Annotated in this window: 54 protein-coding genes, 1 other RNA gene and 3 pseudogenes (1 of these 58 only partly in view); 42 read left to right on the forward strand and 16 right to left on the reverse strand. The window is 71.8% G+C overall.

What is annotated here, in order from left to right:
* Positions 1–15 precede the first annotated feature (15 nt).
* Both ACIBTX_RS28740 and ACIBTX_RS28745 read left to right on the forward strand, forming a co-directional pair.
* A complete protein-coding gene (locus tag ACIBTX_RS28740; RefSeq protein WP_396833240.1) occupies positions 16–564 on the forward strand; it encodes a hypothetical protein in 549 nt (182 codons plus the stop codon).
* 44 nt (positions 565–608) lie between these two features.
* Complete coding sequence (locus ACIBTX_RS28745; protein ID WP_396833241.1) at positions 609–1,238, forward strand: HAD-IA family hydrolase; 630 nt, start codon at positions 609–611, stop codon at positions 1,236–1,238.
* A gap of 11 nt (positions 1,239–1,249) precedes the next feature.
* Here ACIBTX_RS28745 and ACIBTX_RS28750 read toward each other — a convergent pair whose 3' ends face one another.
* Positions 1,250–2,185: a phosphotransferase gene (locus ACIBTX_RS28750; RefSeq protein WP_357132590.1), complete on the reverse strand. Its 936-nt coding sequence runs from the start codon at positions 2,183–2,185 to the stop codon at positions 1,250–1,252.
* Positions 2,186–2,305: 120 nt separating this feature from the next.
* Here ACIBTX_RS28750 and ACIBTX_RS28755 point away from each other — a divergent pair, with 120 nt between their 5' ends.
* Both ACIBTX_RS28755 and ACIBTX_RS28760 read left to right on the forward strand, forming a co-directional pair.
* Positions 2,306–2,785: an N-acetyltransferase gene (locus tag ACIBTX_RS28755; protein ID WP_357132593.1), complete on the forward strand. Its 480-nt coding sequence runs from the start codon at positions 2,306–2,308 to the stop codon at positions 2,783–2,785.
* A 63-nt stretch (positions 2,786–2,848) separates the two neighbouring features.
* Positions 2,849–3,991 (forward strand): polysaccharide pyruvyl transferase family protein, encoded by a 1,143-nt coding sequence (locus ACIBTX_RS28760; protein ID WP_357132596.1) that lies wholly within the window; start codon positions 2,849–2,851, stop codon positions 3,989–3,991.
* Positions 3,992–3,998: 7 nt separating this feature from the next.
* Here ACIBTX_RS28760 and ACIBTX_RS28765 read toward each other — a convergent pair whose 3' ends face one another.
* Positions 3,999–4,205, reverse strand: coding sequence for a hypothetical protein (locus tag ACIBTX_RS28765; RefSeq protein ID WP_355051431.1), 207 nt, complete (start codon positions 4,203–4,205; stop codon positions 3,999–4,001).
* Between the two features lie 82 nt (positions 4,206–4,287).
* On the opposite strand from ACIBTX_RS28765, the gene ACIBTX_RS28770 reads away from it, so the two are divergent.
* A complete protein-coding gene (locus tag ACIBTX_RS28770; protein ID WP_357393516.1) occupies positions 4,288–4,809 on the forward strand; it encodes a DinB family protein in 522 nt (173 codons plus the stop codon).
* Positions 4,810–4,819: 10 nt separating this feature from the next.
* On the opposite strand, the gene ACIBTX_RS28775 is transcribed toward ACIBTX_RS28770, so the two are convergent.
* A complete protein-coding gene (locus tag ACIBTX_RS28775; protein WP_357393514.1) occupies positions 4,820–5,695 on the reverse strand; it encodes a PfkB family carbohydrate kinase in 876 nt (291 codons plus the stop codon).
* Between the two features lie 155 nt (positions 5,696–5,850).
* On the opposite strand from ACIBTX_RS28775, the pseudogene ACIBTX_RS28780 reads away from it, so the two are divergent.
* The 3 genes and pseudogenes from ACIBTX_RS28780 to ACIBTX_RS28790 form a co-directional block, all read left to right on the forward strand.
* Positions 5,851–6,838 (forward strand): annotated as a pseudogene (locus ACIBTX_RS28780) (ATP-dependent helicase); the annotation flags it as partial.
* 74 nt (positions 6,839–6,912) lie between these two features.
* A pseudogene (locus ACIBTX_RS28785) lies at positions 6,913–9,051 on the forward strand (DEAD/DEAH box helicase); the annotation flags it as partial.
* Entirely contained in the window at positions 9,048–9,938 is an 891-nt protein-coding gene (locus tag ACIBTX_RS28790; protein WP_357173706.1) for an SWIM zinc finger family protein, read from the forward strand. The pseudogene ACIBTX_RS28785 and the gene ACIBTX_RS28790, both read left to right, overlap by 4 nt.
* 4 nt (positions 9,939–9,942) lie before the next feature.
* Here ACIBTX_RS28790 and ACIBTX_RS28795 read toward each other — a convergent pair whose 3' ends face one another.
* Complete coding sequence (locus ACIBTX_RS28795; RefSeq protein WP_234586377.1) at positions 9,943–10,200, reverse strand: DUF3040 domain-containing protein; 258 nt, start codon at positions 10,198–10,200, stop codon at positions 9,943–9,945.
* Between the two features lie 430 nt (positions 10,201–10,630).
* On the opposite strand from ACIBTX_RS28795, the gene ACIBTX_RS28800 reads away from it, so the two are divergent.
* The 5 genes from ACIBTX_RS28800 to ACIBTX_RS28820 are packed head-to-tail and all read left to right on the forward strand — an operon-like array spanning position 10,631 to position 16,955.
* Complete coding sequence (locus ACIBTX_RS28800) at positions 10,631–12,754, forward strand: DUF1800 domain-containing protein (RefSeq protein ID WP_357393508.1); 2,124 nt, start codon at positions 10,631–10,633, stop codon at positions 12,752–12,754.
* 8 nt (positions 12,755–12,762) lie between these two features.
* The gene (locus ACIBTX_RS28805; RefSeq protein ID WP_357173711.1) at positions 12,763–14,145 is read left to right on the forward strand and encodes a DUF1501 domain-containing protein; all 1,383 of its coding nucleotides are present in this window, start codon (positions 12,763–12,765) and stop codon (positions 14,143–14,145) included.
* Complete coding sequence (locus tag ACIBTX_RS28810) at positions 14,142–15,560, forward strand: ferric reductase-like transmembrane domain-containing protein (protein ID WP_396833242.1); 1,419 nt, start codon at positions 14,142–14,144, stop codon at positions 15,558–15,560. The genes ACIBTX_RS28805 and ACIBTX_RS28810 overlap by 4 nt, the downstream gene beginning before the upstream one ends.
* Positions 15,561–15,571: 11 nt before the next feature.
* Entirely contained in the window at positions 15,572–16,183 is a 612-nt protein-coding gene (locus ACIBTX_RS28815; protein WP_396833243.1) for an FMN-binding protein, read from the forward strand.
* A gap of 49 nt (positions 16,184–16,232) precedes the next feature.
* A complete protein-coding gene (locus ACIBTX_RS28820) occupies positions 16,233–16,955 on the forward strand; it encodes an FAD:protein FMN transferase (RefSeq protein WP_396833264.1) in 723 nt (240 codons plus the stop codon).
* A 430-nt stretch (positions 16,956–17,385) separates the two neighbouring features.
* Here ACIBTX_RS28820 and ACIBTX_RS28825 read toward each other — a convergent pair whose 3' ends face one another.
* Positions 17,386–18,057, reverse strand: coding sequence for a bifunctional DNA primase/polymerase (locus tag ACIBTX_RS28825; protein ID WP_355051440.1), 672 nt, complete (start codon positions 18,055–18,057; stop codon positions 17,386–17,388).
* A gap of 245 nt (positions 18,058–18,302) precedes the next feature.
* On the opposite strand from ACIBTX_RS28825, the gene ACIBTX_RS28830 reads away from it, so the two are divergent.
* From ACIBTX_RS28830 to mctP, 7 genes are all read left to right on the forward strand, one after another.
* Entirely contained in the window at positions 18,303–19,532 is a 1,230-nt protein-coding gene (locus tag ACIBTX_RS28830) for a helix-turn-helix domain-containing protein (RefSeq protein ID WP_355241353.1), read from the forward strand.
* A 13-nt stretch (positions 19,533–19,545) separates the two neighbouring features.
* Entirely contained in the window at positions 19,546–20,121 is a 576-nt protein-coding gene (locus tag ACIBTX_RS28835; protein ID WP_357132629.1) for a flavoprotein, read from the forward strand.
* Between the two features lie 250 nt (positions 20,122–20,371).
* Positions 20,372–21,208 (forward strand): Nif3-like dinuclear metal center hexameric protein, encoded by an 837-nt coding sequence (locus tag ACIBTX_RS28840; RefSeq protein ID WP_357132746.1) that lies wholly within the window; start codon positions 20,372–20,374, stop codon positions 21,206–21,208.
* Positions 21,198–21,935, forward strand: coding sequence for a C4-type zinc ribbon domain-containing protein (locus tag ACIBTX_RS28845; RefSeq protein WP_357132632.1), 738 nt, complete (start codon positions 21,198–21,200; stop codon positions 21,933–21,935). Before ACIBTX_RS28840 ends, ACIBTX_RS28845 begins: the two co-directional genes overlap by 11 nt.
* A gap of 3 nt (positions 21,936–21,938) precedes the next feature.
* A complete protein-coding gene (locus ACIBTX_RS28850; protein ID WP_357132635.1) occupies positions 21,939–23,096 on the forward strand; it encodes a bifunctional RNase H/acid phosphatase in 1,158 nt (385 codons plus the stop codon).
* Positions 23,097–23,235: 139 nt separating this feature from the next.
* Positions 23,236–23,478, forward strand: a complete 243-nt coding sequence (locus ACIBTX_RS28855) for a DUF3311 domain-containing protein (protein ID WP_357132638.1) — start codon at positions 23,236–23,238, stop codon at positions 23,476–23,478.
* 58 nt (positions 23,479–23,536) lie between these two features.
* The gene (gene mctP, locus ACIBTX_RS28860; RefSeq protein WP_357173727.1) at positions 23,537–25,186 is read left to right on the forward strand and encodes a monocarboxylate uptake permease MctP; all 1,650 of its coding nucleotides are present in this window, start codon (positions 23,537–23,539) and stop codon (positions 25,184–25,186) included.
* An 863-nt stretch (positions 25,187–26,049) separates the two neighbouring features.
* Here the strand turns inward: mctP and ACIBTX_RS28865 are convergent.
* Positions 26,050–26,508, reverse strand: coding sequence for a MarR family transcriptional regulator (locus tag ACIBTX_RS28865; RefSeq protein WP_357132644.1), 459 nt, complete (start codon positions 26,506–26,508; stop codon positions 26,050–26,052).
* A 54-nt stretch (positions 26,509–26,562) separates the two neighbouring features.
* On the opposite strand from ACIBTX_RS28865, the gene ACIBTX_RS28870 reads away from it, so the two are divergent.
* Positions 26,563–27,795, forward strand: a complete 1,233-nt coding sequence (locus ACIBTX_RS28870; RefSeq protein WP_396833244.1) for an MFS transporter — start codon at positions 26,563–26,565, stop codon at positions 27,793–27,795.
* A gap of 145 nt (positions 27,796–27,940) precedes the next feature.
* On the opposite strand, the gene ACIBTX_RS28875 is transcribed toward ACIBTX_RS28870, so the two are convergent.
* Positions 27,941–28,702, reverse strand: a complete 762-nt coding sequence (locus ACIBTX_RS28875; protein ID WP_396833245.1) for a sulfite exporter TauE/SafE family protein — start codon at positions 28,700–28,702, stop codon at positions 27,941–27,943.
* A gap of 152 nt (positions 28,703–28,854) precedes the next feature.
* Here ACIBTX_RS28875 and ACIBTX_RS28880 point away from each other — a divergent pair, with 152 nt between their 5' ends.
* Positions 28,855–29,811: a threonine/serine dehydratase gene (locus ACIBTX_RS28880; protein ID WP_396833246.1), complete on the forward strand. Its 957-nt coding sequence runs from the start codon at positions 28,855–28,857 to the stop codon at positions 29,809–29,811.
* A gap of 108 nt (positions 29,812–29,919) precedes the next feature.
* Positions 29,920–30,336: RNase P RNA component class A (gene rnpB / locus ACIBTX_RS28885), an RNA gene on the forward strand.
* Positions 30,337–30,898: 562 nt separating this feature from the next.
* Here rnpB and ACIBTX_RS28890 read toward each other — a convergent pair.
* The gene (locus ACIBTX_RS28890) at positions 30,899–31,090 is read right to left on the reverse strand and encodes a hypothetical protein (protein ID WP_357132656.1); all 192 of its coding nucleotides are present in this window, start codon (positions 31,088–31,090) and stop codon (positions 30,899–30,901) included.
* 426 nt (positions 31,091–31,516) lie between these two features.
* Here ACIBTX_RS28890 and ACIBTX_RS28895 point away from each other — a divergent pair, with 426 nt between their 5' ends.
* From ACIBTX_RS28895 to ACIBTX_RS28905, 3 genes are all read left to right on the forward strand, one after another.
* Positions 31,517–31,918, forward strand: a complete 402-nt coding sequence (locus ACIBTX_RS28895) for a hypothetical protein (protein WP_357393465.1) — start codon at positions 31,517–31,519, stop codon at positions 31,916–31,918.
* 162 nt (positions 31,919–32,080) lie between these two features.
* Positions 32,081–32,638 (forward strand): HNH endonuclease, encoded by a 558-nt coding sequence (locus tag ACIBTX_RS28900; protein ID WP_396833247.1) that lies wholly within the window; start codon positions 32,081–32,083, stop codon positions 32,636–32,638.
* Positions 32,639–32,863: 225 nt separating this feature from the next.
* Positions 32,864–33,538 (forward strand): hypothetical protein, encoded by a 675-nt coding sequence (locus ACIBTX_RS28905; protein ID WP_357132665.1) that lies wholly within the window; start codon positions 32,864–32,866, stop codon positions 33,536–33,538.
* Between the two features lie 700 nt (positions 33,539–34,238).
* Here ACIBTX_RS28905 and ACIBTX_RS28910 read toward each other — a convergent pair.
* Positions 34,239–34,340: pseudogene (locus ACIBTX_RS28910) on the reverse strand (DUF397 domain-containing protein); the annotation flags it as partial.
* Between the two features lie 5 nt (positions 34,341–34,345).
* On the opposite strand from ACIBTX_RS28910, the gene ACIBTX_RS28915 reads away from it, so the two are divergent.
* Both ACIBTX_RS28915 and ACIBTX_RS28920 read left to right on the forward strand, forming a co-directional pair.
* The gene (locus ACIBTX_RS28915; RefSeq protein ID WP_396833248.1) at positions 34,346–34,519 is read left to right on the forward strand and encodes a hypothetical protein; all 174 of its coding nucleotides are present in this window, start codon (positions 34,346–34,348) and stop codon (positions 34,517–34,519) included.
* Positions 34,516–34,791 carry a hypothetical protein gene (locus ACIBTX_RS28920; RefSeq protein ID WP_357173797.1) on the forward strand — a complete coding sequence of 92 codons (276 nt, stop codon included), beginning with the start codon at positions 34,516–34,518 and terminating at the stop codon, positions 34,789–34,791. Before ACIBTX_RS28915 ends, ACIBTX_RS28920 begins: the two co-directional genes overlap by 4 nt.
* A 29-nt stretch (positions 34,792–34,820) precedes the next feature.
* Here ACIBTX_RS28920 and ACIBTX_RS28925 read toward each other — a convergent pair whose 3' ends face one another.
* Positions 34,821–35,615, reverse strand: coding sequence for a helix-turn-helix transcriptional regulator (locus ACIBTX_RS28925; protein WP_357393459.1), 795 nt, complete (start codon positions 35,613–35,615; stop codon positions 34,821–34,823).
* 68 nt (positions 35,616–35,683) lie between these two features.
* On the opposite strand from ACIBTX_RS28925, the gene ACIBTX_RS28930 reads away from it, so the two are divergent.
* Together ACIBTX_RS28930 and ACIBTX_RS28935 are read left to right on the forward strand one after the other, a co-directional pair.
* On the forward strand, positions 35,684–36,736 hold the full coding sequence (locus ACIBTX_RS28930) for a zinc-binding dehydrogenase (RefSeq protein WP_357132680.1): 1,053 nt from the start codon (positions 35,684–35,686) through the stop codon (positions 36,734–36,736).
* Positions 36,737–36,841: 105 nt separating this feature from the next.
* Positions 36,842–37,444: a hypothetical protein gene (locus tag ACIBTX_RS28935; RefSeq protein WP_357393457.1), complete on the forward strand. Its 603-nt coding sequence runs from the start codon at positions 36,842–36,844 to the stop codon at positions 37,442–37,444.
* Between the two features lie 128 nt (positions 37,445–37,572).
* Here the strand turns inward: ACIBTX_RS28935 and ACIBTX_RS28940 are convergent, their stop codons facing one another.
* Entirely contained in the window at positions 37,573–37,929 is a 357-nt protein-coding gene (locus ACIBTX_RS28940; protein WP_357132686.1) for a hypothetical protein, read from the reverse strand.
* Positions 37,930–38,101: 172 nt separating this feature from the next.
* On the opposite strand from ACIBTX_RS28940, the gene ACIBTX_RS28945 reads away from it, so the two are divergent.
* Positions 38,102–38,557 (forward strand): hypothetical protein, encoded by a 456-nt coding sequence (locus ACIBTX_RS28945; RefSeq protein ID WP_357132689.1) that lies wholly within the window; start codon positions 38,102–38,104, stop codon positions 38,555–38,557.
* 104 nt (positions 38,558–38,661) lie between these two features.
* On the opposite strand, the gene ACIBTX_RS28950 is transcribed toward ACIBTX_RS28945, so the two are convergent.
* A complete protein-coding gene (locus ACIBTX_RS28950; RefSeq protein ID WP_396833249.1) occupies positions 38,662–41,457 on the reverse strand; it encodes a TIM-barrel domain-containing protein in 2,796 nt (931 codons plus the stop codon).
* Positions 41,458–41,693: 236 nt separating this feature from the next.
* Here ACIBTX_RS28950 and ACIBTX_RS28955 point away from each other — a divergent pair, with 236 nt between their 5' ends.
* On the forward strand, positions 41,694–41,867 hold the full coding sequence (locus ACIBTX_RS28955) for a hypothetical protein (RefSeq protein ID WP_357132695.1): 174 nt from the start codon (positions 41,694–41,696) through the stop codon (positions 41,865–41,867).
* Between the two features lie 285 nt (positions 41,868–42,152).
* On the opposite strand, the gene ACIBTX_RS28960 is transcribed toward ACIBTX_RS28955, so the two are convergent.
* Positions 42,153–42,992, reverse strand: a complete 840-nt coding sequence (locus ACIBTX_RS28960) for an expansin EXLX1 family cellulose-binding protein (protein ID WP_357393453.1) — start codon at positions 42,990–42,992, stop codon at positions 42,153–42,155.
* Between the two features lie 309 nt (positions 42,993–43,301).
* Between ACIBTX_RS28960 and ACIBTX_RS28965 the strand changes: the two genes are divergently transcribed.
* The 4 genes from ACIBTX_RS28965 to ACIBTX_RS28980 all read left to right on the forward strand — a co-directional run bounded on the left by ACIBTX_RS28965 (position 43,302) and on the right by ACIBTX_RS28980 (position 46,942).
* On the forward strand, positions 43,302–43,703 hold the full coding sequence (locus ACIBTX_RS28965) for a hypothetical protein (RefSeq protein WP_357132702.1): 402 nt from the start codon (positions 43,302–43,304) through the stop codon (positions 43,701–43,703).
* A gap of 1 nt (position 43,704) precedes the next feature.
* Positions 43,705–44,373, forward strand: a complete 669-nt coding sequence (locus tag ACIBTX_RS28970) for a haloacid dehalogenase-like hydrolase (protein ID WP_396833251.1) — start codon at positions 43,705–43,707, stop codon at positions 44,371–44,373.
* A gap of 388 nt (positions 44,374–44,761) precedes the next feature.
* A complete protein-coding gene (locus ACIBTX_RS28975) occupies positions 44,762–45,988 on the forward strand; it encodes an epoxide hydrolase family protein (protein ID WP_396833252.1) in 1,227 nt (408 codons plus the stop codon).
* Positions 45,989–46,942 carry a redoxin family protein gene (locus tag ACIBTX_RS28980; RefSeq protein WP_396833253.1) on the forward strand — a complete coding sequence of 318 codons (954 nt, stop codon included), beginning with the start codon at positions 45,989–45,991 and terminating at the stop codon, positions 46,940–46,942.
* Here the strand turns inward: ACIBTX_RS28980 and ACIBTX_RS28985 are convergent.
* Positions 46,929–47,813 (reverse strand): transglutaminase domain-containing protein, encoded by an 885-nt coding sequence (locus tag ACIBTX_RS28985; RefSeq protein WP_357132711.1) that lies wholly within the window; start codon positions 47,811–47,813, stop codon positions 46,929–46,931. The genes ACIBTX_RS28980 and ACIBTX_RS28985 overlap by 14 nt on opposite strands.
* Positions 47,814–47,879: 66 nt before the next feature.
* Here ACIBTX_RS28985 and ACIBTX_RS28990 point away from each other — a divergent pair, with 66 nt between their 5' ends.
* Both ACIBTX_RS28990 and ACIBTX_RS28995 read left to right on the forward strand, forming a co-directional pair.
* The gene (locus tag ACIBTX_RS28990) at positions 47,880–48,491 is read left to right on the forward strand and encodes a GNAT family N-acetyltransferase (RefSeq protein WP_357173834.1); all 612 of its coding nucleotides are present in this window, start codon (positions 47,880–47,882) and stop codon (positions 48,489–48,491) included.
* Between the two features lie 118 nt (positions 48,492–48,609).
* On the forward strand, positions 48,610–49,476 hold the full coding sequence (locus tag ACIBTX_RS28995; RefSeq protein ID WP_396833254.1) for a helix-turn-helix domain-containing protein: 867 nt from the start codon (positions 48,610–48,612) through the stop codon (positions 49,474–49,476).
* 19 nt (positions 49,477–49,495) lie between these two features.
* On the opposite strand, the gene ACIBTX_RS29000 is transcribed toward ACIBTX_RS28995, so the two are convergent.
* Together ACIBTX_RS29000 and ACIBTX_RS29005 are read right to left on the reverse strand one after the other, a co-directional pair.
* Complete coding sequence (locus ACIBTX_RS29000) at positions 49,496–49,993, reverse strand: NUDIX domain-containing protein (RefSeq protein WP_357132717.1); 498 nt, start codon at positions 49,991–49,993, stop codon at positions 49,496–49,498.
* Positions 49,994–50,052: 59 nt separating this feature from the next.
* A complete protein-coding gene (locus ACIBTX_RS29005; protein WP_396833255.1) occupies positions 50,053–51,282 on the reverse strand; it encodes a M48 family metallopeptidase in 1,230 nt (409 codons plus the stop codon).
* Positions 51,283–51,527: 245 nt separating this feature from the next.
* Between ACIBTX_RS29005 and ACIBTX_RS29010 the strand changes: the two genes are divergently transcribed.
* The 4 genes from ACIBTX_RS29010 to npdG form a co-directional block, all read left to right on the forward strand.
* Positions 51,528–51,731, forward strand: coding sequence for a hypothetical protein (locus ACIBTX_RS29010; RefSeq protein WP_357132722.1), 204 nt, complete (start codon positions 51,528–51,530; stop codon positions 51,729–51,731).
* Between the two features lie 82 nt (positions 51,732–51,813).
* Entirely contained in the window at positions 51,814–52,701 is an 888-nt protein-coding gene (locus ACIBTX_RS29015; protein ID WP_357173843.1) for a histone, read from the forward strand.
* A 147-nt stretch (positions 52,702–52,848) separates the two neighbouring features.
* A complete protein-coding gene (locus ACIBTX_RS29020; RefSeq protein WP_357173846.1) occupies positions 52,849–54,279 on the forward strand; it encodes an RNB domain-containing ribonuclease in 1,431 nt (476 codons plus the stop codon).
* An 89-nt stretch (positions 54,280–54,368) separates the two neighbouring features.
* Positions 54,369–54,918, forward strand: the 5' portion of a protein-coding gene (npdG, locus tag ACIBTX_RS29025; RefSeq protein ID WP_357132728.1) for an NADPH-dependent F420 reductase. It continues 149 nt past the right edge of the window; 550 of the gene's 699 nt are visible here — the first part of the coding sequence; the start codon lies at positions 54,369–54,371; the stop codon falls past the right edge of the window.

Below are 54,918 nucleotides of genomic sequence, written 5' to 3' on the forward strand. Positions count from 1 at the left end.
CGCCAGAATGGGCGCGTGCAGGATACCGTCGCCGTCGCGCTGATCACGTCACTGTCCACGTTGACCGCCGCCGCCCTGACCGGGCTGATCGCCGCCCGCAGCACCCGCCGGCAGCTCGCCCACCAGCTCACCGTCGCCCGCGAGGAGAGCGCCGACCGGGCCGCGCTCCGGCGCGAGGAGCTGCGGCGCGACGCGTACGTCGGGTTCCTCGGCGCCTGCGACGCGGCGTACCGGCGGCTGGACCGGCGGTGGGTCGAGCCGGGCGCGGACGCGGTCACGCCCGGCTACGACGAGACGTACGCGGCGATGCGCGCCGTGGACGAGGCGTACAACCTGGTGTTGCTGCAGGGCCCGGCGGACGTCGCGGCGGCGGGCCGGTCGGTGGTGGCCAGCCTGACGACGGAGTACGCCGAGCAGCGCCGGCTCGCCGACGAGCCGGGCGACGCGGCGGTGTCGCTGCGCGACCGGCACCGGGAGCGGTGGCTCGCGGCCATCGAGGTACGCACGGACCGCCGCGTCGCGTTCGTCGACGTCGCCCGTCCCGCCGTCGACCGCGAGGGGTGACCGCGTGCCCCCTATGCTCGGGCGGGAACAGGGGGGGTGATCAGGTGGATCTGTCCGGCATCGGCGCGGTGCTCTTCGACATGGACGGCACGCTGGTGGACTCCGACGCCGCCGTCGAGCGGGCCTGGGAGCGGTGGGCTTCCGAGTACGCCGTCGAACCGGCGGCGGCCCTCGCGATCGCGCACGGCAGGCCCGCCGACCAGACGATCCGTCGGCTCCTTCCCGCCCTCGACGACACGGCGGTTGCCGTGGCGGCGGCACGGCAGTTGGCGTTGCAGTACGACGACCTGTCCGACGTGACCGCCACCCCGGGCGCCCATGAGCTGCTGTCGACGTTGGCCCGGTCGGGGGTGCCCTGGGCGGTGGTGACCAGCGCCGACGTGCGGCTGGCCGAGGCCCGGCTCGGTGCCGCCGGCATCGCGCCACCGGTGTTGGTGACGGTCCAGGACGTCCGCGAGGGCAAGCCGGCGCCGGAGGGTTACCTCCGCGCCGCCGCGCTGCTCGACGTGCCACCGGCGCGCTGCCTGGTCGTCGAGGACGCCGAGGTCGGGTTGCGGGCCGGGCGCGCGGCCGGCGCGGTGACCGCCGCGCTCAAGGGACTCGACGGCGACGTACGCCTGGACGACCTGGGGCAGTTGGCCCGCCAGATCGAGGCGGCGACCACCGGGAGCTGACCGATCGGGCGTCAGCCGAGGCGCGCTGCCAGCCAGGGCAGCAGGGCGTCGGCCTGGGCCTGCTGGAACGCCCGTAGGGCGGGGATGCCGGGCGGTGGCGGGCGGCGGGCGCGGTCGGCCAGGAAGCCGGCCAGCCCGGCGTACACGCCGGTGATCGCGGCCGGGTCGACGTCGGCGGTGAGCGGCAGCCGGCGCAGCATCGCCTCGGTGTCGTGCCCGCCGTGCAGCCGGACGTTCACCAGCAGCAGCGCCGTGTCCAGCCAGGCGGGCCCCCGGCAGGCCCACGGCCAGTCGACCACGGTCACCGTGCCGGCGGCGTCGAACAGCAGGTTGTCGGCCCGTACGTCGACGTGGCAGAGCGTGTCCCCGGCGAGCGCGGCGACGCCCTCGTCGGCGGCCGCGCGCAGCTCGTCCAGGTGGGCGCGAGCCCACGGATCGAGTCGTGGCGGCGGGTCGGCGGCGATCCGGTGCCAGCCCGCGAAGTCGTCCGCCAGCAGCTCGGCGGCGGTCGGCACGTGCGCGACGGGGCTCGGGGTGAGCGCGACGGCCATCGCCTCCAGGGCGTCCATGACCCGGGTCAGCTCGTCGGCCCGCCACGGGGTGTGCGGGTGGTCTCCGGCCACGTCGGAGAAGACCAACGCCACCCAGTCGCCGTCGTCGTGGCAACCCAGCAGGCGGGGCGTCGGCGCGGTCGCCGGGAGCGCGCCGGCGATGCGGGCTTCGGCGCGGTGCATGACCGGACTGTCCGGGTTCAACGCCGGGTTGACCGCCTTCACGAACGCCCGCCGGCCGGTCGCGGTACGGACCCGGTCGGCGGTGCCCGGCGAGTAACCACCCGACTGGGAGACCGCCTCGACCACCCGATCGCCGATGATCTCCTCGACCGCGGACCGTACCGTTGCCGGCAGATCACCCCAGCCGATCCGCCTCGCCGCCACCTGTGCCATCCCGCCACGGTGCACCCGCCGGTCGCGACGAACAACTCAATTCCGCCGCCGGAACGAGGCGCGGCCGGAGTGGACATGATGGACTTGTCGCCGCGATTGATCGAGAAGAAGGAGGCCGCGGTGGAGTTGACTCTGACGCCGATGACCGAGCAGGAACTGGCCCGGCTGCGGGAACCCCTGGAGGTCGGGTACGCCGAGGATCTCGTCGCGCACCGCGGCCTGACCCCGCAGGCGGCCCGGGAGCGGTCGGACGAGCAGCTCCGGGAGCTGCTGCCGGCGGGCGCGGCCACCGAGCGGGCACTGTTGCGGGTGGGGCGGGTCGACGACACCGAGGTCGGCTGGATCTGGGTCAACCTGCCGGCGAACGCCGACACCCGACAGGCCTGGATCTACAACATCGAGGTACATCCGGCGCACCGGGGACGCGGACACGCACGACGGATGATCCAGCTCATCGAGGTCGAACTGGGCGAACTGGGCGTACCCGAGCTGGGGTTGAACGTCTTCGGCACGAACACCGTGGCGATCGGCCTCTACCGGAGCCTGGGCTTCGAGGTCACCGCGCAGCAGATGGCGAAGCGGATCGACCCACCGAGCTGAACCGGGACTGTTCACCTGCCCAGCGGGAAACCCGCGCGGACCGCACCTGGGGAGGAGCGACGGATGACGCACGGCGCCGGACTGACCATCGGTGTGCTCGGCTCGTACGGTGGCCGGAACCTCGGCGACGAGGCGATCCTCACCGGCCTGCTCACCGATCTGCGCACGCAGGAGCCGAACGCCCGGATCATCGTCTTTTCCCGCCACCCGGAGCACACCCGGGCCGCGCACCCGGACGTCGAGGCGGTGCCGTGGGAGGGCGTCAGCCGTACCGACTCGGCGTTGGTGCTGGCCCAGCTCGACCTGCTGATCCTGGGCGGCGGCGGGATTCTCTACGACCGGGAGGCCCGCCGCTACCTGCGGGTCGTCCGGGTCGCCCAGGAACGCGGCCTACCGCTGATCACGTACGCGGTGGGGGTCGGACCGCTCAGCGACGCGGTCGACACCGGCATGGTCCGCGAGACGTTGGCCGGCGCCACCCAGGTGACCGTCCGGGACCAGGAGTCCCGGATGGTCCTGGAGGAGGCCGGACTGCTCAACCCGATCACGGTCACCGCCGACCCGGCGTTCCTGTTGCAGCCGGCCGACTTCCCCGCGCACCTGCTCAGCGAGGAGGGGGTGCCGGTCGGCAAGAGGCTGGTCGGGATCAGCGTCCGGGAGCCGGGACGGGCCGCCGAACGCCTCGACGTCGACGGCTACCACCGGCTGCTGGCCCAGATCGGTGACTTCCTGGTGCACCGCATCGACGCGTACGTGCTGTTCGTGCCGATGGAACGCGACGACATCCGGCACTCGCACGGGGTGCTGTCGCACATGGTCGCCGCGGATCGGGGGCGGATCCTGCACGGCACCTACTCGCCGGAGCAGGTGCTCGGGCTGATGCGCCACTTCGACCTGGCCGTCGGCATGCGCCTGCACTTCCTGATCTTCGCGGCGATGGTGGGTACGCCGTTCCTGCCGCTGCCGTACGCCGGAAAGGTCTTCGACCTGGCCCAACGGCTCGGTGTGCCGGCGCTGCGGGGGGTGGAACGGGAGGTGGAGGGACCGCTGTTGGCCGAGGTCGACCGTCTGTGGGACGAACGCGAGCAGCGCGCCGAGGCCACCGCCCGCCGGGTCGCCGAGGTCTGCGAGCAGGCCCGGGGCACCTCCGAGGTCACCCGTGGCGTGCTGGACCAGCTGCGCAGCCAGACCCTCACCCGGGCCTGACCGACGCTCACACCGCTGGGCCGGTCCAGCGGTAGCGCCACTCGCGGGCCTCCTCGCGGGCGGATTCCAACTCGTAGATCTGCGCCTCGGCCAGCCCACCGGACCCGAGGTGGTGGTGGGTGAGCGGCGGGCGGCCGTTGGTGTCCAGCTCGACGGTCACGGTCTGCCCGTCCGCCGCGCCGCCGACGAGAAGAATCTGCACGGATGAGGCCATGCGCCCATCCTGCCCGTCGTGCGGCCACCTCGCAGCGGGATGCGGGGCAGCGCGGAGCCGGCCGCGTGGTTAGTGTCGGCGGATGGCAGAGCAGACCATCGATCCGACGCTCGGCCCGGTGCTCGCCCGCGTCGGCGACGAGCGCGCCGTCCTGGAGTCATTCCTCGACTTCCACCGCGCGATCGTGGTGCGCAAGGTGCGCGGTCTGTCCGACGACGAGGCCGCCCGCCGGCTGGTGCCCTCCGCGACCACGCTCGCCGGGCTGGTCAAGCACCTGACCCTGGTCGAGCGGAACTGGTTCCCGGTGCTGCTGGCCCCCGAGCCCGGCGACGTCTACCTCCGCTCGGAGCAGGACGCGGTAGCGAGCTTCACCCTCGACGAGCGGGACACGGTCGACGGGCTCGTCGAGGCGTACGAGCGGGCCTGTGACCGGTCCCGGACGGTCGTCGCGCGTTTCGACCTCGACCACGTGGTGCCGCACCCACAGCTCGGTGAGGTGTCGGTGCGCTGGATCCTGGTCCACCTCATCGAGGAGACCGCCCGGCACGCCGGCCACGCGGACATCCTTCGCGAACTGACCGACGGGTCGACCGGAGCCCTCTGACCCCGGCCGTTCATCGGGGAGGTAGCCGGCCCGACGGGTATTCCATGCCGTCGTGGGTGCAGGCCGCCGCGGCGACCCGTGCCGCGTACCGGGCCGCCTCCGTCAGCGGCTCGCCCCGCAGCCGCCCGGCGATCAGCCCGGCGGCGAAGGCGTCGCCCGCCCCGTTGCTGTCCACCACCGGCGCGGGCGCTGCGGCGGCGGGCACCGGCACCCGCGTGCCGTCGCCGGGGAACAGCTCGGCGCCGTCCGCGCCCCGGGTCACGACCACGGTCCGGGGCGTCAGCGTCTCGGCGAGCGTCCCGGCCCGGTCGGCGAGCCGTACCCCGCTGACCAGGACCAGGTCGGCGATCTCGGCGAACGGCCGGTGGTACGGGTTGACGCCGTCCCAGTCGTGCAGGTCGGTGGAGAGCGACACACCCGGCGCGAGCGCGGCCCGGACTGCGGGCAGCAACGGCACCGGCCAGTCCATGATCGAGAGGTGGACGTGCCGGGCGTCGGCCACCAGCTCGGCCACCTGCGTCAGGGAGAACGGCGGGCCTCCGCCCCGCCACGGGCGCGGGTCGTACAGGGAGGTGCGTGCTCCGCCCGGGTCCACCAGGTTCACCGATCGCCGGGTGCCGCCCCGGTCCTCGGCCAGCGTCGCCGGCACCCCGGCCCGGGTCAGCGCCGCCCGCACCACGTCGCCGGCCGGGTCAGCGCCGAGGGTGTCGACCACCCGCACCCGCAGCCCCAGCGCCCGAGCGGCCAACGCCACCCCGGCTCCGGTGTTGCCGATCCGCAGCTCGATCGGCTCGACGGTGTGCGAGTCGGCGGCCGGCAGCGGAAGCGCGGGCACCCGAACCCGCACGTCCACCCCCAACCCGCCCAGAACCAGGAGATCGACCACGACGCGACGCTAGCCCTCGGCCCCGCGATCTTGCATTTTCTGTCCCGGCACAAGGGGCATTACCACCCACGTCGGCGACAGAAACCGCAAGATCGGCGCGAGCTTTCCGCGCGGGGCCGCCTATCCTGAGCGCGGGCGGCGACAAGGGGGAGTACGTGCTGGTCATCCACGGGCTGTGGCTGCCCGGCTCCGGGCTCGCCGTGTGGGCCGAGGACAGCGCCGCGCCGGTACCCGTCGCGTGCTCCGGCCGCCCTCCCCGGGACCGCCCGCACCCGTTCGCCGCCGGGCACGCCGATCTGGTCGCGGCCCTCACCGACGTCGCCGCGCCGGCCCGCCCGGCCACCGCGCTGCTCACCCTGCCCACCCGGGCGGGCACGCCGACCGACTCGCCCGAGCTGATCCGCACCACCGTCGCACCCCCGGCCCGCGGCCGGCTCGCCCTCGCCGCGTGGCGGGTGCCCACCCTGGTGTACGCCCCGGACGACGCCCTGCCCCTGCTCCGCGCCCTGGACGACCTCCCCGTGGTGTGCGGGGCGCCCCTGCGGCACCTCGGCGAGCTGGCCGACTTCGCCGCCGACCTGGTGGCCCGGGGCCGCGTCCTGCCGACCGTTGACACGCGAATCGACACGACCGCCCTGGCTGATGCCGGCCCGGCTGATGCCGCTGATGCCGGCGCGGCTGATGTCGCCCTGGCTGATGCCGGCGCGGCGGGTGCCGGCGCGGCCCGCTCGACGGCGGACCGGGTGGTCGCCCGGGCGGTGTGGCGTCCGCTGCTGACCGGCACCGACGCCGGCTGGGCCCGCTCGCTGGCGCTGGCCCTACCGCCGGCCGCCCGCGCCGCCGCCGTCGACACCGAGGGCGGCGACGGCGAGCTGACCGCCACCGAGCTGGTGGCGGACGCGCTCGACGGGCTCACCGACGCCGCCGCCCGGGCCGCTCTCGCGAACACCACCCTGGCCCGGGGAGTGCGCCCGGCCGGGCCCGCGCCGGCCTGGCTGGCCGCGCTGGCCGGGCCCCGCCGCGACTTCACCGTCGACGAGGCGGCGCTGGACGTGCTGCGTACCGAGCTGGACGACTGGCAGCGCGACGCCGCCGGCGGGGCCGTGCGGGCCAGCTTCCGACTGGTCGAGCCGGCCCCCGACGAGGTCACCGAACCGATCCTGGCCACCCGCCCGTCCGGCGACAGCACACCCGTCACCTCGACCGACACCGCGCGGTGGCGGTTGGAGTTCGGGTTGCAGGCCGCCGACGAGCCGGGCCTGCACGTCGACGCCGCCGAGGTCTGGCGGGCGCACCCGGCCGGCCGTACGGGCAGCCCGCAGGAGACCCTGCTGGCCGAGTTGGGCCGGGCCAGCCGGCTCTGGCCCGACCTGGACGCCGCGCTGCGCACCGCCGCCCCCGAGGCGATGGAGTTGGACGTCGAGGGCGCGCACCGGTTCCTCAGCGAAGGCGCGCCGGTGCTGCACGCCGCCGGCTTCGGGGTGCTGCTGCCCTCGTGGTGGCAGCGCCGGTCGGCGCGGCTCGGCGCTCGGCTGCGCGCGCGCAGCCGTACCGCGCCCGGCACGGTCGCCAGCACCGAGGCCGTCGTCGGGTTGGACGCGCTCGTCGACTACCGCTGGGAGATCGCGCTGGGCGACCAGCCGCTGTCGGCGGAGGAGCTGGCGGCGCTGACCGAGCTGAAGACCCCGCTGGTACGGCTGCGCGGCCGGTGGGTGGAGCTGGACCCGGGACGGCTCGCCGCCGGTCTGCGGCTGCTCCGCTCGGCCGGCGAGCTGACCGTCGCCGACCTGCTCCGCCTGGGGCTCACCGACGGCGAGGACACCGGCGCGCTGCCGGTGCTGGAGGTGAGCGCCGACGGCGCGCTGGGCGACCTGCTGGCCGGGGCGGTCGAACACCGGCTCACCCCGCTCGACCCGCCGCCGGGATTCGTCGGGACGCTGCGGCCGTACCAGCAGCGGGGGTTGGCCTGGCTGGCCTTCCTGCGGTCGCTGGGGCTCGGCGGGGTGCTGGCCGACGACATGGGGCTGGGCAAGACCGTGCAGTTGCTCGCGCTGCTCGCCGGAGATCCGCCGGACGCCGGGCCGACGCTGCTGGTCTGTCCGATGTCGCTGGTCGGCAACTGGCAGCGGGAGGCGGCGAAGTTCACCCCGGGGCTGCGGGTGCACGTACACCATGGCGCGGAGCGCGCGCGGGGGGCGGAGTTCACGACGGCCGCGCACGGCGCGGACCTGGTCCTCACCACCTACTCGGTGGCCGCCCGCGACGCCGTCGACCTGGCCGGCATCGACTGGCACCGGGTGGTGGTGGACGAGGCGCAGGCGATCAAGAACGCCTCCACCCGGCAGGCCGAGGCGGTCCGCGCGCTGCCCGCCCGACAGCGGGTGGCGGTGACGGGTACGCCGGTGGAGAACCGGCTCGCCGACCTCTGGTCGATCATGCAGTTCGCCAATCCGGGGCTGCTCGGTCCGGCCGCGACGTTCCGGAAGCGGTTCGCCGAGCCGATCGAGCGCAACGGCGACGCCGAGGCCGCCGAGCGGCTGCGCCGGATCACCGGCCCGTTCGTGCTGCGCCGGCTCAAGACCGACTCGTCGATCATCTCGGACCTGCCGGAGAAGCTGGAGATGGAGGTGCTCTGCAACCTCACCGCGGAGCAGGCCGCCCTCTACCAGGTGGTGGTCGACGACATGCTCGCCCGGATCGAGACCAGCGACGGCATCGAGCGACGCGGGTTGGTGCTGGCCACCATGACCCGACTCAAGCAGGTCTGCAACCATCCGGCCCAGTTGCTGCGCGACGGCTCCCCGCTGGACGGGCGCTCGGGCAAGCTGGCCCGGCTCACCGAGATCCTGGAGGAGGTGCTGGCAGCGGGGGAGCGGGCGCTGCTGTTCACCCAGTACGCCGAGTTCGGCGCGATGTTGCGCGGTCACCTGTCGGCGCGGTTCGGCCGGGAGGTGCTGTTCCTGCACGGTGGGCTCGGCAAGGCCGAGCGGGACGCCCTGGTGCAGCGCTTCCAGTCCGCCGACGGTCCACCGCTGTTCGTGCTGTCCCTCAAGGCCGGCGGCACCGGCCTCACCCTGACCGCCGCCAACCACGTGGTGCACGTGGACCGGTGGTGGAACCCGGCCGTGGAGGACCAGGCGACCGACCGGGCGTTCCGGATCGGGCAGCGGCGACGCGTGCAGGTCCGCAAGTTCGTGTGCGCGGGCACCGTCGAGGAGAAGGTGGCCGCGCTGATCGCCGACAAGCGCAGCCTCGCCCAGCGCGTGGTCGGCACCGGCGAGCAGTGGATCACCGAGCTGTCCACGGGTCAGCTCCGGGACCTGTTCGCCCTGGAGGCCGGGGCGGTGGTGGAGTGACCGACCGATTCGCCGACTACGGCCGCCCCCGCAAGGTCGACGGAGGGCTGAAGGCGCGCAGCGCCCGAGGCGCGATCGGACGGTCCTGGTGGTCCCGGCGCTTCCTGGAGGTGCTGGAGTCGTTCGCGCTCGGCACCCGGCTGACCCGGGGCCGGTCGTACGCGCGGGCCGGTCAGGTGCTCCGGCTCGACGTCACGCCCGGCCGGGTCACCGCCCAGGTGCAGGGCTCCCGGCCCCGCCCGTACGAGGTCTCCATCGCGCTGGCGGCGTTCCCGGAGGCGCTCTGGTCCCGGATCGAGGACGAGTTGGCCGGTCAGGCGTTCTTCAGCGCCCGACTGCTCGCCGGGGACCTGCCCGACGAGTTGGAGGAGTTGTTCGCCACGGCGGGCGCCCCACTCTTTCCCGCCGCCGTCGACGAGCTGACGCAGCGCTGCAACTGCCCCGACTTCGCGGTCCCGTGCAAGCACCTGGCGGCCACGTTCTACCTGCTCGCCGAGGCGTTCGACGCGGACCCGTTCGAGCTGCTGCACTGGCGTGGCCGATCCCGGACGGACCTGCTGGACCGGCTGCGCGCCCGCCGCGCCGAGGCGACCGGCACACCGGCGTCGCCCGCGCCGGCCTCCATCGTGGACCCGAGCCCGTCGGCGGTCGACGTGCTGCCACCGGCCGGCGCGTCCCGGGCGCTCGCCGGGTTGGCCGCCACGCCCGTCGCGGACGCGGTGGACCGTTTCTGGACGGCGCCCGTGCCGCTGCCCGACCGGCCACCCCGGCTGGCGACCGGGCCGGACCTCCTGCTGCGCCAGCTCGGTCCGCCGGCACCGGCCATCGGTGGGCCGGGCCTGCTGGAGCGGCTGCGCCGCGCGTACCGGGCCTTCGGCCCGGGGTGAGTCGTCACGTCCAGCGGCGGCGGAACCGCCACATGATCGCCGCGTTGGCGACCAGCACCACCGCGCAGATCGCGCCGGCCAGCCGGCCGGCGAACACGGCCATCGCCGGGAGCGACGCCCACAGCACGATGGTCAACAACATCAGATAACGGCCCCGACGGGCCCGGACCCGATGGTCGAGCCGGGCGAAGAACGCCGGGTCACTCTCCCGGAGCTGACGGGTGATCTGGTCGAACCTGCGCTGATCCTCTTTGCTGAGCATGGCGCTGCCTTCCCCTCACGCGTTCAGCGGTTCGGCGGCATACCCGCTGCGACGGCGGCTCACGCTCCTGCTCTTCCTACTTTTCCCCAGCGTGAGAGCACTTCACGTCCGGCTTATCCGAACCTTAAGTTTGCCTGTGGTGGTGAACAGCGGTGAACGTGGCGCGTACGGCCGCGTGGTCCGATCCGTGCCCGGCTGACGCGCGTCCGCCCTGCTGGGAAGGTTGGAACCCGCCCGCGCCAACCCGTCGGCCTTGAATGCCGTGGTGAGGGCTGTCTTAAGTGCCCTCACGGGCGTGTTCGGCCCACCTTGAAGGCACCTGAGCGCTTGGTTACCTTGCCGTAGCAACCCCCTCAGGCAACAGTCGCCGCACCTGCCGCACCTGCCCGGTCGCAGCTTTCCGGCGCTCATCAGAAATCGGGATTGGTACATGGCCGACCAGAATGTGCCACCACGTCGACCGCGGGACGACCGCGGCTGGGACGGACGCCAGCACCACACCTCGGACACGTACGGCGACTCCACCGCGCCCGCGTCGTACGGATACGACTCGCCCCACCCCTACCAGGGCGGCTACCCGGCGCAGGGCGACCCGCGCGAGCAGTACGTCGACGGGTACGCGTACAACGCGCAGCCCGCCCCCGCCCCGCGTGGGCCGCAGTGGGTCGGCCCCGAGGGCCTCGGTCGGCCCGCCCCGTCCGGCCCGGCCGGCGTCGGACTGCCCACCCTGGACGACGACAGCGAGCCGGGCCGCAAGGTCGGCCGGCGTAAGGCCATGGCCGCGCTCGGTGGCACCGCCGCCGTCGTGGCCGGTGGCGCGGCGCTCGCCATGACCCCGCAGTTCCGCGACCTCTTCGGTGACGAGGCGGCGGCCGACGCGACCGGCAGCACGGTGACCGACGGGACCGCGGCGCGCCCCAGCGGCCAGCAGCCCAGCACGGTGCGTACCTACACCGAGCAGAACGAGAGCTACATGGGCTCGCGCGCCGGTGAGGCGCTGAAGAAGAACGCGCCCGCCGGTGGCCGTACCTTCTCCGGCCCGGCGGCGGCCGCCGCGGCGACCGAGGTGACCGTCAAGACGGTGCTCGCCAAGGACCCGATCCTGCACCTGGCCCGGCGGGCCACCTTCGGGGCGACGCCCGCCGTCGTCGCCGACATCAAGAAGCAGGGCATCGACGCCTGGATCCGGACGCAGCTCGACCCGGACAAGATCGAGCCGAGCAAGGCCGAGCTGAAGCTCGCCGAGCTGCCCACCCAGTCGCTCTCCGTGCAGCAGCTGCGTGACCAGCGGGACAAGCTCAACGACCAGGGCGCCCAGCCGGAGCGGGAGGTGGTCGACGCCACCCTGGCCCGGCAGATCTGGTCGAAGCGTCAGCTCTTCGAGGTGATGGTCGACTTCTGGAACGACTTCCTGCACGTCGCCGCGGACTTCGACGGCGGGGAGGTCTACCGGACCTCGTTCGACAAGGACGTCGTGCGCAAGCACGCGCTGGGCAGCTACCCCGAGATGCTGGTCGCGGCGAACAAGCACCCCGCGCTGCTGATCTACCTGAACCAGAAGGACTCCCGCAAGGACGCCATCAACGAGAACCTCGCCCGGGAGAACCTCGAGCTGTACTCGGTCGGCGTCGACGGCGGCTACAAGGAGGGTGACGTCCGGCAGGCCGCCATGCTCCAGACCGGCCGTGCCGTCGACGACAAGGGCCAGTACGTCCTGCGCGTCAACCAGCACTACATGGGCAAGGTGAAGATCCTCGGCTTCACCCACGCCAACACGTTCAGCATCAAGGACGTCAACAACCCGACGGCCAAGGAGATCGCCGCCGTCGACGCGGCGATCGACAAGTACATCACCTACATCGCGCTGCACCCCTCGACCGCGAAGTACGTGGCGCAGAGCCTGGCGACCCGGTTCGTCTCGGACACCCCGCCGAAGTCCCTCGTGGACCGGTTGGCCAAGACGTACAGCAGCAACAACGGCATGATCAAGCCGGTGCTGATGACGCTGTTCAGCTCGTCGGAGTTCTGGGCGGCCGTGGGTCAGAAGGTCCGCCGGCCGATGGAGTACCTGGTCGCCACGTACCGCACGCTGGGCGTCTCGCCCGAGGCGTCGCCGAAGAACAACAACGGCGACAACAAGCGCACCCCGTTCGCCCGGGGCCTGCGGCAGATCCACGACAAGCTGCGCGAGCTGGGCCAGTACCCGATGGGTCAGCCCACCCCGGACGGCTACCCCGACGTCTACGTGGCGTGGACCTCGGCGGGCACGATGGTCAACGGCTGGAACGAGGCCGGCGAGATCGTGGCCGGTTACCGCACCGTCTTCACGTACACCGCGCCGGAGAAGCTGGTCAAGGCGCCGGCCACCGCCGGGGCGTACGTGGACGCGCTGTCCCTGCGGCTCGTGGGCCAGAAGCTGAGCACCCGGGAGAAGAACCTGATCCTCGGCGTGGCCGGTGTGGCGGCGACCGCCAAGGTCGACGCCACGTTCAACGGGGCCATCACCGCCGTCGCGCGGGCGATCCTCGCTTCCCCCCAGCACCACCTCCGGTGAGGCACCCGATGGAGAAGACTGTGTACAACTCTTTCCCCCTGCACCCCGAATGCCCCGACGTACGACGGCTGGCCGACAACCCGGCCGAGGCGCTGCTGCGCGCCGAGGCCGACCTCGTGGCCGCCGAGAACGCCGCCGAGGCCGACCGCTACCGCCGGCTGGAGGACCTGGAGGAGGCCCAGCAGGACGGGCGCGGCGTCACCCGACGGACGTTCGTCGCCGGCGCGGCGGCGACCGCCACCGCGCTGGCCACCTCCCAGTTCGTCACCACCTCGGCGTCGTTCGCGGCCACCAAGACCGGCACGCTGATCCACGTCTTCCTCTACGGCGGTCTCGACGGGCTGAGCCTCGTCGCGCCGGACGGCGACGCGGTGCTCGCCAAGGCCCGGCCCGACCTGCTGCTCGGCAACGACTCGCTGGCCCTGAGCCGCGGCTTCAAGCTGACCAGCGCGTTCAAGCCGCTGGAGAGCTTCCTCAAGGCCGGCCAGCTCGGCTTCATCCCGGCGGTCTCCGACGAGCGGCTGTCCCGCAGCCACTTCCAGGCCGCCGACGCCTGCAACCTGGGTGGCCTGCCCAACGAGACCGGCGGCCGGGGCTGGCTCGACGGCCTCGTCGACAACCTCGGCAAGGGCACCGCGTTCCGCAGCGTCGGCATCGGCAGCACGCTGCCCCGCTCGCTGGTCGGCAACAACGGCGCGCTCTCGCTCAACAGCGTCGGCTCGCTGCGCCTCAACGGCGACGACAAGTTCCGGGCCGCCACCGAGAAGGCCATCAAGGGGCTCTTCACCGGGATCAACCACCCGGTGGAGGAGGCCGTGCAGGAGGGCATGGGCGCGCTCGCCACCGCCCAGAAGCTCGCCGCCAAGCCGTACCAGCCCGCCGCGGGCGTCAAGTACGAGGGCGTCGGCAACGCGTTCCAGCAGCTCGCTCAGCTCATCAAGGGCGGCGCCAACGTCCGGGTCGCCACCGTCGGCATGGGCGGCTACGACACCCACGAGAACCAGGGCACCCAGAGCGGTGGTCAGCTGCACCGCCGACTGAACGAGCTGGCCAGCGCGATGGCGGCGTTCTTCACCGACCTCGGCCCGCAGGCCGCCGACGTGACGGTCATGGTGTCCAGCGAGTTCGGCCGCCGGGTCGGCTCGAACACCGGCGGCACCGACCACGGCCACGGCGGCGTGGTCACCGTGCTGTCCGGCAAGAAGCTGGCCGGTTCGCTGCTCGGCACCTGGAACGGGCTCAGCAAGTTGGACTCCGGCGACGTGCCGGAATACAACAACATGTTCAACGTTTACGGCTCCCTGGCGCAGGGCCGCTTCGGGCTCACCAACGCCGAGGTGCAGAAGGTGTTCCCGCGCATGAAGTACGCCCCCATGAAGCTGTACGCGTGACCTACCCGGGCACCCACGCCGCCGGCCGCCGCACCGGGACCTCGTCCCGGCACGGCGGCCGGTCGGCTGCTCCCGTACCCCCGCAGGTCCCGGACCGGCGCGGACCCGGCGGCCGACGGCTGCTGGCCGCGCTGCTGCTGGTCGGGCTGCTGGCCAGCGTGCTGCCGTGGTGGCTGGGCACCCCCGCCGGGTCGCTGCGCAGCAGCGCCGCGACCCTCACCTCGGCGGGCCGGATCACCGGCCTGATCGCCGGTTACCTGCTGCTCGTGCAGGTGCTGATGATGAGTCGCCTGCCGGCGCTGGAACGGTGGATCGGCGGCGAGCAGATCGGCCGCTGGCACCGCGACATCGGCGCGACGCTGCTGGTCACCGTGCTGGCGCACCTGTCGTTGATCCTCGTCGGGTACGCCGACCTGCGGAACCACTCGGTGTTCGCCGAGGTGGGCACGCTGCTCGGCAGCTACGAGGACATGCTCTCGGCCTTCGTCGCCACCGGCATCATGATGGTGGTCGGGTTCAGCAGCGTCCGGGCCATCCGGCGCGCGCTGCCCTACGAGCTGTGGCACCTGCTGCACCGGTCCAGCTACCTGGTGCTGCTGCTGGGCTACGGGCACCAGTTCAGCCACGGCGCGCAGCTCTACAAGCCGGGCCCGGTACGCACCGGCTGGATCGCGCTCTACCTACTGGTGGTCGCCGCGCTGCTCTGGGGACGGGTGATCGCGCCGCTGGCGTTCAATCTGCGGTACAAGCTGCGCGTCGCCGACGTGGTCGCCGAGAGCCCGGACACGATCTCCGTCTACCTCACGGGCGAGCGGCTGGGCCGGCTAGCGATGCTCGGCGGGCAGTACTTCCGCTGGCGTTTCCTCAGCCCCGGCTGCTGGTGGCAGTCGCACCCGTTCTCCGTCTCCGCCGCCGCGAACGGCCGCTGGCTGCGGCTCACCGTCAAGGTCGTCGGCCGGCACACCGCCGACCTGCGCGACCTCGAACCGGGTACCCGGGTGTGGGCGCAGGGCCCGTCGGGCACCTTCACCGCCGCGCACCGGGTGCGCGAGCGGGCGCTGCTGATCGCCGGTGGCAGCGGCATCACGCCCATCCGGGCCATGCTCGAGGAACTACCGCCGGGCGCGGCCCTGATCTACCGGGCCCGCACCCCCGCCGACGTGCTGCTCAGCCGCGAGCTGGACTGGCTGGCCCAGGAACGCGACACGTCGATCTGGTACGTCATCGGCTCCCGCGACGACCCCGGCCCCCGCCAGCTCATGAGCCCCGACGGCCTGCGCCAACTGGTACCCGACGTGGCCCGACGGGACGTCTACCTGTGCGGACCGTCCGGGCTCGTCGAGCAGTCGGTGCGCGCGCTGCGCCGCGCCGGCGTGCCCCGCCGGCAGATCCACCTGGCCACCTTCGAACTGTAGGAAGGCATCGCATGCGTCGCGCGTTGCTCGCGATCACCGGTCTGGCCGCCAGCACCACCGCCCTGGTGGTGCTCAAGGGCTCGCCGGGCACCACCCAGGTCGCCCAGAACCTGCCGACCGCGCAACCGGTCAACCCCAGCGGACCGGGGATCGACCCGAGCGTCGCCCCGGCCGCCGACCCGTCGGGCGCGGCGCCGAAGCCGTCGGAGACCGCCGACGCGTCGGTGTCGCCCAAGCCCGGCAAGACGACCGCCAAGCCGTCCGGCACGAAGACCACCGCGAAGGCTCCGACCGCGCCGCGCACCACCACCAAGGCGCCGCAGTCGACCACCCGCCGGATCACCGGCACCGGCTTCGACGCGAAGGACGACCGCGAGACGTACGGGTACGTCCAGGTGCAGATCGTGGTCTCCGGCAACAAGATCATTGACGCGGTGACGACGTCGTTGCCGAGCGGCGGCGAGTCCGACATTCACAGCGGCGACGTCCGCAGCAAGTACAACGGCACCGGTGGCGAGGTGGTGCAGAAGCAGAGCGCCAACCTCAACACCGTCTCCGGCGCCACCGCCACCAGCAACGCGTACAAGTCGTCGCTGCGGGCCGCCATCGAGCAGGCGTTCTGACGTGCCGGCCGCGATGACCCGGCCCGGGTTGTGCCGGGTCGAGCACATCATGGGTACGACGATCACCCTGGACCTCGCCGACGACCTGTCTCCGGCGCGACTGCGGGAGCTGGCCGACGACGTCTTCACCTGGATGCACGAGGTGGACGCCCGGTTCAGCACGTACCAGTCGGACAGCGAGGTGTGCCGGTTCGACCGGGGCGAGGTGCTGCTCTCCGAGGCGTCGGCGGACCTACGCTTCGTGCTGGAGGCCTGCGCCGACCTGTGGGGCGTCACCGACGGGTTCTTCGACGCGTACGCCACCGGCGGGCTCGACCCGTCCGGGTACGTGAAGGGCTGGGCAGCGCAGGTCGCCTCCGACCGGCTCCTCGCCGCCGGGGCGGCGAACCACTGCGTCAACGCCGGCGGCGACGTCCGCGTACGCGGCTTCTCGCCCACCGGCGAGCCGTGGCGCATCGGCATCCGGCACCCGTGGGACGAGATGGCGACCTGCCTGGTGCTCGCCGGCACCGACCTGGCGGTGGCCACCTCCGGCGTCTACGAGCGGGGCCGGCACGTGCAGGACCCTCGCCGGGGCGCGCCGGCCACCGGACTGCGCTCGGTGACCGTGGTCGGCAGCGACCTGGGTGTCGCGGACGCCTACGCCACCGCCGCCCTGGCCATGGGCGCGGCCGGGATCGGCTGGCTGGACCGGCTGACCGACCACACCTACGCAGTGGTCACCGACGACGCCCGCCAGTTCCACTCCGCCGCCCTCCCGCAAACGGCCTGACCGGACCCCGCCCCGCACCACTCTCCGCGATCTTGCGCCCGCGCCCTGCCCCCGCGATCTTGCAGTTTCGGTTGCCGATCCGCCCCTTGTGATGGGGAATGCCGCGACACAAAGTGCAAGATCGACGAGGTTGGGTGGGGCGGGGGTGGGGGGGGTGACGGGTCTAGCGGAGGGGGCGGTGGGTGGTGGCGGGGCGGGTGCCGGTGGGGCGGGGGCGGCCGGGGCGCGAGCTGGTTGGGCGGGTGCCGGCCCAGCGGTGCCCCCGTTGGCCGCGCCGGGGCGGCTCGGTGCCGCCGGGATACGGCGACCGGTCGTGTGTGGACATCGTTCCCCCGTTCGTGGCGCGCGTTCGCGCGGTCACCTGCTCAACGAGGACCGGTGGCCCGGCGACGCTGTCGGTCACCGGATCGGATCGTCGGCCGGCCCCGGCTCACCTTCCCCGGCGGGGCAGCGGCAGGTGCCCGGGGAGCAGGTCGTGGGTGAGCGTCACCCCGCTGGCGCGCAGCGCCTCGATCAGGGTGTTCTGCACCAGGTACGAGTCGGGGAGCTGCCAGCGGGCCTGCTCCGGCGCGACCGCCCAGCGGACGGTCCCCTCCGGCAGCCGGGTCGGCGGCGCGGGGATCCACGAGCCCGGCCCGTGCCGGACCACGTGGAAGCAGTGCTCCAACTCGGGCCGCAGCGGGTCACCGGGACGCACCAGGAACATCCACCGGCCGGTGGGGGTCACCAGCACGGGCCCGCGTACGCCGGTGCCGGCGGGATGGGTCTGCACGGCGTCGAGCACGTGCCGGCCGAGGTGCGCCGGCACCTCCAGCACGTCGAAGGTCCGCCCGGTGGGCAGCAGCACACCGTGTGGTCGGGTCCGCCACCAGGTGGCCACCCGGGCCGGGTCGGTGGTGGCCGCCAGTTCCCAGTTCTCCAGCGCCGGGTGGCAACCCACGGTGGGACAGCCGGCCCGACCGCACACGAACCTGCTGCGGGCGAGGCAGGCGCCGGGCGTCACCTCCCACCCGTGTACGGCGTACCGGATGGCGACCCGGCGCAGCCGGACGCGTTCCAGCGGCGACAGTTCGGCGACGCGTGGTCCGACGTTCCCCCACATGTGTGCCATCTCCCCTCGGTCGGGCCCGGCGGACGCCAGGTCGCAGTTCGAGCGCCGTCACTGCCGTAACCCACGATCGTTGAGGTTGACGAACGGCTCATGCAACTTGCACGAAAAGTACGAGGACTGGCTGTCCGGCTGACGTACAGGCTGTGCGACCAGCGAAAACTGCAAGACGAACGACTGATCGCCGCACCCGCGGACAGCGCCCCGCCCTTCGGCGGTGGCAGGGGAGGGATGGGGAGATGGACGAGCTACCCATTGGCCGGCGAGTGGCCTACTGGCGGGGGCGACGCAAGATGTCGCAGCAGGTCTTCGCGGACCGCCTGGGCAAGTCGAAGAGCTGGGTCGACAAGGTCGAGCGGGGCGTCCGCCGGCTGGACAAGTTCTCGGTCCTCTACGAGATCGCCGACATCCTGCAGATGGACGTGCAGCTTCTGCTGGGCCGCGACCCGGAGCGGCGTACGGACGCCTTGAACTGCATCGACCAGATCGAGGTGCAGGAGATCCGGGCCGCCCTGGAGCGGTACGACTCGATGAGCGCGTACTTCGACGCCGTGCCGTACCCGCCGCCGCTGGACGACATGCGCAAGGCCGTCAACCACGCCTGGCTCACCTACCAGTACGGCCGCTACGGGATGCTCACCCGCGCGCTGCCCAAGCTGCTGCGGGACGCGCAGGCCGCCGACGCCGCCTACAGCGGGGCGCAGGCGCCGGAGGCGGCGCACCTGCTCGGGCAGGTCTACCAGATCGCCTCCTCGGTGCTGCGCAAGCTCGGCGAGTTCGAGCTGGCCTGGCTGGCCGCCGACCGGTCGATGGCGGTCGCCCAGCGCGCCGACGACCCGCTGCTGGCCGGCATCGCCACCACCCGCGTCTGCAACGCCCTGGTCGCCATGGGTCGGGCCCGGCCGGCGCTGGAGCTGAACGTCCAGATCGCCAACCGGTTGGCCCCGGGCGGCAGCAACGAGGTGTCGCCGGCCCGGCTGTCCGTCTACGGGATGCTGCTGTTGCAGGGTGCGATGGCCGCGTCCCGGATCGGCGACTCGGCCAGCGTCGACGACCTGATCAACTGTGCGCAGGAGGCCGCCACCCTGCTCGGCGGCGACCACAACCACTACTGGACGTCGTTCGGCCCGACGAACGTCGAGCTGCACCGGGCCGCCGCCGCCGTCGAGCTGGGCGACGGGGGCCGCGCGGTGGAGGTCCACCAACTGCGCATCGCCGAGCCCGACTTCAACGCGCTGCTGCCCGAACGCCGGGCCCACCACCTGCTCGACATCGCCCGCGGGTACGCCCAGATCGGCGACGTGGCCAACGCCGGCGAGATGCTGCTGCTCGGCGACCGGCTCGCGCCGTCGGAGATCCGCTGCCGGCCGATCGCCCACGAGGTGATGTCCGACGTCCTTCGTCGCACACGGGGTGCGCCGCCTTCTCCGGTAGCGGAGTTGGCTGAGCAGATGGGAGTAGGGGTATGAGCGCGGAGCCGGTGTGACGACCGGCCAACCACACACCAGCGAGCACCGTGCGGTGCTCTACGTCATCGCCTGCGGTTCGCCGTTGGCCCGTCACGTCGGCCGCCTGGTCGAGTTGGCCCAGGCCGACGGCTGGGACGTCTGCGTGGTCACCACGCCGGACGGCGCGAAGTTCGTCGACCAGGCGGCACTTCACCGACAGACCGGCCACCCGGTACGGACGCACTACAAGAACCCCGGCGACCCGGACGTGCTGCCGCCCGCCGACGCCATGGTCGTCTGCCCGGCGACCGTGAACACGGTCAACAAGTGGGCGGCCGGCATCGCCGACACCCTCGCGCTCGGCCTCCTCGTCGAGGCACAGGGCAAGGGCATCCCGATCGTCGCCGTGCCGTACACCAACGTCGCGATGGCCGCCCACCCGGCGTTCCGGGCCGGCGTGGCCCGGCTGGCGGACTGGGGGATCACCGTGCTCTTCGGTGACCACGTGGTGGCCCTGCACCCACCCGGTACGGGGGAGCAGCACATGCACGCCTTCCCCTGGGCGATGCCGCTCGCCGCGCTGCGGACCGTCGCGTACCGCGCGGCCTGAGCCGGCCCGGCGCGTTGGCGGCGGGTCGACGGCGCTGCCGCACCGGCAGCCGGCGCGGTGTCGCCCAACCGGCGGTGCGCGCCGCGCGGTCAGACCTGCGGCTCGCACGGCGTCGCCAGCTCGCGGCCGGCGAGGGGCGGCCGGACCGCTGGCCGACGCGGCCGGGGCCGGGTGTCACCGCCCGATGGCCACTACGCCGGTAAGCTGGCCCGCCGTGAGCACAAGCCGATCCGCCGCCACGGTGAGCGACGTGGTGGCCGAGTTGGAGCGCCGCTATCCGCCCGTCTGGGCGCAAGAGTGGGATCGTGTCGGCCTGGTGCTCGGTGAGCCGACCGCCCCGGTCCGCCGGGTGCTGTGCGTGGTCGACGTGGTGCCCGAGACGGTCGCCGAGGCGCTCGCCGTCGAGGCCGACATGATCGTCGCGCACCATCCGCTGCTGCTGCGCGGGGTGTCGTCGGTCGCGCCGACCACCGTCAAGGGGCGGATCGTCCACGACCTGATCCGGGCCGGCGTGGCGCTCTACGCGGCGCACACCAACGCCGACGTGGCCTCCCCGGGCGTCTCCGACGCGCTCGCCGCCCGGTTCGGCCTGACCGGGCTGCGCCCGCTGCAACGGCCCGCGCCCGGCTCTCCCGCCCACGGTGACGACCGTGGATTCGGCCGGATCGGCGACCTGCCCCACCCGATGACCCTCGCCGAGCTGACCCGGCACGCCGCCGCCGTGCTTCCCGTCACGTCCTGGGGAGTTCGCGCCGCAGGCGATCCCCGGCGTATGGTTCGTACCCTCGCCGTCAGCGGCGGGTCGGGAGACAGCTTCCTCGGCGCCGCGACCGCCGCCGGGGTGGACGCGTTTCTCACCTCCGACCTGCGGCACCACCCGGCCAGCGAGCACGTCGCCGCCGATGGTCCCGCCCTGATCGAGGCCGCCCACTGGGCGACCGAACGACCGTGGCTGGACGACCTGGCCGCCTTCCTGCGGGAGGCGCCGGGCGTCGAGACGCTGGTGTCCGACCTGGACACCGACCCGTGGACCGTGCACGCCGCCGCACCCGTTGTGGACGACAAGGAGCCCGACCGTGAAGGCTGACCCCCAGGTCCAGCGCCGCCTGCTCGACCTTCAGGCGCTCGACACCAACCTCGCCCAGCTCGCGCACCGCCGCCGGTCGCTGCCGGAGCGGGCCGAACTGGAGGCACTGGCCCGGGAACTGTCGTCGCTGGAGGACGAGCGGGTACGCGCCCAGGTGGCGGTCGACGACCTGGACCGGGACATCGCCCGCCTGGAGAAGGACGTCGAGCAGGTCCGCGCCCGCAAGGAGAAGGACCAGAACCGGCTCGCCGCCGGCACCGGTCCGGCCCGGGAACTGGAGGCGCTCCAGCACGAGCTGGCCTCACTGAACCGGCGTCAGGGTGACCTGGAGGACGCCGAGCTGGAGTTGATGGAGCAGCGGGAGACCGCCCAGGGCGTCCTCGACGGTGTGGAGCAGCGGCTGGCTGACGCCCGGGAGAAGCGGGCCGCCACCGAGCAGCGCCGGGACGACGCGCTGGCCGAGATCGCCAAGGACGAGGAGTTCAAGCGGGGCGCCCGGCAGCCGCTCGCGGCCGACCTCCCCGCCGAACTGGTCACCCTCTACGACAAGATCCGCGAGGACACCGGGCTGGGCGCGGCGCTGCTCACCGCCGGCCGCTGCGGCGGCTGCCGACTGGACCTCTCCGGCGCCGACCTGGCCCGCATCCGCAAGGCCGCCCCGGACGACGTGGTCCGCTGCGAGGACTGCCGGCGGATCATGGTCCGTACCAACGAGTCGGGCCTGTAGGTCGTGGCGCCGCGCGTGGTCGTCGTCGAGGCCGACGGCGGGTCCCGGGGCAACCCCGGGCCGGCCGGCTACGGCGCGGTGGTGCGCGACCCGGAGACCGGCGAGGTGCTCGCCGAGCGCGCCGAGTCGTTGGGTACGGCGACCAACAACGTCGCCGAGTACCAGGGCCTGATCGCCGGTCTGCGGGCCGCCGCCGAGCTGGCCGCCACCGAGGTGGACGTCCGGATGGACTCCAAGCTGGTGGTCGAGCAGATGTGCGGCCGGTGGCAGATCAAGCACCCCGGCCTGCGTCCGCTCGCCGCGCAGGCGGCCGCGCTGGTGGGCCGCTTCGGCGCGGTCCGCTTCACCTGGATCCCCCGCGAGGAGAACCGGCACGCCGACGCGCTCGCCAACGCCGCGATGGACGCCGCCGCCGGCCGACCCACCCCAACGGCGTCCCCGAGCGCACCGGCCTCGGCCAGCGCACCGGCCGGAGGCACGTCGACGGGCAGCGACCCGGCGACCGCGCCGGCCTCCTGGGAGCCCCGTCCGAGCTTCACCGCCACCCGGCTGATCCTCGTGCGGCACGGCGAGACCGCGTACACCGAGCAGGGCCGCTACTCCGGCCGCGGCGACGTGCCGCTCTCGGAGCGCGGCCGGGCCCAGGCCGCCGCCACCGGCACGCGCGTGGCCGCGCTGGCCCCGTCCGTCGCGGCCGTGCTCAGCTCACCCCTTTCCCGGTGTACGGCCACCGCGGCGGCGATCGCCGACGCGATCGGCGACGTGCCGGTCCGCACCGAGGCCGACCTGATCGAGTGCGACTTCGGGCAGTGGGAGGGGCGTACCTTCGCCGAGGTACGCCAGCAGTGGCCGGGGGAGATGGACGCCTGGCTCGCGTCGGCGCGGATCGCCCCGCCGGGCGGCGAGTCGTTCACCCAGGTGGCCGAACGGGTGCGTCGGGTCGTCGAGGCGCTGCCGAAGGCGTACCCCGGAGAGACCGTGGTGGTCGTCTCGCACGTCTCGCCGATCAAGCTGGCGCTGCGCGACGCCCTCGCCGCCACCGACGGCTTCCTGCACCGGCTCTTCCTGGACGCGGCCGGCATCTCGGTGCTCGACCTGTGGCCCGACGGCGGCATCGCCGTCCGCACGGTCAACGACACCGCGCACCTGCCCGCCGCCTGAGCAGCGCGCCCCCCGCCGTTCAGCGCAGCCGATGCGCCGTTCGGCGCAGAGCCGTCCGCGCCCTGATCGTGACGGCGGTCACAGAGTCGTAGCCTCCGGCCGTTACATCGAGTGCCTCGACTCCCCGGAGGTGTGTCAGATGGCTGCACCCGAACCGGAGGCGCCTACCACGGCGTCATCCAGGGCGAAGGACCACAGCCCCTGGAACTGGTTGCTCCTGATCCCCATCGTGGTGCCGCTGGTCCCGGCGTTCTTCAACAGTGACGCGCCCCGGATCTTCGGATTCCCGCGCTACTACTGGCTGCAACTGGCCTGGATCCTGCTCGGCGTCGCCACCACGACGCTCGTCTACCAGATGACGAAGAAGCGGGGTGTGCGGTGAGCGCGAGGAGTGAGCCGGTTTTGCGAGCCCCGCAGTCGCGAACGAAGGGGGTTTGCTGATGTGGCGCGACCATCTCACCGAGATCATCGTTTTCTCGTTGCTGTTCCTGCTGGTCAGCGCGATGGGCTTCGTGGCCGCCCGCTGGCGCGCGCCAAAGGACATGGCGCACCTCGACGAGTGGGGCCTGGGCGGGCGCAGCTTCGGCGGCTGGATCACCTGGTTCCTGGTCGGCGGTGACCTCTACACGGCGTACACCTTCGTGGCGGTGCCGGCCCTGATGTTCGGGGCCGGGGCGGCCGGGTTCTTCGCCGTGCCGTACACGATCGTCATCTACCCGCTGGTCTTCCTGGTGCTGATCCGGCTCTGGTCCGTCTCGCACCGGCACGGCTTCGTCACCCCGGCCGACTTCGTCCGCCGGCGGTTCGACTCGCCCGTGCTGGCGCTGCTCATCGCGATCACCGGGATCGTCGCCACCATGCCGTACATCGCGCTGCAACTGGTGGGCATCGAGGCCGTGCTCAAGACGATGGGCGTGACGGGTGACAGCACCCTGGCCCGGCACCTGCCGATCATCATCGCGTTCGCCATCCTCGCCGCGTACACCTACCAGTCGGGGCTGCGCGCGCCCGCGCTGATCGCGTTCGTCAAGGACAGCCTGATCTACATCGTGATCCTGGTGGCGGTCATCTACCTGCCGTACAAGCTCGGCGGTTGGGGCGACATCTTCGACGCGGCGGACGCGAAGTTCCAGGCGTCACCGAACCCGAACGACGGCATCCTGCTCAACGGCAACAACCAGTTGCAGTACGTCACGTTGGCGCTCGGTTCGGCGCTGGCCCTGTTCCTCTACCCGCACAGCATCACCGGCGTCCTGGCCAGCCGGAACCGTGACGTGATCAAGCGCAACATGTCGGCGCTGCCCGCGTACAGCCTGCTGCTCGGGTTGATCGCGCTGCTCGGCTACATGGCCATCGCGGCCGGCGTGAAGCCGCTGCCGGGGGCTTCGGCCGGCAGCGTGGACAACAACACGATCGTGCCGCTGCTGTTCGACCAGCAGTTCCCGGACTGGTTCGCCGGCGTCGCGTACGCGGCCATCGGCATCGGCGCGCTGGTGCCGGCGGCCATCATGTCGATCGCGGCGGCGAACCTGTTCACCCGCAACATCTACAAGGAGTACCTGAAGAAGGACGCCTCCCCGGCTCAGGAAGCGAACGTCTCGAAGATCACCTCACTGGTGGTCAAGGTCGGCGCGGTCGCCTGCATCGTCTTCCTCGACCCGCAGTTCTCGATCGATCTCCAGCTCATCGGCGGCGTCATCATTCTCCAGACGCTGCCGGCGGTGGCCCTGGGCCTCTACACCCGCTGGTTCCACCGGACCGCCCTGATCGCCGGCTGGGTCGCCGGCATGGGCCTCGGCATGTGGATGCTGTACCAGGTCGCCAGCCCGACGAAGAAGCACTTCGGTGGCTCGGCGTTCCCGCTGGAGAAGTTCGGCTTCGACACACCCAAGACGATCTACGTGGGCATCGTGGCGGTGCTGGTCAACCTTGCCGTCGCGGCGCTGGTGACGCTGATCCTGCGGGCTCTGAAGACGCCCGAGGGAGTCGACGGCACCGAACCGGACGACTACTTCGCCGACGAGGGCGACCCGCGCGTCACCCCCGACGCCGACCGCGACGCCGACGCCGCCCGCGAACCGGTCGCCTGACCGCGTTCCCTGTTCCCGTTCCCCGGGCGCCCGCCGCGAGGCCGGCGCCCGGGGCTGTTCAGCAGTCCCGCCCGCCGCCCGTCGCCCCTCGCCTGCCGCCCCTCGCCCGTCGCCCCTCGCCTGCCGCCCCTTGCCCGTCGCCCCTCGCCTGCCGCCCCTTGCCCGCCGCCCGCCGCCCGTCGCCCCTTGCCCGCCGCCCGTCGCCCCTTGCCCGTCGCCCCTTGCCCATCGCCCCTCGCCGGTCGCGGGTCGCACTTGCCCGTCGCCTGTTGTGTGCGCCGGTCGCGCGTTACCACCATCAAGATCGTGCTCGATCCTTGTTGTAGTGGTGTCGGGCGGCGGGGATGCCACTACATCCAGGATGTTGCGCGATCTTGGCGGCGAACGGGTGCGGCGCAGCGCCCGCGGCCGGGCGGTGGCGGTGAAAGGGGCCGCGCCCCGACCTCCCGCGTCGATCATGGAGTTCTGGTGCCCGGATGATGACTAACTGCGCCGGTTCGTACTCCACCACAACTCCATGATCGACAGGGCCGGGCCGGGCCGGGGCCGGGTCGGGCCGGGCTGGGTCTGGTCGGGCCGGGTCTGGTCTGGTCTGGCCGGGTCGGGCTGGGCCGGGCGGGGCGGGGCGGGGCCGGGCTGGACCGGGCCGGGCAGGGCAGGGGCGGGCTCGGACGGGCAGGGCTGGGGCGGGCTGGGCAGGGGCGGGCCGGGCTGGGTTGGAGGGGCAGGGCAGGGAGGGGTGGGCCGGGGTCCCGCCCAGGTCAGGCCGGGGTGGGATGTGCGCAACATCAGGGATGTTACTGCCTCAACTGCGTCGGAGACCGCAGTATCGGTGATGTTGAGCGGGTGCGGCGCTTGGCGGGTTAGCGGGGGCGGTTGCGGTTTACCAGGGCCTGGTTGAGGCGGCCCAGCAGGGCTGCCAGGGTGGAGCGGTCCTCTTGGCTCCAGTCGGAGAGCATGTCGCCGTAGAGCCGGGTGCGGGCGGCCTGCACGGCGGCCATCCGTTGGAGGCCGGCGGTGGTGGGGGAGATGACCGTGCCGCGCCCGTCGCTGGGGTCGGGGGCGCGGGCGATGAGGCCGTCGCGTTGCAGGGCGGAGACCTGCCGGGTCACCGTCGAGCCGTCCAGGTTGAGCCGCGCGGCGAGCGCGGAGACGTTCTGCGGGCCGGCGGCGTCGAGGTGCCGCAGGATGACGTACGCCGCGCGGTCGAGCACCCGGTGCTCGGCGGACCCGGTGGCCCGCCGGGTGGCCTCGCCGAAGCGCATCAGCAGGGCCACCTCGGTCTCGATCAGTCCGAGGGTGCTCTCGTCGTCGTCGCTCATAGCTGTAGGATACAGGGTAAATACCTGTACGATACAGCTAATTGGGGAGTCGGAGTGGATCGGTCATCCGAACCAAACCGCAGTGCCATCTACGCCACCACGCTGGTGGCCTTCCTCGCCATCGCCGGCATCGCCGTCGTCGACCCGATCCTGCCCGCCATCGGCGAGGCGATCGGCGTCACCGCCTGGCAGGTCGAGTTGCTGTTCACCGCGTACATCGCGGTCATGGCCCTGGGCATGATCCCGGCGACGCTCGCCAGCGGCCGGTTCGGTTTCAAGCCGGTGCTGGTCGCCGGTGTCTCGGTGGTCGGCCTGGCCGCCATCCTCGCCTCGTTCAGCGGCAACATCGTGCAGCTCTCCGTGCTGCGCGGCGTGTGGGGCCTCGGCAACGCGATGTTCTTCGCCACCGCCATGGTGGTGCTGGTCAACCTGGCCGTCGACCGGGAGTGGGTGGTCGGCCTCTTCGAGACCGCCCTCGGCCTCGGGTTCGCCGTCGGCCCACTGATCGGTGGCCTGCTCGGCCAGGTCTCCTGGCGGCTGCCGTTCTTCGTCTGCGGCGTGTTCATGGTCCTCGCCCTCGGTGTCGCCGCCCGCAAGCTGCGCGAGCCCACCAACCGCCAGGCCCCGGTACGCGTCGGCCAGATCTTCGCCACCTACCGCCGCCCGGCGTTCATCGCGCTCTGCGTGGTCACCGCCGCGTACAACTTCGTGTTCTTCGTCGTGCTCGGCTACACGCCGCTCTTCCTCGGCCTGGACGTCGTCCCGCTGGGGCTCGCCTTCACCGGCTGGGGCCTCGGCCTGGCCACCGGCATCCTGGTGATCGGCCACCGGCTCGCCCACCGGATCGGCGCGGTGCAGACCGTCGGCGTGGCCATCGCCGGGCTGCTGGTCTGCATGGTCCTCTTCGCGACCTCGACCAGCACCGCCGAGGCGCTCGTGGTGCTGGTGCTCGCCGGCCTGTGCATGGGCCTCGCCAACGCCAACCTCACCGACCTGGCGCTCGGCCTCGGCTCCAGCGACCGCCGGCTCGCCACCGGCGCGTTCAACCTGGTCCGCTGGGGTGCCGCCGCGCCCGCCCCGATCATCTCCGGCAAGCTCGCCGAGCAGTCCCTGGCGCTGCCGTTCTGGGTCGGGTTCGGGGTGCTCGCCGTCGGGGTGCTGGTGTACCTGGCGTTCGCGCACATGATGGCCGCCGGCTACGGCGAGCGGGTCCTCTGGTCCCGCTGGAACCGCGCCGCCGCGAACACCGAGCACGCTCCGGACGAGCCAGTGGGCGAGGCGTACTGAGGGGCCTCGCTGCGAGGGCTCGCTGCGAGGGCTCGCTGCGCGGGCTCAAGCCAAGATCCGCGCACTGTCGGGGAAACTGCTGCCTCAAAGCCGTCCGAGGCCGCAGTTTCCCGGTAGTTGCGCAGATCTTGGAGGGCGAGGCGGGTCAGCGCAGGGCGCGGTAGAGCAGGTAGAGGCCGATCGTCGTACCGAACACCACGATCAGCGTCTTGAGCACCACCGCCGGCAGCCGGCGGACCAGCCGGGCGCCCACGTACCCCCCAAGGAGGGTGGCGGGCGCGACCACCGCGACCGCCGCCCAGTTCAGCGGGCCGAACAGGGCGAAAATCACGAGCGTGGTCAACCCCACCACGGCCGAGAGCAGATTCTTGATCGCGCTCACCCGCGCCAGGGTCGCGTCGAGCACCAGCGCCAGGCCGGCGACCAGCATCACCCCGAGCGCCGCGCCGAAGTACCCGCCGTACACCGCACCGAGCGCGACCATCGTCTGGACCGCGACCGTCCGCTGGCGTGGCGACAGGTCCCGGGGGTGACCGACCAGCCGGCGTAGCGGGTCCTGGAAGGCCAGGACCGCGGTCGCGCCGAGAACCAGAAAGGGTACGACCAGCTCGAACGCACGGGCCGGGGTCGCCAGCAACAGCAGCGCCCCGACGATCGTGCCGACGATCGTGGTGGGCACCAACGTGGCGAGCGCGCGGGGGCGCGGCAGGTCCTGGCGGCTGCCCGCCACACTGGCGACGTACCCGGGGAAGACGGCGACGGAGTTGCTGACGTTCGCCGGCACCGGCGGCAACCCGACCGCGATCATCGCCGGAAAAGTGATCAACGAACCGCCACCGGCCACCGCGTTGACAGTGCCCGCGGCGAGACCGGCGGCGAGCAGCAGCGCGGCGTGGGAGAGATCCATAGCCCCACGAGGCTAGCCCGGCCGACTGAACCCCCGCACGATCGGCTGGCTAATCGCCCGCTCGCCGACGCCAAACCGTCGTTCAGCAGGTCAGCCCGGCGCGCACCCCGGGCGACCGGGGTAGCGTGCCGCCGCTGTGGCACGCTTCAGCGATGATCGAACTCGCGGACATCGAGGCGGCCGCCGGCCGGATCGCCGGCCACGTGATTCACACACCCACCGTTCCCAGCCCCGGCCTGTCCGAGCTGCTCGGCGTGCCTGTCACCGCCAAGCTGGAGCTGCTGCAACGTACCGGGTCGTTCAAGGCGCGCGGCGCGGCGGCGAAGCTGCTCGTCCTGGACGATGCCGAGCGGGCGGCGGGCGTGCTGGCGGTCAGTGGTGGCAACCACGGCATCGCGGTCGCGGTGATGGCCGGCGCCCTGGGTGTGGCGGCGACCGTCGTGATGCCCCGGACTGCGCCGGCGCGTGCCATCGAGGTGGCCCGCGCGGCCGGTGCCGACGTCCATCTGACCGACGGCATGTCCGCCGCGTTCGCGCTCATGTCCCGGCTGCGGGAGGACGGACTGACCCTTCTGCACCCGTTCGACGACCCGGTGGTGCTCGCCGGGCAGGGCACGGTCGGACTGGAGTTCGCCGACGACGCCGGTGAGTTGACCGACGTGCTGGTCAGCGTCGGCGGTGGGGCGCTGATCTCCGGAGTGGCTGCTGCGCTACGGGCACGCCGACCGGGGGTACGCGTCTGGGGCGTGGAGACCGAGGGCGCGCAGGCGATGTCGCTGGCCCTGGCCAAGGGTGGGCCGGTCGAGGTGCCGCTGTCGTCGATCGTCACCACGCTCAGCGCGCCGACCGTCTCGCCGCTCACCTACGACCACGTGGTCGCCCTGGTCAGCGACGTGCTCGTGGTCTCCGACGCCGAGGCGGTACGGGGGACGGTGGAGTTGGCCGAGCATGCGAAGGTCTGGGCCGAGCCGGCCGCGGGATGCCTGCTGCCGGCCGCCCGCCGGGTACTTGAGCGGGTGGGTGACGACGCCCGGTTGGGCCTCGTGCTCTGCGGCGGCAACTCCACGGTCGCCGACGTGGTGTCGTGGACGGCGCGCCTGGGGGCCTGAGCGGCGCCGTCTCGCCCTCGTCGGCCGCACCGGCCCGCCAGCGTCATCGGCCGAGCCGGGGCGGAACAGGGCATCCCCATTACGCCGTTAGGATGGGGGCGCGACGGACGAGTCGACCGGGCGGTCGCGTCGGCGGGCTTCGGCCCGCCGCCGAGGAACGTCCGGACTCCACAGGGCAGGGTGGTTGTTAACGGCAACCCGGGGTGACCCGCGGGACAGTGCCACAGAAAACAGACCGCCGACCCCATTGGGGACGGTAAGGGTGAAACGGTGGGGTAAGAGCCCACCAGCACCCCGGGTGACCGGGGTGGCTCGGTAAACCCCACCCGGAGCAAGGCCAAGCAAGGGCCGTCACCGCAAGATGACGACCCGGCGCAGACGCTTGAGGGCTGCCCGCCCAATGTCTGCGGGTAGGCCGCTAGAGCCTGCCGGCAACGGCAGGCCGAGATGGATGGCCGCCGCCGGCGTGAAACCCCTCGGGGTACGCGCCGCGCACAAAATCCGGCGTACAGGTCGACTCGTCCGTCGCCCACCAGCTCAGAGCCGTGATCAAGGCTCTGAGCTGGTTCTGTGTGCGGGCATCGATGGTCGTTCGTGGTCAACATTGGGCGGCGTTTGACGCCCTGACGCCCTGGAGACGCCCTGAGCGCGGGCTCAGTTGACCTCCTTTCGCGTTGGGCTGGCTGTGCCGCTGTGGGGCCTCGCGGGGGTGGGCCGCGCCCCTGCGGGTCGATGGCGGACGGCGCGGATGGCCGAGGGCGGACACCACATTGGGCATGATGCCGGTGAGTCATCTTGATGACCCACAGGCATCACGCTCATTGGAGCGGGTGGCTCCGGTCCGGCCGGACCACGGGCCCACGAGCGGCGTGCCACCAGCGGCCGAAGCGGCCGGCGCTCGGTGGTCCTGAAGTTGGGGCCGGCGGCTGTGGGGGAGGGGCGGGCACGTCTTGGCGGTGGAGCCGGTGCCGCGACCCGGTGATGCGGTGGCAAGCCTGTCCCGGGGTTGGACTGGCGCGGCAGTCGGAAGCCCTGCCCCCGATGGCAGTCGAGGTGCCGGCTTCCGTACCGCTCGCTGGCAAACCGGCTACGCGAATCTCCCGGTGCCGCCCAACCGAATGTCCAGGTCTCGCAGGAGGGCGCCGAGCCGTCTGCTGGTCTCGGCGTCCATGGAGGGGATCGGTCTGCCTGCGGCCTGATGCTCGCCCAGGTCGTAGAGCGCGATGCGAAGGTCCTCGGCGGTGGCGAGGTCGAGACGCAGCTCGATCGGGTCGTCCATGCTGTGACCGTAGGACTCTGCCGGGCCACATCCGTGAGTGGGACGCGAACATGGTCGGCAAGCTGGCCCCGGCGACCCGGGCCGTGGTCTTCGCCCACCTGCGGACCATCCTTGGCGCGGCCGTCGACGACGAGCGGATCGTCAAGAATCCGTGTTCGGCAAAGTCGGTCAAGCCTCTGCGACCGGTGCAGCGCCGGGTGGTGCCGTGGACGTACGACGAGGTTTCGGCAATCCGCGGTGGCCTTGTCCAGCGGTATCGCGCGATGGTTGACCTGGGCGCCGGCTGCGGGCTGCGGCAGGGCGAGATTCTGGGGCTCGGTGTCGACGACATCGACCTCGACGCGGGATGGGTACACGTCTCACATCAGGTCAAGCGGCCGCTCCCGGCTCGTCCTCGGCCTACCCAAGAACGACCGGGACCGCCGGGTGCCGCTGCCGGACTCCGTCGCCCAGGTGCTGCGGCAGCACATCAAGGACTGCGAGCCGGTGACGCTCACCCTGCCGTGGGAGAACCCAGCCGACGACGAGCGGGTCAGCGGCCGCTTCTGTTTACCAGCACCCGGCGAGGTGCGATCAACCGGCGCACCTTCGACAACAAGAGTTGGCGCCCCGCCGTGGTGTCGGCCAGCATCACGCCGACCCGGGCCAGCGGCATGCACGCGCTACGCCTCGTCGCTGCTCGACGCAGGGGAGAGCATCAAGGCGCTCGCGTCGTACCTCGGCCACGCTGATCCCGGGTTCACCCTCCGGGTCTACACGCACCTGATGCCGGTCAGCGAGGAACGCACCCGAAACGCGATCGACACTCTGTTCGGTAACGGATTGTGAGCAGGCGCGCTCCCGCCGGCCACTGCCACAGGATGTTCGCTGGCCGAATTTCGTCGTAGGCGTGGGCTAACCTCCCGCCGGGCGATGGACGCACATGGGGAGGACTGGATGGGGCAGAGTCGCGGAGTGATGCCCAGCCTTTACCGGGTAGCGGAGTACTGGATGTCGCGATACGAGGTCGTCTTCCCTGATCTCTACGCCACCTACATCGGTTGGGGTGAGCCGTTCTGCTTCAGGTGCAGCTGGCTAGCACCCGTTGACGACACGCAGGGGAGCCTTGCTGCGGTATGGGGTTCGGCAGGTGGATGGCTGGAGAGAGCGCATCTGCACGACTGGGCGCTCGGTGGATCAAATGAGCCGGACAACTTGGTGCCACTGTGCCGGCAATGCCACGACATCATGCCGGAGTTCTCGTGCAGGCAGTCGGCGATCTCCTATGTTCGCGATGGTGTGCGGAAGAATAGTTGGTGGCAGTTCTATACCGATGGGGCATTTGGGGCAAGCGCCGGTTTCCCTAACCCTCCCTTCAAGGCCAAGCTGATGCGTGATGCCTACGTGCGTTTTATCGAGATTGAGAGGCTGATCGCGGCGGCCACCAAGGGTGATGAGCGCGCCGCGGCGCGGGTGCGAGGGCTGCTGGGCGACGAGTCCTGGCCGGCCCTTCCCCCGGGATTGCGCGATCGTCCGGCCATCGACTCGGACGCCCTGGCCACGCCCTAACGAGGTGTCAGGCGAACGAAGCGCCTGCTCAGGGCACGTTTCGCGTTCATAAACCGGCGTACAGGGTCGACTCGTCCGTCGCCCACCAGCTCAGGGCCGTGATCGAGGCTCTGAGCTCAACGCTCCAGGGAAAAAGGTCGCCCGGCCGGTGAACCATAACGCCGCTCGTCCCGTTGGAGTGCCGACAGGCATCTGCATCGGTAGTCTCCGGGAGGGCCAGCGCTGATGAACAACTCGGGAACTGTCGGCCTTGAATACATGTCAAATGCCGACTCGTACAACGGGCCTTCTGATTTTGTTTCGAACCCCAGCACGTTCTATCGTCCCGTCGAGATGGGCGCGGCCATCCGATTCTCGGCCCCGCCCATCAAATCGCGTGAGTACCGGAAAGCCCTGAAAGAGTTGAAGGACGCGGTCAAGAGGGGTTCGGATCCAGGGCTGCAAGAATATCAACGGAATGATCTGGGTAGGCTAGTGGGGAAGATGGATGCGGGAACGCCTCCACGGAATGCTGATCATGCATTCAACATGATGTGGTACCTTCGCGTCAACGTGCGTGATTACCCGACGAGTGGGCCAACGTTCCAGAAGATTGAAGCGTTCTATAAACTGCACTCTCCACAACTCGTCCACGACAAATATCACCGACCGTCGGCGCAGCACGATATCGAGCCGTCGCGGTCGCAAGGTGAGGCTGCCGCCAGCGGAGACCTCGGCCGTAGGGTCGGCTTGCGCGAGAAGGCCAAGATCGGAACATCCGCCTTCGTGGAATTAGCCTCGATGCAAATGACTGGGACGGCCCATTTGTCCTACGACGGCGATGAAAAGTTTGGAACCCGACTCCGGGACAGGTTTAACAACAACGTCGACGAAACTAGAAGAGCACCTGGTCGGAAGTAGTGATGTCGGCGTATTCGACGTGAGGGCGGTAGCGTCCCGGGGTGAGCTTCGGCACCTACGCCCGCCGCGTGCGCGACGCTGCGCTGCCGTACCGGCACCGGGTTGGCGCGTTGAGGTCGTGCGTGCAGTTGTACCGACCGATCGGCTTCCACGCCACGCTGAGTTTTCTCGAGGAGATCGCTGGACCGTTTCACCGCGACGAGGCCGCGTTGCTGCGCGCGTTGGACGCTCTCGTGGCGAGCCGTGCGGGCTGGCATGCCGATCTCCGCGACTACACCGCCGAACGGGAGCTCGCCAAGCGCCGGGGCCAGCGCAGCCCTCGCCCGACTGAGCCGAACCCGAACGGGTCTCCTCGCTGCTGGTACGGCGTTCCCGGAGCGGCTGCCCTGCACGCCGTGCGGTACTGGCAACGTCATGAGGCACCTGCGCTGCTGGCAGAGCCGGATTCGACCACCTTGGAGCTGGCCGCCTGCGTCACCGCGTCCCTGGAAGCCGGCGGCGCACTGCTTCCCGCCCAACGAGAAATGTTGAGCGCAACCGTCGAAGCGCTACGGCAGCGGATGGGACCTGAGACGTGGCGCGATGACTCGCGCGCCTACTACCGGGCTTTCAACCTGCTGACGGTCGCACGGCACCTTGAGACGGCGGCCGATGCGGCGCCCACATCCGTCGGCATCGCGCGACCTGAAACGGTCGCGGGTTACGGCCGCGCGACGAACGCCCGCCAAGCCGACGGACCGAAGGTCAGTGCCGGACCAGCAGGGTCTTTGCTGTCCCGTACGCCGACGATGCCAGGCAGATTTATGCGTGATCCGCGAGTTGCCCGAGCGGCACACGTACGACGGGTGGGTCTGGATCGAGGGTTACCAGCTCAACGCGGGCGACGCGGTCGCGCGGCGCGAGTTGTACGTGCGACGGGCGGGCGTGTGGGCGCAGGCCCTGCCGGCCGGACATCGGCGAGGCACGGTGCGGATCGGATGAACGCCCGCCCCCGCCCGCACCTGCCGATGCGTCCGAGGCGGCTGTGCCGCAACTGCGCCGCACCCTGGCCGTGCGGCCCGGCCCAGCTCACTCTCACGGCCGAGTTCTACGGCCACTCCGTCGCCTTGGCGTTCTACCTGGCCGCGTCGATGCACGATGCGGTCGACGACGCGTACGGCCTGGGGTTGCGCCCGAACCTGCCGGCGATGCACGCCAGGTTCCTCGGGTGGTTGTCCCAGGCCCGGCGGCCTCGCCGGTCCGGTCGGGCTTGAGGTCCTGTCGGCGGCCTACACATGACGGCTCACGCGGGAACTGTCGCTCCCGCAGAGAGGTCGGTGCTGTCCGGCAGGTGGTAGACCACCAGCGTCTGTTCGGGTCGCTCGGCGACGTGGAACGCGGCGTGCGATACGGCGATCACACCCAGTCGGGGATGCCGGAGGCGTTTGCGGCCCGCGTGGCTGAACTGGATGTCGTACTGCGGCCACCACTGGCGTACCTCGGGGCTGATCTCGGTGAGTTCGGCCACGAGCCGGGTTACCCGCGGGTGACCGGGATGCTGTCCGGCGATCGCCCGCAGCCGGGCCAGGATGCTGCGCGCCTCCTGTTCCCAGTCGACCAGCACCTGGCGGGCGGCGGGCTCGGTGAATACCCAGCGTACGACGTTGCCACCCGGCCCCACGCCCTGGAACAGCTCCGCTGCGGCGTGGTTGGTCGCGAGTACGTCGTAGCAGATGCCGGTGACGTACGCGGGGTTGTTGCCGAGCAACGCCGGAACACCGGCGATCTCGGGTGTCGCCTCCTCGGAGACGTCCTGCTCCGGCGCGGCTCCTGCGCCGGCGAGGTGGTGCAGGTGTTCCTGCTCGGCGTCGGTCAACCGCAGCGCTCGGGCGAGGGCGTCGAGCACCTGGCCGGAGGGGCGGACATCGCGGCCCTGCTCGAGATAGGTGAGCCAGGTGGCACTGATACCGGCCAGCAGGGCCAGTTCCTCCCGGCGTAACCCTGGTGTGCGGCGGCGCCGCGTGACCGGCAGACCCGCATCGGCTGGGGCTATCCGCTCGCGCCGGCTGCGAAGGAACGTGCCCAGCTCCTTGCTCACCCTGGGACCTCCAATACCAGAATAAAGCGGCTCTGGATACCACTCTAACGAGTCGTCAGGCTTGTCCCATGCGTGCTTGGACTGTTGCTTCAGAAGACGACGACGTACAGCTTTCCGATGTTGCCTCGCCGACCCTTCAGGGCGGTGGCGTGCTCGTGGAGGTGCTCGCCGCGCACCTGCCGGCGTACACGAAAATGGTGGTGAAGGGCAACCGCGGCGGCCTGCCCGTGCCGCTCATCCTGGGTCCCTCCTGCGTCGGCCGGGTGACTGACGTTGCGCCCGACGTGTTCCACGTCGCCCCGGGCGACGTCGTGCTGGACACGGCGCTGCTCGACGCGGGCGGCGGAGACGAGATCCTGGTGGGCTGGGTCGGCCTTGGCGGTTCCGGGGCCGGCAGCGAGCGGACGGATCGCATGCGTACGGTGTGGCGCGACGGTGTCTTCGCGGAAACGGCGCTGTGCGCCAAGGAAACGCTCGTCAAGCTGCCCGGCGCGGAGAACTACCCGGACCCGGCCCGTCTGTCGTTTGTGCCGTGGCTCTGCATCGCCGCCACGGGCCTGCACGCGGCGGGTCCGCTGACCGGCCGCGACGTCGCGGTGATCGGTGCGACGGGCCAACTCGGCGGCGCGGCGGTGCTGATGGCGCTCGCTGAGGGCGCCGCGACGGTGACAGCGGTGGGCCGCAACAAGGGGGCGCTCGACCGGCTGGCCGAGCTCGACCCCCGCATGCGTATCCACCGGCTGACCGGCGACCGTACGACGGATGCGGTGGGTATCGGCCCGGTCGACATCGCCCTCGACGCCCTCGGCGCTACGCCAACGGCGGACGCGACCATGGCCGCCTACGACAGCTTGCGGGGGCGCGGCACTCTTGTGCTCATCGGCGGCGTACGCCAAGACCTCACCATCGGGTACGGCGACCTGATGCGCCGCAGGCTCACCCTGCGCGGCTCCTGGATGAGCAACGACGAGACCGTGACCAACGTGTGGAACCTGGTCCGCTCCGGACTGCTGGACCTCTCCGCGATCGAGATGCGGACGGTCGGCCTGGACGACCCGGCGGCCGCCCTCGACCTGGCGGAGCACACCACGGGCCTCAGCTTCGTAGCCCTCGTCCCCTGACCGTCTGAGGGCCGGCACCTGGACGTGCCTGTCGGCAGGGCGGCGCAGGTCAACCCCGGGTGCCGGCATCCGGGGTTGACCACGACGTGTACGTTCGCCGCCGTTATGACCAGCGACCGCGACGCGACGCCCAGCGAGGTGGCTACGCCGACGTGGCGAGGCAACGTCGGCTGTCTCGCGGCCGTCGTCATGCTGTGCGCCGTCTGGGCCGGGGCGACGTTTGTGCTCGGCTCGGCGATCGACTTCCGGCAACGCTTCGTTCCGTGGTTCGCCGAGCTGGCTTGCCAGGCCTCCGGCTGCGGCCGGCTCCCTATGGTCACGATCGGCTGGGGTGTGCGGGCGACTGCTGTCGTTGTCGTGGCCGTGCTTGCGCTCGCGTTTCGGCCGCGTCGACGGCTCTTCTACGTTCTTTTGCTCCCAGCTGTGGGGCTGGTTGTTCCAGGTCTGTTGCTCTCGGACGTCACGTACAAGACTGGCCACGAGCCGTGGATGAGAGACCTCGTGGTCGGGGTGCCGAACGGAGACGCCCTCGTGGTCGGGATTCACTGCGGGACGTGGGCCGGCTGGTTGGCGCTCTTGACTATGTGGCTCGCGAGCGGCCGCGTGAAGCACGGTTCACCCCGCAACGTCTGGGCGTGGCAGCTCGTCCGCCATGCGGCGCCCCTCCTGATGCTGCCTGCCCTGGTGATCGCGCTGGTCCTAGCGTAGTTCCCAGCCGAGACCGGAAAGCATTGGCGAGGCATGTTGTCAGGTGTCCGGCTATCTGACCGGACCGCTGAGGCGCAGCAGAGCTGCTACCTCTGGCTGATCGTCCCGACTGCACCACGGGGTGAGGCTCAGGACCCAGGGTCTTCGGCGTCCCAGCCGAGATCGGCGAGTTTACGCAGGACCGCGCCAACGCGCGGAGTCCAGAAGAGCAGAACCTGGTCGCGTCCCTCGACCTGGAAGGAGACGGCGGTCGCCGGCAGCGGAAACCGTCCGTGCAGAGGTCGGTGCGGCAGTGCCTCCACCTGGACGTGCCGCAAGGTGTCCGAGCTGGTACGTGACGACAGGGTCAATGTGCTGTCGTCAACGTGCAGCTTGACCGTTGGCCAGGCCATCCGGCGGACAGCCCTGAGCGGGCTGCCTCGGGTGAAGTCGAGGCGGTCGACGTAGGTGAGCCCACCGCGCGTATCGAAGGCATTCGAGATCACTGAGGGATGGTAAGGGGGCGAGCACCGGGTGGGCGGGGTCGGCTCACCGTCCCGTGCCGCGGGGATGACGGTGGGGCAGTGCCGTTGGGCTTGCATCTGGTACCCGGGTACAGGCTTACCGTCGAGGTTATGAGCGATCGCCACGTCACGGCGGACGAGGCCTGGGTGCCGGATGCCTGCACCCTCCCGACGGCCCGAACGGCCGCTGCGGCTCGCCGAGTTCGATCGGTTCTTCACCACCGAGGTACGAGGCGTCGACCGACTGTCGGCGCGGCATCTGCGGTTGCGCCTCGACGGTGCCGCCCGGGTCGAGGAGTTGGCGCGGGACCTGACGGCCCGAGAGTCGTCCTGCTGCGCGTTCTTGACCTTCGGCTTCTCCCGGCCGGACCCCGACCTGCTCGACGCCGGCAGACACCAGCACCGGGGCCGATCCGACACCGGCCTCCAGGTGCGTGCCAGGGAGAAGCTTGTGGAGATCGAGCAGAGGTTGGCCGACCTGACGGTCATCCGCGACACGTTGCGGGACGCCATCTCGGCCGGCTGTGACGACCTGGTCACCTGCGCCGCAAGCACCTGCTGCCCCCTGCCCTTCGCCGAGCTGGCGGACCACCGTCAGCGGGGCCGTTGAGGGACGAGCTGGGTACGCCAGGTCACGCCGACGCCGAGCCCGGCCCAGAAGACGAACCGGCCGGGCGGGGTTGCCCCCGCCCGGCCGTCCAAATCCCTGAAACGTCAGTGCTTCTTGAACACCGGCATGGTGTCCAGGGTGGTGGTGATGTTCTGCGTGGCGCCGCCCCGGTACGTCTTGCCGGTGAAGATGTCCGTCCAGGTGTTGCCCGGCGGGAACCACACCGACGTGGTGGCGGTGTCGCCCGGTGTCGTCACCGGTGCCACCAGGTAGTCCGGACCGTAGAGGTACTGCGAGCCGGCGGTGGCGTACGCGGCCTGCTCGTTCGGGTACGCCAGGTACATCGAGCGGACGATGGGCGTACCCGTGCGGGTGGCCTCCTTGGCGGCGGCGTAGGTGTACGGCTGCAGTTCCTTGCGCAGGTTCAGGAACTTCTTGGCCGACGCGTTGGCTGCCGGGCCGTACTGCCAGGGCAGCCGGTCGCTGTGGTTGGAGTGCAGCCGGTCGATCGGCTGGAACGTGCCGAACTGCACCCAGCGGGCGTACAGGTCGTCGGGCAGCTTGGTGCTGCCCGGTTCGCTGCCCGGCTCCCGCAGGCCACCGGTGTGCCCGCCGATGTCGTGGCTGACGGCGGCCAGCCCGGTCGCGGCCGACTCGCCCGGCGTGTAGCCGACCTCCATCTGCAGGGTCGACCAGTCGCTGGTGGTGTCGCCGGTGAAGTGCAGCGTGGTGCGCTTGTCGGCCCACGGTCCGGTCGCCACCGGGGTCGGGCTGCTGTAGCCGCCGGCCTGCAACGACCCGTACGCCCGGGAGAACGCGAAGCCGGTCTTGTCGGCGTACTGCTGGTTGATCCACGCGTCACCGGTCACGCCGGCGAGCGACGACGTGGTGTTGTCGCAGCACCAGTCCAGCCACCACAGGTCCGGGCCCTTGCTGCCCTTCGGGATCATCCCGTCGTGCAGCTGCATATACGCCTTGAGCTGGTCCGGGTCGCCGAAGTCGAACGTGTAGCAGTCCGGGCCGCCGTTGCAGCCGACGCGCTGGAGCTTGCCCTTCGCGGTGGCCTGCGCCTGGGCGAACTTCGGGTCCGAGCCGAGGATGCTCGGGTGGATATTGATGCCGGTGTGCAGGCCCTGCTTCTTCGCCCAGTCGAAGAACGCCTTCGGGTCGGGAATGCGGGTGGGGTCGATGCTCCAGCCGTTCCACTTGTCCGGCGCCTTGATGTCGGTGTCAAGGACAAGAACATCCATGGGTACGCCCTCAGCCCGGGCCCGGTCCACCAGTGCCTGGAACTCGGCGGCGGTGCGGTCGTAGTACTCGGAGTACCACACCCCGTACGCCCACTTGGGCAGCAGCTTCGTGGGGCCGGTCAGGGTCGACAGGTCCGCCAGGCCACGGGTGAAGTCCTGCCCGTACGCGAAGACGTAGCCGTCCTGCTCGGGAGCGGGCCGGGGCTTGGTGGTGCGCAGGGCCGAGGCCGAGTCGTCGAGCAGGTACCAGCCGTCCTGGTAGAGCAGGCCCGGTGCGGTGAGCGCGGAGCCGGTCACGCCGTCCAGCCCCCGGCGGTAGCCGCCGAGCGGCGCGTGCGGGGCGAGCAGCGGGGAGTCCTTGCCCGTGACGGCGACCGTGTCGACGTTGATGTTGCAGCTGGCGTCGGTGGGGCAGCCCAGCGTCACGGTGTTGGTGCCACCGTCCAGGTGGACCGGGACGGCCACCGTGTTCCAGTAGTCCCATCCGCTGGTCGGCGGCAGGGTCGCCGTGACCGGTGCCGCCGTCCCCGGCGTCACCGACATGGTGCGCGTCTGGCTCGGCTGGGCGCCGGCCTGGCCGTTGGCGTAGCGGATCTGCACCTGGTAGTCACCGGCGGCGGGTACGTCCGTCACGGTGAGCGCCACGGCGGCGCTGGTGTTCTCCAGGCCGGCCAGGAAACCCGTACCCGAAGCGCCGTTGTGGTCGTTCGCAGGCCGCGCGCCGCCGGCGAGCGCGCCGGTCTCGGCCTCTCCCAGGGTGCCGAAGGGTAGAGGCTGCGGCTGGGGTGCGGCCGGCGCGGGGAACGGGTCACCCGGGTTGACCACCGCGAGGCTGTCGATGTTCACGTTGCCGGAGTCGTTGGGACCCCGCACGACGCTGATCTCGTGCTGGCCGGCGGTGAGGTCGACCGGCACGGTGGCCAGGCCCCAGGTGTCCCAGTTCGCGGTCGGCGGCAGGGTCAGCGTGCGGCCGGCGTCGCCGTCGACCTGAACGGTCAGGGTGCGGTCCACGTTCTGGCCGTCGCCGCCGGTGCTGTTGGCGTAGCGGACGGCGAGCTGCCTGGTGCCGCCCTCCGGCGCGTCGAGCGCGAACGTCACCGAGTCGCCGGACGCGGAGAAGCCCGCCGCGAAGCCGCGTCCGGTGTATCCCCGGTGGTCGGTGGCCACGCCGGGACCGTTGAGTTGCAGCGACTCGGCCTCGCAGAGCGCGCCGAACGCGCAGGCCGGCGCGGTGTGGCCGGCCCAGGGCTGGCCCTGCACGGTCTGCTTGCCGGTCTTGAGCCGCACGGTCAGGTTGTCGGCGGTGAACGCGCCCGAGCCGACCTGGTAGCGCAGCGTCATCGCGCCGGTGTCGATGGTGAGCCAGCCGTGCTCGACGCGCTTGGTGAAACGCGTACGGGCGAAGTCGTCGCGCCCGATGGCGTTGAACGTGGCGGCGTCGGTGAACCGGCCGTTCTTCTGGTACTCGGTGCGGATCAGGGTCGGGGAGAGCACTTCGAACCGTGCGTTGCCCGACCGTACGGCCTCGTCCTGCGCGCCGTGAGGTTTGGCCTGGGCGGGCGCGGAGGGGGCGAGCGCCAGGCCCGTGACGAGAATGCCGACCGCGGCGGCTGCTGTCGCCCGGCGGCGGGGTGAGTTCCGATAGAGCAAGATGCGCTCCTCGTCTCATATGGAGGAAATGAGTCGATGACAACGCTGTCACTCGCCTGAAACGCATGTCAACGGGCGGCAGCGGGTGTCTCTTCTCTCTTTCCGGCGCGATGTGCGGGCGGCCGGTACGCGATGTGCGGGCGATGTGCGGGCGGCCTGCCTACGGCCGTCCGCTCGCCGGACGGCACGCCTGCTGATCGGTTTGCCGTCGCCGGAGCGCGGGGATGGTCTGACGCATGTCTTTCTGGAACCGGTTGAAGCAGAGGCGTAACGAGCAGATCGAGCAACGGCGTCAGGAGGCCATGGCCAAGGCGATGGCCCGTGGCGCCACCCCGGAAGAGGTGGTGGCCGCCGGCGAGCGTGCCGCCCGTGGCAACACCGCCGCCGTGCTGGGCGCCATCAGCACCTGACGCGCCACCGGTGGTCGTGATCCACTCCAGGTCGGTGACGTGGGGGTGTCACGCCGCCCGGATGCCGCCACTTCGGCGATCCGGAGTCGATCACGCCGCAGGCGCACGCGCACGCCGAGCGCCGCACGCAGGTGGCAGGCGCACGACGGCCACACTCGCGCGCAGGCCACACTCGCGCAGGTCGCACTCGCGCGCAGGTCGCACTCGCGCGCAGGTCGCACTCGCGCGCCGGCCGTACCCGCGCGCAGGTCGCACCCGCGCCGAGCGCCGCAGCGGGGCGCGGGGTCAGCAGCGGGCGGCGGCCAGCGGAGCTGCGCCTGCCAGGGCCTCGACCGTCGTCGTGGGCGCGGCTGACTCCGCCGTTGGCGTCGGCGAGGTGGAGAGTGACGGCGAGGGCGACGCGGGCGTTGGGGAGGCGCTGGGCGGGGCGGCGACGAGGGACGCCGTGGTGCGTTGGACCTTCCTCGGCGTCATGCGGATGCCGGTGGCGGTGCTCTGGTGGCCGTACACGTCGGTGACCCGGATCGTGTACGGGCCGGAGCCGATTCCGTCGTCGACGGTCCAGTAGTTGTCGGCCTGGCGGGTCGTCTTGCGGAAGCCGCCGGTCGGGCCCTTGGCCTCGACCGAGCGCAGCGGGTTGCCGTGGTTGCCGACCTGGACCGCGAACCACCACTGCGACGCCCCGCCCTTGATCCGGAAGGTGAGACCGCCGTCGAGCGGCGGGTCGACCACCGCCCGGTACGCCACGGAGGCGATGCCCTGCGAGCGGTCGGCGATCCGGGCGAACGCCTCCTCGGACAGGTCGATCTTGCTGCTTCCGCAGCCGGCGCACTGGTCCATGACGAGCACCCGGACCGTGCCCTTCGGGCCGGTGACGTCCAGGTAGCTGCCGCAGGCGGCCGCGTTGGCGTACTGCGACGAGCCGACAGCCGCGTAGAGCCGGTCGGCCGGCGGGCCCGGGAAGGAACAGGTGCCGCCCGAGCGGCCCCCGTCGTAGAAGCTGGCTGTTCCCCTGTGGACGGTGCCGCCGCTGGGCGGCGCGGCGCAGGCCGGGGCGGCGCCGCCGCGTACGGCGAGGGTGACGCCGAGGGCGGCGGCCAGAGCGGCGATTCCGGTGCCGGCCATCCAGCGTCGGACCCGCCGACTCGACCGGGGTGTTCTGGCCGGGCTTTCGCTTGCGGGTTCCGTGCCTGGTGCCGTCACGCCGCCTGATGTTGCCGCATGATCCGCGGCCAGCGCAAAGCCGGTAAGCATTCCGTCACGCGCCGGATCGACGGGCGCGCAGTCCGTCGCGGGCTCGCCGTAGATCCACTCGACTTCGCTGACGTTGGGGTGTCCGGGGGCCTGGGATAGGCCGGTTTCACGGAACACGAGTGGATCATGGCCCTCCGTGTTGCTCCGCGTCCGTACCGTGTCGTTGAGGGAGGTACGGGGATGATCGATCTGGTGACGGTCGGCGCGGTCGTGGGCGTACTGGTCGTCGGTGTCGGTGTCGTGGTCCGCAAGCCGGTCGACGCCCGGCGGGTGCTGCGGTGGTCGGCCCTGGCGATCACCGTGCTGGTGGCCGCCGCGCTGACGCCCTTCACCGTGGACGACTCCGGTTCTGCCGCCAGCTACCTGCTCGGCGTTCCGGTCGTCGCCGCGGTGCTGCCGGTTCTTGCGCAGCGATTCGGCCGGCTGGCCGGCGTCGTCGACCTGGTGGCCGCGCTGGTCATCGGCGGGTGGGGTCTGCTGCTCGGGCTGGGCATCGGCGCCGCGTTCCTGCCGGCGACGGTGCTCCTGATCGCCAGCGCCGTTGTCGGCACCAGGCCAGCTCGACCGTCCAACGCCATCTGAGATGGGGCAGGACCGCGAGGAAACGACCCCGACCGTCGTCTTCGATCTCGACGGCGTGCTGCTGCGCGGGGACGCGTTCGGGCTCTTCATGCGTCGCGTCGTCTTCACGGGTGCCCGGCTGCCGCTGGCCGTCGGCCTGCTCGTCCTCCTCGCGCCCATGATCGCCGTTCCCGCCTACCGCGTGCGGGCGGCGCAATGGATGAGTCGGATCGGCCTGTGCGGCCGGAACGCGGATCGGTTGCAGGCCGAGCTGGGGCGTTTCGGCGCCGACCTCGGCGCCGAGCCAGGTCGGCTCATCGCACCGGGTCTGCGGATGATCCGTGCCCACCTCGCGGCGGGCGACCGCGTCGTCGTGGTGACCGCGTGTGAGCACACCCTGGCACGCGCGTTGCTCGACGCCATCGGCCTCGCCGAGGTCGACCTGGTGGCGTCGCACATCCGTGGCCCGAAGCTGATCGTGCACAACTACGGCCCGACGAAGATGGTGCAACTGGCCGCCCGCAGGGTGACGCCACCCTGGCGGGTGGCCTACAGCGACTCGCTGTCGGATCTTCCCATTCTCGCCGCCGCGGAGCAGGCGGTGCTGGTCAACGCGAACGCCCGTCAGGTCTCCCGGGCGCGGCGGCTGCTCGGTGCCCGGCTGACCACCGTGACCTGGACGGGCAGCTAGGTCCTGTTCCATAAGAACTGGTCGGCCTGCGGCGGGCCCGGACGACGCCCGGCGGCGTTGCGGTGGTGTCCGGATACAACACCGTTATCCGGACACCACCGCGCCTTGCCGGATCGCCGCCCGGACTCCGCCTCGGCCCGACCGCCTTATGAAACCGGACCCAGGGCGTGGGTCAAGGCCCTCGGCTCGACCGAGGACTTTGACACCCGCTAGGAAATCTCCGCCGACCGCGTGACTGCTCGTATCGCCACGACCGCGAGGTGCAGCGTTCTAGGCTCCGAGACAGGGGGCGGCGTGCCTTTCTCGAATTGGCGCACACATCCGGGTAGTGCCCTCACCCCATGATTCCCCTCGCGAGGCGTGAACTGGTGACAGAGAGGACGAGAGCATGGCGGTCAAGACGAAGACGCGGCCCGGCACCACGGAGATCCGGCCATTCACGGTGGAAATTCCCCAGGCGGACCTCGACGACCTGAAACGGCGGATCGCCGCCACCCGTTGGCCGGAGAAGGAAATCGTCGACGACCAGTCGCAGGGCGTGCCACTCGCGACCATCCAGGCCGTCGCGCGTTACTGGGAAAACGAGTACGACTGGCGCAAGGTCGAGTCACGGCTGAATGCCGTACCGCAGTTCATGACCACCATCGACGGGGTGGACATCCACTTCATCCACGTGCGCTCGAAGCACGAGGACGCGCTCCCGCTCATCGTCACGCACGGGTGGCCCGGGTCGGTGATCGAGCAGATGAAGATCATCGAGCCGTTGACCGACCCGACGGCCCACGGCGCGAGCGCGTCGGACGCCTTCCACCTGGTGATCCCGTCCCTGCCCGGCCACGGCTTCTCGGGCAAGCCCACCGCGACGGGCTGGAACCCGCAGAAGATCGCCACCGCCTGGACCGAGCTGATGAAGCGCCTCGGGTACGACCGGTTCGTCGCCCAGGGCGGCGACTGGGGAGCGGTCGTCGTGGACCAGATGGGCGTGCAGGCCCCGCCGGAGCTGCTCGGGATCCACACCAACATGCCCGGCGCGGTCCCGCCCGAGATCGACCTGCTGTTCCAGGGCGACACCACCGGAGCGAACAACGCCATGGGGTCGCTGCCCTCGGGCCTGTCCGACGACGAGATGCGCGCGACCACCGAGTTGGACTACGTCTGGAAACACGTCGCGTACGCCCTGATGATGGCGACGCGCCCGCAGACGCTGACCGCCCTGGCGGACTCCCCGGTGGGCCTGGCGTCGTTCCTGCTCGACCACGACGCGAAGAGCCTCGCCCTGATCGCGAAGGTCTTCGAGGGCGCCCAGGCGGGCCTGACCCGCGACGACATCCTGGACAACATCTCGCTCTACTGGTTGACGAACACCGCGGTCTCCGCGTCCCGCCTCTACGCGGAGAACAAGCTCTCGTTCTTCGCCACCAAGGGCGTCAACGTCCCCGTCGCGGTGAGCGTCTTCCCCGACGAGCTGTACGAGGCCCCGCAGAGCTGGGCGGAGCAGGCGTACCCGAACCTCATCTACTACAACAAGCTCGACGTCGGTGGGCACTTCGCGGCGTGGGAGCAGCCGAAGATCTTCTCCGAGGAGCTGCGGACCGCCTTCCGGTCGCTGCGGTAGATGGCCGCGTTCGGTCGGGTGCACCTGCCGCCGCTCGGCGGGGCGGTCGAGTGGCTCAACTCCGAGCCGCTCGGCCCCGCCGAGCTGCGCGGACGCGTCGTACTCGTGAACTTCTGGACGCTGACCTGCATCAACTGGCTGCGCCAGGAGCCGTACGTCCGGGCCTGGTCGCGGGCGTACCGCAACGACGGCCTGGTCGTCGTCGGGGTGCACACGCCGGAGTTCGGCTTCGAGCATCAGGTGGATTGGGTACGCGCCGCGGTGGCGGCCCGCGACATCGACTACCCGGTCGCGGTCGACAGCGACTACGCGATCTGGCGCGCCTTCGCCAACCAGTACTGGCCGGCGCTCTACTTCGTCGACACCGACGGCGTGCTCAGCGACGAGCACTTCGGTGAGGGTCGCTACGAGCAGTCCGAGCGGACCATCCAGCGTCTGCTCGGTGTCGAGCGGGACCTCGTACCCGTCGCCGGGATCGGCCCGGAGGCGGCGGCCGACTGGGACAGTCTGCGGACGCCCGAGACGTACCTCGGGTTCAGTCGCGGCGAACACTTCGCGTCGCCGAACGGCCCCGCACTCGACGAACGCCGCGCCTACGACCTCCCCGAGAGCCTGGCACTCAACCAGTGGGCCCTGTCGGGCGAGTGGACGATCGGGTCGGAGAACGTCGCGGTCGGTCGAGCCGGCGCCAGCATCGCCGTCCGGTTCCACGCCCGCGACGCGCATCTCGTGCTGGCCCCCGGAACGGGACGGCCGGTCCCGTTCCGGGTGCTCCTCGACGGCGAGGCCCCCGGCCCGTCCCACGGCGTCGACGTCGACGAGGCCGGCAACGGCGTGCTGGAGGACGGCCGCCTCTACCAGCTCGTCCGCCAGGACGGCGCGGTCCGCGAGCGGACCCTGGAGGTCACGTTCGGCGAACCCGGCGCCGAGGCGTACGCCTTCACCTTCGGCTGACGCGCAGATCGACAGTGCTCACCGTGCCGGAGACCGGTGAGAAGCTGCGCACCTGAGCGCCGGGACGCAGACGGCTGTCGGTGGCGTACCGGTCGGCGAGCGCCTTTTCCGCGGCCTCGTCGCCGTCGTCGGCCTTGAGCAGCAGCGCGGCGATCTCGTCGGCGAGCGTGAGGTCGGCGTCGGCGAGGTCGTCGGTCATCGCGCCGAAGCTGTCCCACAGCAGCAGCTCGTCCTTCTGCCGATGGGCCAGCTCGTGCAGGAGGTAGTCGTAGATGAACCAGGCGCCGTGGACCGGCAGGTCGGGGGCCACGCCGTAGACGTCGGGATCGATCGTTCCGGCCCGGTACGCCGACCAGACCCGCGCCGCCGAATCGAAGAGCCCCGCCGTCGGATCGATGTCGTAGCCGTCGAACCGCCGGTCGCCGGCCGGGTCGGCCTCCGGGTCGGCCCAGACCCAGCGGTGGCCGTTCCAGTACTCCACCAGCACGTGATCGTGGTGCCAGTCGGGCGTGAAATAGGAGGCGAAGCCGACCCGGCTGCGGCTCGGGACGCCGTGTTGACGCAGCAGCGCGACCGAGAGCAGCGTGTGGTCCCGGCAGCAGCCGGCCACCCGGTCGACGGCCGGGCGCTCGGTGCGCAGGGGCAGGGCGAAGCGGGACTGGTCGGTGTCGAGAATGCGCTCCACCCAGCGGCTGTTCACCTCCTCCAGCCGGTCGCCGGGCAACTCGACGCCGCCGGCGCGGTAGTGGACTATCAGGTTGCGGGCGGTCGCCGCCACGGTGGCGATGTCGGCGGGCACGGCGTCGAGCAGTGCGGCATGCCGGCCCGGGTCGCTGTACGGGGAGTGCTGTCGGTAGCTGTCGACGTCCATGAGGCGAGTCTTCGTCCTGCCACCGTGTCAGGGTCAAGGCGCTTTTCCCGGCTAGTGTCGACTGCTGTGACAGCGCCCGAGATCACCATCGCCACCCCAGCCGACCGCGATGCGGTGGTCGGTTCACTGGTCGCCGCGTTCGTCAAGGATCCCATCCTGCGGTTCCTGTTCCCCGACGAGGAGACCTACCCGCGCCACGCCGCCACCTTCTTCGGGGACCTCTTCGACAAGCGGGTGCACCTGTCGTCGATCTGGACGACAGGTGGCGGTGCGTCCGTCGCCATCTGGGAGCCGCCGGCCAAGCAACCGACTGCCGGGCCGGCCGACGTGCGGACTGCCGGGCCGGCAGCCGTGCACAGGTCGCCGAAGGAAGGTTCCTACCCGGCCGACGTGCTGGCCCGGGTGCAGGGCTACGACCACACCGTGCACGCCGCACTGCCGACATACCCGTTCTGGTATCTCGGTGTCCTGGGCACCCACCCCGACAGCGCCGGACGCGGCTGGGGCCGCGCCGTCATGCGGGCCGGGCTGGCCCGTGCCGCCGCCGACGGACTGCCGGCGATCCTGGAGACCAGCAACCCGGGCAACGTCGACCTGTACCGCCGGGCCGGCTGGGAGGTGGTGGGCACCCTGTCGGAGCCGGTGCCCACCTGGATCATGCAGCAGCCGCCCCGCTGAGATGTCCCGGTTGGCGGTTCAACCCCGGACCGCGGCCCGACCGATGCGGGCACCGGATGTCGGGTGGACCACCTGGCCCGCCGCCTAGCGTTGCTGCTCGTAAGGGAAGGAGGCCCGGGTGCTGGAGCGGCTCAACGAGGCCATGGCGCACATCGAGCGGCACCTCGACCAGCAGATCGAGGTGACCGACCTGGCGCGGATCGCGCTCACGTCGGAGTACCACTTCCGGCGGCTGTTCTCCGCGCTGGCCGGCATGCCGCTGTCGGAGTACGTCCGCCGCCGTCGGCTCACCGTCGCCGGCGCGCACGTGCTGGCCGGGGAGCGGACGCTGCTCGACATCGCGGTGCGCTACGGCTACGGCTCGGCCGAGGCGTTCGCCCGTGCGTTCCACGCCGTGCACGGCGTGGGGCCCGGAGATGCCCGGCGTACGGGGGCGGCGTTGCGTTCCCAGCCCCGGATGTCCTTCCGACTCACCGTGGAAGGGAGCGGCAGCATGGAGTACCGAATCGTCACCAAGGACGCGTTCGCGCTGGTGGGGCGTAAGGCCCGGGTTCCGCTGGTGCACGAGGGGATGAACCCGTCGATCGTCGCGTTCGTCAGGAGCATCGACAAGGAGACGACCGCCCGGATCGAGGCGCTCTCCGACCAGGAGCCGGCCGGGATCGTCAACGTCAGCGACAACCTGGCCGACACCCGGGCCGAGGGGAGCGAGCTGGACTACTGGCATGGGGCCGTCACCGGGGCCACGCCACCGGACGACCTGGACGCGCTGCCGGTGGCGGCCGGGTCGTGGGCGGTGTTCACCACCTCCGGCGCGTTCCCGCAGGCGGTGCAGTTCCTGTGGCGGGACGTGTTCACCCAGTGGTTCCCGTCGAACCCGTACCGCAGCCGGCCCGGACCGGAGATCTCCCGGGTGCGGGTGTCCGCGGACGGGAGCACGGCGGACGCGGAGCTGTGGATCCCCGTCGAACGGGTCGCGGTCTGAGGACGTCGCGGCCGGAGGCTCAGTCGGGTACGTCGTCCCAGGTGGTGCCCGGCGGTAGATAGCCGGCCGACGGGTTGTCGCGCAACGCGTAGGCGATGACCAGCAGCGCGTGCCGGTCCAACTCGGGCAGCCGGTCCAGCGCGAACCACCGCACGTCCAGCGACTCGTCGTCGTTGACCCGCGCGGTGCCGGACACCACCTGGCAGACGAAGCCCAGGTTGAGGTATTCGCAGCGGTCGCCGTTGGGGTAGGTGTGCGGGTGGGAGACGGCACTGGTCAGGCGCAGCGGCGTCACGTCCAGGCCGGTCTCCTCCCGCACCTCCCGGACCAGCGCGGTGGCCGGCTGCTCGCCCGGCTCGACGAAGCCGCTGATCACCGACCACCGCCCGTCGTCCGAGCGTTGGCCGAGCAGCAGCTCACCGGCGTCGTTGCGGATGACCGCGCTGACGCTGGGCAGCCACAGCAGGTCGTGGCCGACGTGCTTTCGCATCCGCACGATGTAGTCCGGTACCGCCATCGGGCGATCATAGGCCGCGCGTCGGCGGCCACCGCCGTCCCATCGAGGTCGCGTCGTGCTCAGCCCGACCATTCGACGGTACGACGAAAGCGCTTGTACTCCGCGGTCAGCTCGGCGTCGATGCGCTCCAGCCGGGCGGGGGTGAGCACCACCGACGGGTCCTGCCACGGCCGTCCGGCGAGCAGTTGGCGACGCAGCCCGAGCGGCGGGTGGGCGGCGAAGAGCGAGGCCTCGTCACGGACCGACAGTTGGCGCAGCAGCGGCAGCCGGTGACTGTTCGCCGCGCGGGCCTCGGCGAACGCCGACCGCCAACGGTCCGGGCCGTGCCCCGCTCGTGCGTGGACACGTACCGCCAACGCCATCGACTCGCCGGCCAGCAGGGCGTCGAGCAGATCGGTGGCGGCCGTCGTGCCGGCGACCCGGGCGGCCAGGTCGTCGGCGAGGTACTCGGCGCGCTGGCTGTCCCGCAGCGCCACGCTCACCAGCACGAGGTGCGCGCCGAACAGCACCCGGGACACCACCCACTGGAACGCGCGGCCCAGCGCGTCACCCACCATCTCCAGCAGCCCGGCCCCGACGGTGGTCTGCACCGGCCGGAACAGGTCGGCGGCCGAGGCGAGCGTGGTGAACGCGGGTTGGGTGAGCAGACCCCGACGTGGGTCGCCGTTGACGAAGTGGCCGAGTTCGTGCCCGAGCAGCGCCACCCGTTCACCGGCGGGCAGCGAGCCCCACAGTGGCAGCCCGAGCGCCAACACCCGGCGGCGTCGCACCCCGACCGCGCCCGCGTACGCGTTGATGGCGTTGTCGACGCCGACCACGTCCGGCACCGGCGCGCCGATCGCCGCGGCCACCTCGTCGATCAGCCCGAACAGCTCGGGCGCACGGTCGCGGGACAGGACCTCCAGATCCGGGTCGACTAGGCCGAAGCGGGGCCGCAGGGCGACCGCCAGGGCGACCATCGCCACACCCAGCACGATCGCCAGGTTGGGAAAGGGGAACGCCACGATCAGCCAACCGCCGACGACCGCGAGGGCGAGTACGGCCGCGATCAGCAGCAGGGACACCACCGCGGTCAGCATCCGTGCCGCACTCGACCCGCCGTCGCCGAGCGGACGGCCCAGCAACTGGCGGAACTGCTGCCCGGTCGCCTGAAACGCCAACCGGTGGGTCCACCGGTCGACCCAGGTCCAGCCGAACTCGCGCTCGCGCCGCCCGGGGTCGTACGCCTCCAGGTTCCACTCGCAGCCGGGGCACCACGGCGCCGCGTCCCTCAGCGACGCGGTGGTCATTCCGCATCGCGGGCACGCCCCCGCGCCCGTCACCGTGTTGATCACGGCCACGAATCCTGCCCCGGAGCGTCGTGCCGGGGAATCGACCGTTCGGCCACCGGTGTTCCCGCGCCTTCCAACGCCCCCACCTGCACTTCTTTCGGCGTTTTCGCCCGCGGTGCGGTAAGCGTCTCTACTGTGGAGAGGGTTAGGCGACTTGCGTGATCCGGTGGCGGGCAACCGGTTCGCGGTGCACAGTGTTTCCCATGAGCGACAGCGAACGTAGTGGGCAGTTCTACTGGTGCACCCGACACCACCGGGTCGAGACGGACGCCGACGTGTGTCCGGCGAAGCACGTCCTCGGCCCGTACGACTCGGCGGCCGACGCGGAGAACGCCCTGCAGCGAGTGCAGGAGCGGAATGAGGCGTGGGAGGCCGAGGACGCGCGTTGGGCCGGGGAGGACAGGTAGACGGCGCGGGACGGCCCGCGTCGCGGTAGTTCGTGCTCCGCGAGGACGCACGCGAGAGCACGTCCCCAAGGAGGGAACCACGATGGCCGTTACACAGCAGGCCACCACCCGCCCGGCCGCCCGCAAGACCACCGCGAAGAAGACCGCCGCGGCGGAGCGTGGCACGTCGGCGAGCCGGACCACCCCCGTGCGCAAGTCCACCACGGGCGCGGCGAAGGCGCCGGCCCGCAAGGCGGCCGGCGGCGCGGGGCGTGCCCCGGCGACGAAGACGACCACCGCGGCGAAGAAGGCCCCCGCCAAGAAGGCAACGGCGACGAAGACGACGAAGACCACGGCGGCGGCCAAGAGGACCACGGCGGCCAAGAAGGCGCCCGCGAAGAAGACCGCGACCACGGCCAGGACCACGGCGGCCAAGAACACGGCGGCGGCCAGGAAGGCGCCCGCGAAGACCGCGTCCGCCCGCGGGACGGCCACCGCCGCGAAGCGGAGCCCGGCAGCCACGGCGCGCAAGAGCGGCACCGCGACCAAGGCGACGAGCGCGGCGAAGAAGACCACCAGCGCGGCGAAGAAGACCACCGCCTCGGCGGCCAAGAGGACCACGGCCGCGACGAAGGCGCCCGCCCGCAAGGTCGCGACCAAGGCGTCGGCGGTGAAGAAGACGGCCGCGAAGAAGGCTCCCGCCAAGAAGGCGCCCGCGAAGAAGACCACGGCGGCGAAGAAGACGGCGACCCGTCCGGCCGGCGGCGCGCGCAAGGCGGCGGCGAAGAAGGCCCCGGCCTCGAAGGTGACCGGCACGTCGTCGACGACCGCCCGTAAGGCGGCGGCGAAGAAGGCCCCGGCGAAGAAGACCACCGCCGCCAAGGCGCCGGCCCGCAAGGTGACCGCCCGCAAGTCGCCGTCGCAGCCGGTCGCCGCACGGGCAACCGCCCCCCGGGGTACGCGGACCACGGCGCGGAGGGCGACCGGCTGACGCTGGTCGTCCCCGGGCTGGCCGCCCCGCCTCGGCCGGGGTCGCCCCGGCTGGCGCTGGTCGTCGCCCTGGGCTGGCCGGGCGGCGCGGCGTGGACTCGGCCGGTCACCGGAAGCGGATCACCGGCGGCGCTGTCAGGATTGACCCGTGGTCATCCGACGCGTACTCGCCCCCCGCATCGACTTCGGCGCGCTGCGCCGCGAGCTCGGCCTGCCCGAGAGCTTCCCCACGGCCGCCCAGCGGGAGGCCGACGCGGCGGCCGCCGCGCCGCCCCGGCCGGCCGTCGACCGCACCGACATACCGTTCGTCACCGTCGACCCGGCCACCTCCCGTGACCTGGACCAGGCGATGCACCTGGCCCGCCGGACGGGAGGTGGCTACCGCGTGCGGTACGCGATCGCGGACGTCGCCGCGCACGTCGAGCCGGGCGGCGCGCTGGAGGAGGAGACCTGGCGGCGCGGGCAGACGGTCTACCTGCCCGACGGCAACGTGCCGCTGCACCCGGTGACGCTCAGCGAGGGTGCGGCCAGCCTGCTGCCCGACGACGACCGCGCCGCCGTAGTCTGGACCATCGACCTGGACGCCGACGGCGCCACGGTGGCCGTCGAGCTGGAGCGCGCCCTGGTCCGCAGTCGGGCCAAGCTCGACTACACCGGCGTGCAGGCGGCGGCCGACGCCGGTCGGCTGCCCGAGCCGATCGCGCTGCTGCCCGAGATCGGCGACCGGCTGACCGCCCGTGGGCTGCGCCGGGGGGCCATCAACCTGCCGCTGCCCGAGCAGGACGTGGAGCCCGATGGCGACGGGTGGCGGCTGGTGCTGCGCGGGCCGGCGCCCATGGAGGAGCACAACGCGCAGATCTCGCTGCTGACCGGGATGGCCGCCGCCGACATCATGCTGGCCGGCGGGATCGGCCTGCTGCGGACGATGCCCCCACCGAAGCCGGAGGCGGTGCAACGCCTGCGGGCGGCCGCCGCCCCGCTGGGCGTGCGCTGGCCGGACGGCGCGAGCCCCGGCGAGGTCATCGCCGGACTGGACGCCGCGCAGCCACGTGCCGCCGCGTTCATCGACCAGGCCGCCGAGTTGATGCGCGGCGCCGCGTACACCGCCTTCGACGGCAGCCGCCCGGAGCAGCCGGAGCACGGCGGGGTCGCGGCCGCGTACGCCCATGTCACGGCGCCGTTGCGGCGCCTGGCCGACCGGTACGCCACCGAGGTCTGCCTGGCCCTGCACGCGGGCCGGGAGGTGCCCGACTGGGCCCGCGCCGCGCTGCCCCGGCTGCCCGAGGTGATGGCCAGCACCGACCGCACCGCCTCGGCGGCCAGCCGGGGCGCGGTCGAACTGGCCGAGGCGGTGCTGCTGGAACACCGGGTGGGGGAGACCTTCGACGCGGCGGTGCTCGACGTCGACGCCCCTGCCAACGGCAAGTCCCGGCCGCGGCCGCCCGGCGGAACCGTGGCCCTGGACGCCCCGCCGGTCCGCAGCCGCTGCCTCGGTGAACTTCCGCTCGGCGAACGGGTCCGCGTCCGCCTGGTCACCGCCGACCCGGCGGCCCGTACGGTGCTGTTCGAGCTGGCCTGAGTCGCCGCGCGGTCGGGTCGCGCGGGCAGCGGGGATTGTCACAGTGGCTGGCGACTCTGGCGCGCCGAGCGGTTTGCGAGGATGAGCCCATGGCATACGACGCGAGCACGCTGCCCGACGTTTCCGGGCTGACGGTCGGCATCATCGGCGGCACCGGCGACCAGGGCCGTGGCCTCGCCTATCGACTCGCCCGGGCCGGCCAGACGGTGCTGATCGGCTCCCGGTCCGCCGAGCGGGCCACCGAGTCCGCCGCCGAGATCGCCGCGCTGCCCCGGATGCCGGCCGAGGTGCGGATCACCGGCGCGGCCAACGACGAGGTGGCCCGCCGCAGCGACGTGGTGATCATCGCGGTGCCGTGGGACGGCCACGCGGCCACCGTCGCCGCCCTGGCGGAGCCGTTGGCCGGCACGATCGTCGTCGACTGCGTCAACCCGCTGGGCTTCGACAAGCAGGGTCCGTACGCGCTCACCGTCGCCGAGGGCAGCGCCGTCCAGCAGGCTGCCGCGCTGCTGCCCGACTCCCGCGTCTGCGCCGCGTTCAACCACGTGAGCGCACCACTGCTGGCCGACCCCGAGGTCGACCGGATCGACCTCGACGTGCTGATCTGCACCGAGGACCGGGAACTCGTCGACATCGTCG

Source organism: Micromonospora sp. NPDC049359 (genome assembly GCF_044466585.1).
GTDB lineage: Bacteria > Actinomycetota > Actinomycetes > Mycobacteriales > Micromonosporaceae > Micromonospora.

Excerpts from the sequence above, each read along its gene's own strand:
- ACIBTX_RS28865 (WP_357132644.1), bottom strand. The coding sequence starts at position 26,508 with ATGAGCGACGACGACGAGAGCACCCTCGGACTGATCGAGACCGAGGTG.
- ACIBTX_RS28970 (WP_396833251.1), top strand. The coding sequence starts at position 43,705 with ATGGGGCAGGACCGCGAGGAAACGACCCCGACCGTCGTCTTCGATCTC.
- ACIBTX_RS28975 (WP_396833252.1), top strand. The coding sequence starts at position 44,762 with ATGGCGGTCAAGACGAAGACGCGGCCCGGCACCACGGAGATCCGGCCA.
- ACIBTX_RS28750 (WP_357132590.1), bottom strand. The coding sequence starts at position 2,185 with ATGGCACAGGTGGCGGCGAGGCGGATCGGCTGGGGTGATCTGCCGGCA.
- ACIBTX_RS29000 (WP_357132717.1), bottom strand. The coding sequence starts at position 49,993 with ATGGCGGTACCGGACTACATCGTGCGGATGCGAAAGCACGTCGGCCAC.
- ACIBTX_RS28770 (WP_357393516.1), top strand. The coding sequence starts at position 4,288 with ATGGCAGAGCAGACCATCGATCCGACGCTCGGCCCGGTGCTCGCCCGC.
- ACIBTX_RS28955 (WP_357132695.1), top strand. The coding sequence starts at position 41,694 with ATGTCTTTCTGGAACCGGTTGAAGCAGAGGCGTAACGAGCAGATCGAG.
- ACIBTX_RS28820 (WP_396833264.1), top strand. The coding sequence starts at position 16,233 with ATGGGTACGACGATCACCCTGGACCTCGCCGACGACCTGTCTCCGGCG.
- ACIBTX_RS28800 (WP_357393508.1), top strand. The coding sequence starts at position 10,631 with ATGGCCGACCAGAATGTGCCACCACGTCGACCGCGGGACGACCGCGGC.
- ACIBTX_RS28890 (WP_357132656.1), bottom strand. The coding sequence starts at position 31,090 with ATGGACGACCCGATCGAGCTGCGTCTCGACCTCGCCACCGCCGAGGAC.
- ACIBTX_RS28805 (WP_357173711.1), top strand. The coding sequence starts at position 12,763 with ATGGAGAAGACTGTGTACAACTCTTTCCCCCTGCACCCCGAATGCCCC.
- ACIBTX_RS29010 (WP_357132722.1), top strand. The coding sequence starts at position 51,528 with ATGAGCGACAGCGAACGTAGTGGGCAGTTCTACTGGTGCACCCGACAC.
- ACIBTX_RS28965 (WP_357132702.1), top strand. The coding sequence starts at position 43,302 with ATGATCGATCTGGTGACGGTCGGCGCGGTCGTGGGCGTACTGGTCGTC.
- ACIBTX_RS28935 (WP_357393457.1), top strand. The coding sequence starts at position 36,842 with ATGACCAGCGACCGCGACGCGACGCCCAGCGAGGTGGCTACGCCGACG.
- mctP (WP_357173727.1), top strand. The coding sequence starts at position 23,537 with ATGTGGCGCGACCATCTCACCGAGATCATCGTTTTCTCGTTGCTGTTC.
- ACIBTX_RS29005 (WP_396833255.1), bottom strand. The coding sequence starts at position 51,282 with ATGACCACCGCGTCGCTGAGGGACGCGGCGCCGTGGTGCCCCGGCTGC.
- ACIBTX_RS28795 (WP_234586377.1), bottom strand. The coding sequence starts at position 10,200 with ATGCTCAGCAAAGAGGATCAGCGCAGGTTCGACCAGATCACCCGTCAG.
- ACIBTX_RS28815 (WP_396833243.1), top strand. The coding sequence starts at position 15,572 with ATGCGTCGCGCGTTGCTCGCGATCACCGGTCTGGCCGCCAGCACCACC.
- ACIBTX_RS28930 (WP_357132680.1), top strand. The coding sequence starts at position 35,684 with ATGCGTGCTTGGACTGTTGCTTCAGAAGACGACGACGTACAGCTTTCC.
- ACIBTX_RS28960 (WP_357393453.1), bottom strand. The coding sequence starts at position 42,992 with ATGGCCGGCACCGGAATCGCCGCTCTGGCCGCCGCCCTCGGCGTCACC.
- ACIBTX_RS28980 (WP_396833253.1), top strand. The coding sequence starts at position 45,989 with ATGGCCGCGTTCGGTCGGGTGCACCTGCCGCCGCTCGGCGGGGCGGTC.
- ACIBTX_RS28905 (WP_357132665.1), top strand. The coding sequence starts at position 32,864 with ATGAACAACTCGGGAACTGTCGGCCTTGAATACATGTCAAATGCCGAC.
- ACIBTX_RS28760 (WP_357132596.1), top strand. The coding sequence starts at position 2,849 with ATGACGCACGGCGCCGGACTGACCATCGGTGTGCTCGGCTCGTACGGT.
- ACIBTX_RS28880 (WP_396833246.1), top strand. The coding sequence starts at position 28,855 with ATGATCGAACTCGCGGACATCGAGGCGGCCGCCGGCCGGATCGCCGGC.
- ACIBTX_RS28945 (WP_357132689.1), top strand. The coding sequence starts at position 38,102 with ATGCCTGCACCCTCCCGACGGCCCGAACGGCCGCTGCGGCTCGCCGAG.
- ACIBTX_RS28830 (WP_355241353.1), top strand. The coding sequence starts at position 18,303 with ATGGACGAGCTACCCATTGGCCGGCGAGTGGCCTACTGGCGGGGGCGA.
- ACIBTX_RS28920 (WP_357173797.1), top strand. The coding sequence starts at position 34,516 with ATGAACGCCCGCCCCCGCCCGCACCTGCCGATGCGTCCGAGGCGGCTG.
- ACIBTX_RS29015 (WP_357173843.1), top strand. The coding sequence starts at position 51,814 with ATGGCCGTTACACAGCAGGCCACCACCCGCCCGGCCGCCCGCAAGACC.
- ACIBTX_RS28985 (WP_357132711.1), bottom strand. The coding sequence starts at position 47,813 with ATGGACGTCGACAGCTACCGACAGCACTCCCCGTACAGCGACCCGGGC.
- ACIBTX_RS28765 (WP_355051431.1), bottom strand. The coding sequence starts at position 4,205 with ATGGCCTCATCCGTGCAGATTCTTCTCGTCGGCGGCGCGGCGGACGGG.
- ACIBTX_RS28855 (WP_357132638.1), top strand. The coding sequence starts at position 23,236 with ATGGCTGCACCCGAACCGGAGGCGCCTACCACGGCGTCATCCAGGGCG.
- ACIBTX_RS28900 (WP_396833247.1), top strand. The coding sequence starts at position 32,081 with ATGTCGCGATACGAGGTCGTCTTCCCTGATCTCTACGCCACCTACATC.
- ACIBTX_RS28875 (WP_396833245.1), bottom strand. The coding sequence starts at position 28,702 with ATGGATCTCTCCCACGCCGCGCTGCTGCTCGCCGCCGGTCTCGCCGCG.
- ACIBTX_RS28825 (WP_355051440.1), bottom strand. The coding sequence starts at position 18,057 with ATGTGGGGGAACGTCGGACCACGCGTCGCCGAACTGTCGCCGCTGGAA.